The organism is Paenibacillus sp. NPDC056933, assembly GCF_042674385.1.
Lineage (GTDB): Bacteria > Bacillota > Bacilli > Paenibacillales > Paenibacillaceae > Paenibacillus.
Genome location: NZ_JBHUQN010000006.1, coordinates 57,383 through 115,053, shown reverse-complemented (window position 1 = coordinate 115,053; position 57,671 = coordinate 57,383). Strand labels below are relative to the sequence as shown.

The window sequence follows — 57,671 nt, the reverse complement described above, 5'->3', positions numbered from 1 at the left end:
GATGTTCCATGATGAGCTGTTCTATCAATCGTTGAAAGTTACCTTTATTTTCGCACTTGTATCCGTACCGCTGTATCAAGTGGCATCCTTGCTGATCGCCCTGCTGCTGAATATGCGGAACAGAGGCATGAAATTTTTCCGATTGATCTATTTCATGCCATCCGTCATTCCGGCTGTGGCGGCATCGATGATGTGGATTATGATTTTTAATCCGGAATACGGCATTCTGAACCGGGCGCTTGCCTTTTTCGGTGTACAGGGACCTGCTTGGCTTCAAGACCCTAGCTATGCGCTGGGTGCACTTATTGTCATGGGGCTGTGGGGCGTCGGCAATACGATCATCATTTATTTGTCCGGCTTGCAGGGGGTTCCCGAAGAGCTGTATGAAGCTGCCAATCTGGATGGCGCGGGGCCGTTTCAACGGTTTTTCAACATTACTTTGCCTATGATTTCCCCTACGGTATTCTTCAACGTCATTATGGGTATCATCGGCGGATTCCAGTATTTCACACAGGCATTTGTTATGACCAACGGGGGACCGCTTAATTCGACCTTGTTCTATAACTTGTATCTGTACAATAAAGCTTTCACCGATTTTGAAATGGGCTATGCTTCGGCACTCTCCTGGGTATTGTTCATCATCATTCTGGCGTTTACGTTGCTGGTCATCCGCAGTTCTTCGATGTGGGTCTATTACCAGGGCGATAACGAAAAGGATTGAGAGGAGGACAAATGATGAATCAAGCAACGACACGGAAACCGGTCTACTCGAAACTATTCTCTATGCTCATGCTTCTCGCTGGTGCGGCCGTCGTGCTGATCCCGCTGTTATGGACGTTTGCAACTTCGCTTAAAACGCCTGCCGAGGTATTCAAGGATGATTTTTTCCCGGCTGTATGGATGTGGTCTAACTATAAAAATGCCGTTCTGGCCATCCCGTTTTTTACATTTTTGAAAAATACGCTGATTATTCTGATTCCGGTATTAGTCGGGACCGTATTCTCGTCTGCCCTATGTGCATATGGTTTCGCCCGGTTTAACTTCCGCGGCAAACGTACGCTGTTCCTGGTTCTGCTGGCGACAATGATGCTTCCTTCGCAGGTAACGATGATCCCGATGTTCATCATGTTCAAGGAAATCGGCTGGGTTGATACATTTTTACCACTCATTATCCCTGCATTTTTCGGGGGCGGAGCGTTTAACATCTTCCTGATCCGCCAGTTCATGCGCGGCATTCCGCGTGATCTCGATGAGTCCGCTTTCGTGGACGGAGCAAACAAAATGCAGATTTTCACCAAAATCATGCTGCCGCTGTCCATGCCGCCGCTGATTGCCGTATCGATCTTTACTTTTATGGGCGTATGGAATGATTTCCAGGGACCACTCATTTATCTGAACTCCAGTGAGAAATATACGCTGGCTCTTGGTTTGTCGATGTTCAAAGGGCTGTATAACGTGGAATGGAACATGCTAATGGCTGCTACGATGCTGATCATGCTTCCGCCACTCCTTGTGTTCTTTGTTGCACAAAAATACTTTATTGAAGGCATTTCCATCTCTTCGGCAATCAAGGGCTAATAGTCCGTAAGAATAGAAGAGATGAGCGGTGAGGCAAACCGCAAAGGAGGATTACCATGGCCACATTAACAAGCAGACATCCTTTTAATTTGTATTATAACGCAGGTGAATATGTAAAAATTTGCGGTACCCAGGACGGATACTTTCCCGATTTCGGACATCATATGGCTAACGAAATGGGCGGTGTATGGCTGCATCCGATCAAGCTGCTGGACGGTTTTTGGCTGAAGGTAACCGATCTGGATCGCGACATTGCTGTATGGGCAAGGGCAGACGGATTCACGAGTGAGTCGTGGGGTGGGAGCCGTTTCGATTATGATCACGGATTGAGCCACATTCCGGTATCCATCGAACGCAGTCAGTTTGCCCCCGATTATGAAAAAGGCATGGTCGCAGAATATGAGATCAGCGCTTACGGGAAAGGAACAACCCGGCTCAAGCTGGAGCTGCTGTCACGTACCGATCTCCGTCCGGTGTGGTATTCCGATGAGATTGGAATTATCCCGGGCGTAGGTGAAACGGCAGAAGCTATGTCTTCGCGCAAGGTCATCGTAAAAGATGATACCCAAGACTGGTATGCCATGATTGGAAGTGACCTGCCTGGAACGGAAATGACGGTTGGGCCGGAGATTTACGGACCAGAACTGACGGCAGGCAAGGGCACAGGCATTTCTTTTGTAACAGATTGCACGCTGGAGGAGAAGGATGTGTTCCGCTTCCGGTTATTTGTTGCCGGTTCGGAGTCGTCCCGTGAAGCCTGTGAGCAGACTTATGCAGTCATCGAACGTGATCACCTTCGATTGAAAGAGCAGAAGCAGCAGTTCTACGACAAGCTGGATCAGCGTTCAGTGCTTACCATTGAAGGCGAAGATGAGCTGAACGAGCAATTCGCTTGGGTGAAGCGCAATAATCAGTGGCTGGTGCAGCAAGTAGATGGAATCGGTCGTGGTTTGACAGCAGGTGGGCCAACGTATCCATGGTGGTTCGGCTGTGACAGTACGTATGCGCTTCAGGGTGTTCTTGCTACGGGAGATCATCAGCTGGTGCGGGATACGTTGAATTTGTTGCTGGAGAAATCCAAGGAAGCAAACGGCAATGGACGTTTTGTGCATGAAGTGACCACGATAGGAGCCGTGTCTAATCGCGGCAACACGCAGGAGACGGCACACTATATCGCCTTTGTATGGGAAATGTTCTTGTGGACCGGAGACGACGCACTTCTGCGCGAGCATTATGACTACTGTGTTCAGGGCATCGATTGGCTGCTGGGTGAGATGGACCCGGACGGAGACCTGTTCCCATCCGGTTACGGCATTATCGAGATTGCCGGATTGAATATGGAGCTGATTGATAGTGCTGTATACACAGCCAAGGCACTTCAGGCGCTGGAGCAGATGAGTCTTTATCTGGGTGAAACCGAGCGTCACCAGACGTATCATAAGCTGGCTGAGCAAGCGGTACAAGCGGTGAATGATGTGTATTGGTCTGAAAAAGACAGCCTCTATGCGGATGCCGTTGCACCTGTTTCCGATATTGTGCCCAAGGTGGATTACATGGTTTCTCTCGCTGAAAAGCAAGGGATCACAGACTACCGGGAGTACGTGGAAGGCTTGCTGGCCGATGCAGGTGAGAATCAGTCAGACCGCGGTTGGCTGCTAAACAAAAACTGGGTCATTGTCACTCCGATGGAAGCAGGAATTGCCGATCAGGACAAGGCACAGCGTGCTCTGGAAGCGATGCGAAACCGCGACTTCATTGGTGAATACGGTACGTATCTTGCTGCCATGTATCAACAGGGAACGATGACGATCTCTACGGGAGCACATGCGGTTGCAGAAGCGGCGTACGGGCATCCGGATCACGCGCTCGATTTACTGCGCCGGATGGGGAAAAGCTTCTCACGTGTACTGCCGGGTTCGTTCTCGGAGATGTCTCCGGACTACGGCTGTGTAGTGCAAGCGTGGACGATCTATGCACTGGCTGTACCTGTGGTACGACATTTCTTCGGAGTTCAGCCGGAAGCGCACAAGCGCCGGGTGACGATATCACCTGTATTGCCACAGGCGTGGGCTGACAAGAAGTGCAGTCTGGAGCATCTGATGGTAGGCGATGCAGCGTTCGATATTCATTTTGAATCCCGTGAGGGCATTCGATATGCGAGCATTTCCAACGAATCGGGCTGGACGATCGTTCTGGACTGGAAGGGCGAAAGACGGGAAAGCAGCGAGAGTCGGATTGAATGGCAACTATAATGTTCAACTAAACATTTACACGATAACGGAGAGGGCAGAAATAACCTGAAGAAGCGAAGTGTTCGCCTTTATCCCCGGATTTTCCCTTCTGAAAAGGATATCAAAAAAATCTGGGGATAACAGCGATCGGAAGGTTGTTCTGTCATCGTAGTGGCCAGTGTAAATATCTTTTAGTTGAACTCAACTAGAGCAATAACATGGGGAGGAACGGGTAAATGAAAGGGAACGGAGCACTTCAAGCCGTTATTTTTGATTTGGATGGTGTCATTACTGACACAGCGGAGTACCATTATGTAGCGTGGAAGAAGCTGGGGGAATCGCTGGATATTCCGTTTGATCGGGAGTTCAACGAGCAGTTAAAGGGCATTAGCCGCGGAGAGTCGCTGGCGCGCATTTTACGTCTGGGAGGCAAGGAAGATGCGTTTTCGGCCGAGGAAAAGGAAGAATTCGCACAGCGTAAAAACGAACATTACGTCTCGTTGCTGGATTCACTGACACCGGAGCACACCTATCCCGGAATTCGGGAGTTGCTGCTTGAGCTGCAAGCCTCCGGCATTCCTGCGGTCATCGCTTCGGCCAGCAAAAATGCACCTCAAATTCTGAAGGCGCTGAAGTTGGACTCGTTGTTCAGCTATGTGGTACATCCGGATTCCGTTCCGCATGGCAAACCTGCACCTGATCTGTTCCTGCGGGGAGCGGAAGAAGTGGGTGCTGACGTTAAGGCCTGCATCGGCATCGAGGATGCACAGGCGGGCATTGAGGCCATCAAATCCGCAGGCATGATCGCCGTAGGTATTGGTGAAGAAGCTGTACTCAAAGGTTCAGGAGCAGACGTGGTATTGAAGGATACAAAACAGCTAACGCTGTCGTTCCTGGAAAGCACGCTGAGAGAGAACTTGCTGAAGGAAAGTTATTGAAGCAGAACCAAATCCCATTACAGGATCAGAACCACGAAGGAAAAAGGAGGGATGCAGCGTGAATCAGGCGTGGTGGAAAGAAGCGGTTGTATACCAGGTCTACTGGCGCAGCTTCCTGGATGCGAACGGAGACGGCATCGGGGATCTGGAAGGCTTGATACTCAAGCTCGACTATATCAAAAGTCTGGGCATTGATGTCATCTGGCTTAATCCCATTTACGAATCGCCGGATAAAGACAACGGATATGACATAGCGGATTATTACCGCATCATGGCCAAGGCCGGGACGATGGAGCAGTTCAGGCAACTGTTGGACAAGGTCCATGAACGAGGCATGAAGCTTATTATGGATCTGGTGGTCAATCATACATCAGAGCAGCATGCATGGTTTGAGGAATCGCGTTCATCCGTCGATCATCCGAAACGCGACTGGTATATCTGGAAGCCGGGTAAACAGGACGGTCCGCCGAACAACTGGCGCTCCTACTTTGAACCGACGACCTGGACCTACGACGAGCGGACGGGAGAGTATTATTTCCATTCCTTTGCGAAAGAGCAACCTGATCTGAATTGGGAGAATCCCGAACTGCGTCAGGAGATTTATCGGATGATGCGTTTCTGGCTGGATCAGGGCATAGATGGCTTCCGCATGGATGTTATTAATCTGCTCGCCAAGCTGGAAGGTTTCCCGGATGCGGAGCACCCCGAACATATTGATTATCTGGGCAATAATCCGGGCATTCATGAATATTTGCAGGAAATGAACCGGGAGGTTCTCCAGCATTATGACATCATGACCGTAGGAGAAATTCCGTTTGTCACACCAGAGGATGGCCTTCTGTATGTGGGGGATAACCGGAAAGAGCTGCATACGTTATTCCATTTCCAGGTGGCGGATGACATGCCTACTTGGGATCTGGCACGGTACAAGGAAATTCAGGAGAGCTGGTATGAAGCATTCCGTCATGAAGGTTGGAACTCCCAGTTCCTGAACAATCACGATCACACCCGACAGGTTTCAAGGTATGGCAATGATGGACAATACCGTGTGGAATCCGCCAAACAACTGGCGACCATGATTCATACTCTTCCGGGAACACCGTATGTATTCCAGGGAGAGGAGATCGGCATGACGGGTGTTCGTTTCTCTTCCATTAATGAATATCACGATATTGCAATGAAGAACAAATATAAGGAAGAAATCGGTAAAGGCCGTGCACCAGATGAAGTCCTCCACAGTCTTCAGCCGCTGAGCCGGGATAATTCCCGCACACCAATGCAGTGGGACAGCAGCAAGCACGCCGGGTTTACCGAAGGGCAGCCGTGGATGCAGGTGAATCCCAACTATGAAGAGATTAATGTGGAGCGGGATTTGGCTGCGCAAGATTCCATATTTGCATATTATCAGCAGCTGATTGCCTTGCGTAAAACGCATGCAGTTATGGTTTACGGAGATTATCGTGACCAATCGGCAGGGGAAGAGCATGTATATGCATATAGCCGCAGTCTGGATGGGGAGACATGGCTTGTCATGCTCAATCATTCGGACCGGGAGCAGACCTATCGTCTGCCTGCATCATTTGGTGAACGGTATACGAATGCCCGCCTGGTCATTGGCAATATCAATCGTTCAACCTCCGAAGAAGTCAGGAACGGGACCGTTCGTTTGCTTCCTTACGAGGCGCTTATTTATTCGTTATAATACATCGATGTTAACCAGAGCTTGGCGGGGATGTTCCCGTCAGGTTCTTTTATTTGTTGCAACACTAAGGACATTATTAATCTATTTTTAGAAGTACTCAATTGTATGATGATATACGGTCATTTGCAAAACTTTCTGCCCTTCTTTTCAGTAATAACGTTTACACTAAGTTCGTAAATGGGGTAATCTTTTTCTTGAGAGATCTCCTTTTGAAATTGTGTTAGGAGAGCTATTAATTCTACTGAAAAGGATGTCTCGTTTAAAACTAATTCCCTATTTTTTGGATAAACAGCGTTGTTTATTATTTATTTTATTACATACTATATTTATATTTTTATCTAAGAAAAATGATTTTAGGAGATGCAATAATGAAGGCTAAGGTTATACGTTATTACCGTTTTGGCGAGCCGAACGAAGTGCTGTGCATAGAAGAGAAGGAGCTAGTCCCCCCTGGCCCCGGTGAATTGGCGGTGAGGATGTGCGCTCGGCCTATTAATCCCTCAGATGTCATTCCGATCCGTGGCGCATATCCGCATCGGACCCTGCTGCCAGCTGTTCCTGGGTTCGAGGGAGTGGGTGTAGTGGAGGCAGTAGGGCCGGGAGTGTCCAATCAACTGTTGGGTCGACGCGTCTTACCGCTGAAAGGTGAGAACACGTGGCAAGAGATGGTGAAGACTTTGGATCGACATACGATCTTCGTGCCCGATGATATTAATGACGAGTCGGCAAGTCAGATCTACATTAACCCGATAACAGCTTGGCTGATTTGTACAGATATGCTTCATCTTACGTACGGCGATACCTTGATTGTCAATGCAGGTGGTTCCGCGATTGGGCGAATCTTTGCACAGTTATCGAAGATTCTGGGATTCCGTATGATTGCGCTTACAAGAAACGATCGCCATTCGGCTGAATTATATCGCCTTGGCGCATTTTCTGTTCTGAATACGATGGAAGAGTTATTGAAGGAGAAAATTTCAGAATTAACGGAGGGGCGTGGCGCTAATGCGGCCGTCGACTGCATCGGAGGGACAGACGGAGAGCGGCTCGTGAGTTTTCTAAGGCCGCATGGCACGGTAATCAGCGTCGGACTGCTCTCAGGCATCTCACCGTTATGGCATGAGATGACCCGCGGAACACAAGTTAACGTTAAACTCTTTTGGCTGAAACATTGGGTAGAACGATGCTCGCAAGAACGATGGGAACAGGTATTTAATGAAGTGATTGAGCTAGTTCGGGAAGGGCGGCTATTGATGGCAAACATTGCGGCAACGTTTGAGCTAGCAAATGTGAAACAGGCCATTGCAACCGCAGAATCGAGTATCGATGGAAAGGTTCTTCTATTAAGTTAATTGTAATGAATAAAAAAATGTGGCAGCAGTAACGATCTTATAATAGTTACTTATCAATAACGCAAGTGGAAGTTAGAAGATCCAGATAGTCCCTAATGAGAATGCGGAGAAGCTTTGCAACCGTACTCCTTAGGGATTTTTATTTCAGACACATCTTTTTTATAAAAAAAAGGTACACAAAAGATACATAATGAACTAAAATGAACTTATATGAACGTAATCTGACGAATGAAAGGAATGGATTAATAATGGAAAACCGTTATGCTGCACACCCGAACGAAGTGAAAACGTATGATACGTCCCGACTGCGTGAGGAATTCCTGATGGAGCAATTGTTTGCCACAGATGAATTGGTAACCGTTTACTCTCATGTGGATCGTTATATTGTAGGAACGGCTGTACCTCAAAGCAAGGATATTGCACTTGAAGTGAATTTGAAGGATATCGGAACGAACTTTTTCCTGGAGCGTCGTGAAATCGGTATCATTAATGTTGGCGGTCACGGAACAGTGACAGCGGATGGTCAGGGCTATGAGATTGGGGCGAAAGAGTGCCTGTATATCGGCAGAGGTGTAAAAGAAGTTGTGTTTAAGAGTAACGGCAACGAACAGCCGGCCCAATTTTATTTTGTGTCCACACCGGCGCACCATACTTATCCTACGCAAAAGGCTACTCAGGAGCAGGCTCAGCCGAACCATCTCGGCAGTATCGCAAGCTCGAATGAACGGACAATCTATCGCTATATCCACCAAGGAGAAGGCGGTATCCAGAGCTGTCAGCTGGTGATGGGCATTACGGAACTCGACAAGGGTAACATGTGGAATACCATGCCTGCACATACGCACAATCGCCGTTCCGAAGTATACTTGTACTGGAACCTGCCGGAAGATGGTGTCGTATTCCATATGATGGGTGAGCCAAATGAAACGCGGCATCTGGTTGTACGCGACCGTCAGGCGATCATTTCCCCAAGTTGGTCCATTCACAGTGGTGTGGGTACAAGCAGCTATACCTTCTGCTGGGCAATGGCTGGTGAAAACCAGACGTTCGAGGATATGGACGGCGTGGCGATGAAGGACCTGAAATAGGCGCGTAAATTTCAAAGAAACAGGAAGTTGATCTGTGATGAATCCATTGAAAAGACATGAAAAAATTATGGAGGCTCTGCTGGAACGGCAGGAAGTCACCGTAAGTGACCTGAGTGAACTGCTGCAGGTGACGGGCAAGACCGTACGGGAGGATCTCGACAAGCTGGAAAACATGGGATTGCTCGTACGTGTCCATGGGGGTGCGATGCTGGCTCAGAACGACCAGTACGGCATCCTCACAAGTCGTGGGGCTACGGAAAAGCATCATTCGGAAAAAACGGAAATTGCCGAGCGAGCCCTTGCTTATATCCGACCAGGAGATATTGTTGCACTGGATGGCGGAAGCACTACGCTGGAGATGGCGAAGCGTATGGACAATCAACCCATTACCGTGGTTACCAATGATCTGTTCATTATTGCGGAGTTGACCAAAAAGGAACAGGTGCGGCTGGTTGTGCCCGGTGGAGCAAGAGTGCGCAATATGCTGGTGGGAGACGATACGGCGGCCTTCATTTCCGGTCTCAATATTCACAAAGCGTTTATCTCAACGACTGCACTTCATCCGGAATTTGGACTTTCCATATATACAGGAGATCTGGTGCCGCTGAAAAAGGCAATGATCTCTGCATCTCAGCAGGTCTATGGCGTCGTGGATCATTATAAATTCGGACAATTTGCCCTTCGGACCTTTGCACACTGTTCGGAGTTGGACTGCATTATTAGCGATAGTCGCTTGGATGAGGAGACAGCATCCCTGTACAGGCAAAATGGCATCGAAGTGGATTATCAGAGCTGACCTTCAGTTCACAGTGGTTACTTGACCACCGGGGCTGTAGAACACGGTTTGCATACCAATAACCATGCGGAGGAATCATTCATGAACCCATTTGATTTAAGCGGACAAGTTGCACTTGTTACTGGTACTTCGGGAGGATTGGGGCAAGGAATGGCGGTTGGCCTTGCTGAAGCGGGGGCGGATGTTGTGCTGGTGTCTTACTCCAATCCATCGGAAACAGCGCGTGCCATTGAGGCTCTCGGACGGAAAGCGTATGTGATTGAAGCTGATTTGAGCCGTGAAGACGAATTGACCGGGGTGTTTGAAAAGGCGTTAGCCTTTCAAGGGAGAATTGATATTCTGGTCAACAATGCGGGAATTATTCGTCGCACACCTGCAGCTGATCACGGTCAACAGGATTGGCATGATGTCATCGGTCTTAACCTGAATACGGTATTTTTCCTGAGCCAGTTGGCCGGCAGACATATGATTGAACGGGGAAGCGGCAAGATCATTAACATTGCATCCATGCTGTCCTATCAAGGCGGAATTAACGTACCGGGATACACGGCCAGTAAACACGGGGTAGCCGGTTTAACGAAAGCACTTGCAAATGAATGGGCAGGCAAAGGTGTTCAGATCAACGGGATAGCACCAGGCTATATGGAAACAGACAATACCACTCAGATTCGCGCCGATGAAAATCGTTACCGTGACATCACGGCACGGATTCCGGCTGGACGCTGGGGAACACCTGAGGATTTGAAGGGTCCGGTTGTATTCCTGGCATCGGCAGCTTCGGATTATTTGAATGGTCACATATTGAATGTGGATGGCGGCTGGATGGCTCGTTAAAACCCTGTCAGCAATCCGACTGTAAAGGAGGCATGGACATGAAACTTGGTATTCTGGCGCATACGTTTGGCAAACAACCTACAGCACAGCTTGCACAGACCATTGCGGATAATGGATTTAATTCGGTACAGCTGGCATTAGCCAAGGCTTTGTCGGATGTAGACTCGGCCAATGGCAAGCTGAGCCCTGGACTGGCGAACGAGATCGGAGATCAATTTGCACAGCGCGGAGTCAAGATTGCGGTACTGGGTTGCTACATTAACCCGATTGATCCTGATCCTGTAGCCCGTCGTGCAGACATTGATCGATTCAAGGAGCATCTGCGTTATGCCCGGGATTTCGGTTGCAGCATGGTGGCAACGGAGACCGGGGGCTTGGATACGTATCGGGAATCTCATCCAGACGGATATGAAGAAAAGGCGTGGACGGTGCTGCGGGAGACGGTAGAGGAACTGGCGGAAGAAGCGGAAAAGTGGGGTGTTCATGCGGCGATTGAGCCTGTATCTACCCATACACTTCATACGCGTGAGCATATGACCCGGCTGTTTGAAGAAATTCCTTCATCCAATCTGGGCATGCTGTTCGATCCTTGTAATTTGATCAAGCAGCCCCATGTGGCTGATCAGTCTGCATTCCTGCGTGAAGTGATGGAAACGCTGTATCAGCGTATCATTGTCATTCATGCCAAAGATGTGGCTTTCAATGCGCAGGGTGAGAAGTACAATCCGGTGCCCGGCGAGGGCATCCTGGATTATCCGTTATTTTTTGAACTATTGAAGACCTATAAACCACACATCGATATTTCGCTAGAAGGGGTAACGGCGGAAGAAGCGGTCCCGGCAGCCAAGTATTTACGCGAAGTGTGGAGTGGGGTTCGGGTATAGATGGTAAAAGTGTCAGGTGGTCATCCAGCAGGTATGGTTGCCCAAAATCAAATCAAAAAACCTTTGCTCTCTGCAAAGGTTTTTTGGTATAGATTCCTTAAAATACATAATTAACATTTCTCATCGGAGAAATCGGAAATATTTCTTTTCAAAAGCGACATCTTGTGAGAGAATATGGAAAACATACGCCACCATGTCATGACACCTAGTTAAGTGCCAAACGTATAAGTTAAGGGAGGAAACAGATTTATGTCAAACGAACGTGAGCTTTCATTTGAAACATTGGCAGTCCATGCAGGCCAGGAGATTGATCCGACTACCCACGCACGCGCTGTACCGTTGTACCAAACAACATCCTACGGATTCCGTGATACGGAGCATGCAGCCAATCTGTTTGGATTGAAAGAGTTTGGCAACATCTATACCCGTCTAATGAATCCGACCACCGATGTGTTCGAACAACGTATTGCTGCACTTGAGGGAGGCGCGGGTGCACTGGCTACCGCTTCCGGTCAGGCAGCGATTACGTTCTCCCTCTTAAACATCGCAGGTGCGGGAGATGAGATTGTTTCCGCAGCCAGTCTGTATGGGGGAACATATAATCTGTTCTCAACCACACTACCGAAACTTGGCCTGGATGTAAAGTTTGTAGATTCCAGTGATCCTGAGAATTTCCGGGCGGCGATTACGGATAAGACAAAAGCATTGTACGCTGAAACAATCGGTAATCCGCAAGGCAACGTACTGGACATCGAAGCTGTGGCCGCTATCGCTCATGAACATGGCATTCCTTTGATTGTAGACAATACATTCCCAAGTCCATATTTGCTTCGTCCAATCGAGCATGGAGCGGATATTGTCGTTCATTCGGCGACCAAATTTATCGGCGGTCACGGTACATCACTCGGTGGTGTTATTGTGGACAGCGGCAAATTCGATTGGAAAGCAAGTGGCAAGTTCCCGGGACTGACGGAGCCGGATTCCAGCTATCATGGTGTGGTGTATACGGAAGCTGTTGGACCGATTGCTTATATTATCAAAGCACGGGTACAATTGATGCGTGACCTCGGGGCACCGATTTCACCTTTCAATTCTTGGTTGCTTATTCAAGGACTGGAGACGCTGCATCTGCGTGTCGAACGTCATAGCAGCAACGCACTGGCTGTGGCGCAATATCTGGAGAAACATGAGGATGTGGAATGGGTAAGCTACGCAGGTTTGCCGAGTCACCCTTCCTATGAGCTGGCACAGAAGTATTTGCCGAGAGGCCAAGGCGCCATTTTGACCTTTGGGATCAAAGGCGGCGTGGATGCGGGACGCAAACTGATTGAGAATGTGAAGTTGTTCTCGCACCTTGCGAATGTAGGTGACTCCAAGTCACTGATCATTCATCCGGCAAGTACAACGCACCAACAGCTGACAGAAGATGAGCAGACCGCAGCAGGTGTTAATCCGGAGCTGATTCGTCTATCTGTGGGCACAGAGAATATTCAGGATATCCTCTATGACCTGGAGCAAGCCATCAAGGCGAGTCAGGGAGCAAGTGTTGGAGCGTAACCAAAGGGATCATATGAAAGCCGCCTTCCTTTAGGACGGGCGGCTTTTTTGCGTTTCAGCAGCCGGTAATCAGAAAACTTGTCGCGGGACAAGAACATTGTTCCATTCAAAGTCGCTATTATAGCGGCTTTTTTGCTTTAAGGAACCAAGTTCTTGTCCTAAGCTGAGGACAAGAACAATGTACCATTGCCGAAATGGACAAGAACATTGTGTCATTTCGGATTAGGTAGTTATCTAAAGAGCAACATGATGGAGGGGAAATAAAGAACTTGAATTTAAGAATTCGCGTGAATAACGATTTTTTTGTGAGGAATTTGTCTTTTTTTCGATCAAAGGTAAAGAACTTGGTACCAATGTTGATGAGCATCTTTAACTGTTTCATTAAGCTAACGGGCAGATTAGTTTAATGATGGAGCTAATAGCAATTAGTTATGGTCGGGAGGGTGTTTTTTCTATTGATGTTCTTTCAGATGAAAGATGCGAGGTAGAGAGGAACGTTGTATACAATCGGACTTAACATTTTCCAAAACTCAAACACAAATTCTAATGCATCATTTAAAGCGTCTACAGTTGAATAAATTTCTTTCACCCATTCTAATGTAAGTTTTTTGTAAGGATTCATTAATAAAAAAGCAGGATCTATACTTTACTATCAAATTATACCCAAAATGATTCATAACTACGAGGAGGATAAAGATGAGTTTGTTGAACAAAAATCGTTATTTAGGGAAGCCGCTATTAGGATTTATGGCATTATTAATTCTATTAACAGGATGTACAGATCCTAATCATACAAACAAGGAGACTGATCCTAGTCAGACGTTGGTGATTCAGCATGCGACAATAGTGGACGTAAGGTCCGGCAAGTTAGTCAATAATCAGACGATTACCATTACGAAAAATAAGATAAGTCACATTGGAAACAGTGAGGACATGGACATCCCCGATTTCGCACAGGTCAGGGATGCTAAAGGACAGTATGTCATTCCTGGCTTGTGGGACATGCATGTCCATCTGGAAGAAAATTATAAAAATGCTTTCCCACTCTTTCTGGCTAACGGAGTGACTGGAGTAAGGGAGATGGGGGCGGCGCTCACAAACGTCGATCAGTGGAACAAGAGTATTCAAGCCGGTATGACAACTCCACGTCTTGTCTATGCAGGTTTGACCTTAAATGGAGGGCCGGCTGATGAAGCCCCTCACATGCTTTACTTAAAAACAGAGGAAGAAGCGCGCGAAGCCGTACGTCACAATGCGGAGATAGGCGCAAGTCATATCAAAGTATACTCCTGGTTGCCACGTTCTGTATTTCTGGCAGTCATGGACGAAGCCAAAAAGTTCAATTTACCGGTAGTCGGTCATTTGCCAGTAGAGGTGCGGGCTAGCGAAGCTGCTCAACTGGGATTCAAGAGCATAGAACATCTCCACGGGTTGTTTATTGCCACTTCGAGCATCGAAGACGAACTTTTCAAGAATGCGGACATGAGCGATTTGATCGGTTATTCGCTGGCAGAGATTGAGGCCTCTCAACATTATGATTCTGAGAAGGCCAACGAGTTGTTTCGTACTTTCAAAGAAAAGGAAGTCTGGCCTGTCCCGACCATGGTTACCTATTTTAATATGGCAAAAACCGAAATCGACTCGCGGTCCAAATATGTACCAACTGCTGTACAGGAGTACTGGGCTGAAGTGATTCGCGCAACGCCTCCTGAACAAACGGAATTAATGACGGCCATCAATTCCACAACGCCAGGCATGGTCAAAAAGTTGAGCGATGCCGGCGTGCCGATGCTTGCAGGCACCGATTCCAGCTACGAAATGACTAACTTTATATACGGTGTTTCCTTGCACGATGAACTCGAAATGTTAGTGAAAAGCGGCGGCCTTACTCCGCTGCAGGCCTTGCAGTCAGCAACGCTGAATCCTTCACGATATTTGGATAGAGAGCAGGAGTTAGGGGCTGTAGAAGAAGGAAAACTCGCCGATCTCGTGCTGCTTGACAAGAACCCGCTTGAGGACATTCGAAACACGACAAGCATATCCGCGGTTGTTTTGGACGGGAAGCTAATGGAGAAGCAGACTTTAGACCAGTCGGTTAAAACATATCCCGTGATACAGGTTGCCGATACAAAAGTAGAACCAGAATGATCCAGGTCATTTACCAATAAAGCAATTTTTCATCACAATTATTATTGTCCAGCCCTTCCCTTCGAATAAGAAGCGGAAGGGTATTCTTCAAAGGCCTTTCACTTCTAAATCAGGAAGGAGAGGGGGAGGAGTAAATAACCCGAATTCTAATTGATCTTTCAAATTAGTAACCTTCATCACGTGGTATGTTTTAACTGCTCGGTCTAACGCCTGCTTCTCCATCATTCTTTCGTACAAGATCCATTGAGATACTTTTTGTAGATATGCAATATTGTGATTATTGAAAAGGTGATTTATAATTTTACAATAATTAAGTATGATTTACATTGAATTCTTAAGTTTTGGTTGTGCCAAATACTTAAGTTTTTTTGTATTTATCTCGGAATTAAGTGGTATCTTTGTACGCAATCAGGGCTGATGTAATTCCGAGTGAAGCATAATTGTGTGTTTAACGAATTTATATACTCGAGGATTCATGAAATCTGCACTATCAGGGGAAGGCTCTTAGTTTAACCACTACTAAACGACTTATAGAGCATATGGGTGAAAATATTGATTCATAAAGCGTTCCATACAAAGGGCTTGTGTTTTCTATTCACTTGAACTGCGGTTAGACATCGTTGTTACGTACATAAGAGTTTTCTCAAGCTTAAGATTTTTGGAAGGTTCACGTAATAAATATGAAGGCTTCTTTCTTTATAATACAGGTATTAACCCGCCAGGGACTGTAAACAAAGGAGAACACAGCGATGACATATATTGCGCGCAGGATTAGCGTAACCAAAGCATATGCAGGTTCAGAGGCCGATTCCAATGTAAGACCCAATATTAAGCAGGGCAAAATTTACGAATTACTTGGAGTGTCGAGGGACAAGAACATGGTCCCATTGAAGTCGCTATTTTAGCGGCTTTTTTACTTTATCTGTACAAGTTCTTGTCCCGAGCCAAGGACAAGAACTTGTACAGATTACCGTATTAGACAAGAACATGTGCCTATTGCCAATTAGGCGTGTATCTAATCGTAATCTTGCCCTTCAATTCATTGAACTAACGGGCAGATTTGTTCCGATATATGGTAATTTAAATAATAAAGTAGTAACCGATTTGAACAGAAAGAAAACACAAGATTTAGTATCTTTTCTTAGTGATAAAAAGTTTGCTGGTGGAATAAGACCAACTGTTACAGTCCAGTCAATTGAACTATCTAAAACGATTATCGATGTAATAGTTGTACGCAATGATCACAATACACCCTATTATTTGACAGAGCAGTATCAGGGAGTTTTTGCAAATAATATTTATGTACGAATTATGGATACTAATACACCGAAAAATTCCTCAGCTGATATTAATATAATTGGAAGTCTTTGAAAAAAAACGTTTTGGAATTGATGCAACAGCAATAGAACGTGTGATTCTTTTTACAAAATCCATCAGATTGGATTAATTCGTCTGATGAGTCCAGAAGGTACTATAAGTTTGCGCCTGAATTTACTATTAGCTTCGGTTAATAGAAATGGTTACGAGTTCTATTTGTTTTAATTGGTGTGAAATTTATGATTCAATTGAGAAGACTGTAAGTGCTTTGATTAACGAAACAAACTACCAGGGATTACATACAGAGATGACTGGTTACTTCAAGGCCAGACATAACTTGTGACACTAATTTAGAAATTAGGTGGTTAGTACGAACAAGCAACCTGAAGGTGAAGACCGTTCATTCGTAAAAGAATATCTAGAACTCCTTGTACTTTTGGATTTCCTACAGGATAATTTAGATTAAATCCAATCAAGTAATTTGCGATTGAAAGAAGTATTTGAGTTGCATTTAATAACACCCATGGATAGTGTTACCGAAGAACTAACTGAAGTACGAAAGAGTATGCGAACACGAGGAATTAAGATTATTGAAGAAGGACGAAAGATGGGACAAACCTACGCTAAGTATTTGTGCAGAGGGTATACAAAGGAAAGCGGGATTCTTGATGGTGTAATGCAAGCCAGGGCAGAGGAACGTCTAGCCCAGCATCTTAGAATAGAACTTATCAAAAATTAAGCGTTAAAGAATAACTTAAATGGCAGCTGTCTATAGGTTAGCTGCTTTTTTAAAATATCCCCTGGAGGAGGAAATCAAGATGAATGTCAGAGATGTTGCAAATGTATTGATGGGGATTAGAGAAGTTTCTTAGAGAAATGATATTCAAAAAGCTTATTTTCCGTATTCATGTTGGAAGAGTTCTTTGAAGGTAATAAAGAAATAACGGATCTCTACAAAGAGCTTAACCTTAGTTTGAAATATCTCGGAAAAGAAGAGAATTCATCAAATATGCGATCTATCGATAGAGCGGTTGGAAATTTAGCCAAGTTGCATGACAAACTGTGCAACAATCTTGTCCTTCCAGAAAGTGTGGAAGGTTTATCATTAGAAGAGATGGAGGCCGAATTAGAGTTTCTCCAAAACAGAATGAAGACCTGGACCACAAACTATCAGAAGAGGGAAACCTAAGCGAGGAAGAATTTGAGGAGTTTGTCGGCAGGCTTTTTGCTTAGAATTATCAGTAAAAAGGAAGATAGGCTTTTTAACTCCAATGTTTCTTTTTGGTTATCAGTTTGGCCCTCGCTATAAGGATATCTATGGTACCATCAGCAAGTCGTTATATGGGTTCAAACGCCCAGGTCAATACGGAGATGTCTTGATTAAGTCCGTCAGAAAAGTCAATACGAGCAATCCTTTTTCAAAAGCAGCCTCTGATCTTTTTGCTGAAATTAGGCCTATATAACCCCATCTTGATCAAACTTTATTTTAAAACACCACAGAACACGTTTCAGGCAAAAATAATCAAATAGTTATAAAAATATCGTGAAAAGTAACAGAAGGGATGAAGGAATGACCAATTTTACAATTAATCCAGAGATTATAAACGGCGAGTTGCTTCCCTTATTTTCCCTTACCATCAGTGATTCGCATACGACGGCTGTTTACAGTGATACAGATTTGCAGGCTGAGCTGGTCAGGGTCCTCCGCAACAATACCAACATCTCGATTTGTGATCAGCAGGAAGGATTATACATGCGCCTAACGGTGGAAAACAATATAACCTTTTTTCATAAATGGTTCGGATGTAAGACCCCGTTGCCTGAAATTCTAGTGCAGTTTGAACTGCAAGGCTGTGCAAAAAAACCTTTACACGAGTGCTCGGAATCTGAAATCCGCAGGGTTTATTTTGCCAAATATTATATGAGTGGTGTTAATAATTCATGTGGAGCTAAATCATCTTGGGGAAGAGGATATGCTTCAGAGGCTGTCTCTTCAATGATGTTCTGCGAGCCAATACATGGTGTTGATGTCAAGACAATCAATACCTTTATCAATATGCTTCAAAAAATTAAAGATTATCCAATACCTGTACTCATTTTAGTTTCCAACATGGAACACGCTCTGTTAATTGGGGATATTGCTTACAAGCTTCAGCATAACGGTTTAAAGCAAGTTGAAATTGTTGAGGAGGACAAAATAACTCCCGAATTGGAGAGTTCCGGCGCATCAACGACTGCAAACCTATTCAAGATCTCAGCAAAAGTGGATGATAAAATAATTTTATTTGACCCGCCTGAGATCGATTACATCGAAAGCCGGGATGGAATTGCAATGATTGTAATTAATGATGAATCATATGCCATGGATTCCTCACTTACCGAAGTCGAAAAGAAATTATCAGTTTACGGATTTTATCGTTGTCACCGATCCTACATTGTGAACCTGCAAAAGGTACGCGAGATTATTACATGGTCGAAAAATACGTATTCCCTTAGAATTGACAATAAAATAATGTCGACCATTCCGCTGTCTCGGACCAAAATTCAGGATATCCAGGAGAAATTCAGCCTGAAATAAGTACAGTTCACTATTAATAGCTGGAATAGGCGACTTACAAATTTAGCTTTTTAACTTGAATTCCGGTACAGTTCACTCTCCTTATGGTACATTCCATTCTGATTTTACTGCACCCTAAGCTCGGGTTCGCTATGATTGAAGCAGTTGATCGAAGGAGGTGTACAGTTGAAAGATACAATTGAAGTAAAAGGAATGCGGAAAGTATTCGGGGAAAATACCGCCATTAAACATGTCAGTTTCCATGTAAAGCAAGGGGAGATTTTCGGATTGCTTGGTCCAAGTGGATCTGGTAAAACAACAACGGTTAAAATATTGACCGGAGAGCTGACGCAAACAGCTGGTGACGTGAGAGTGCTCGGTATGGGTTCAGCAAAGTTTGGAACATCTGATTTCAAATCCAGGATTGGAATATTATCGGATAACAGCTCTTTGTATGAACGCTTGACCGTCTATGATAACCTGAAGTTATTTTGCAAATTATACAATTCGCCACTGAAGCAAATCGAAGTAATCCTGCGTGAAGTTAATTTGCAAGATGAAGGTTCCAAAACGGTCTCGAAGTTGTCAAAAGGAATGAAACAACGTGTACTGCTGGCAAAAGCACTCATTCATAAGCCTGAACTCGTATTTCTCGATGAACCGACGTCTGCTCTGGATCCTGGAAACATGGCACACATTCATCGTGGGCTGTTGAAGCTGAACGAAGCTGGAACAACGGTTTTTTTGACCACCCATAATATGGAGGAAGCAACAGAGTTATGTGACCGTGTGGCGTTTCTTCATAATGGCAAACTGCAGGAATTAGACAATCCGGCTGCATTACGCTACAAATACTCTACCCACAATTTTCATGTGGAGACCTTTGACGGAAAACAACTGGTCATTAAAAATGAACCGGATAAAGCCGATCAAATCAGGAAACTGATTGCAAGCGGCCAGGTAAAAGCAATGCATACAGATCATCCGACACTTGGTCAGATCTTTTTAAAAGTGACTGGACAGGAGCTAGTATAATGAACATTCAACGCATCACTGCCATTTTTGAAAAAGACATCAAAGACTTTATGAAAAACATGATGCTGTTGGCGATGCCGGTGCTCCCTTTTGTCATGGCGTTATTTTACAACTTGATTGGAGATGTCCAACTTCCACTTAACTTGATCTATGTGATTGTTGGGGCGGTTTTTTCAGTGGTTACATTAGGCATCATTATGATCATGATGGCCGAAGAAAATGAGAAGAAAACATTGCGTGGTCTGATTCAATCCCCAGCTTCGTTGTTGGATATTATTATCGGAAAAAGTCTGGTCACTGGACTAATCACCTTGATTTCCCTTGTTTTGTCGCTGGGGATTATTGGCATAGAACCGTTTATGAACTTCAGAGTAATCATTGGACTAGTCTTGCTGTTCTTATTCTTTCTATTGCTTGGCATTGGAATTGGGTTATTTTCAAAATCACTTGCCGTAACATCCGCTTACATGATGCCAGTCATGTTTCTGTTCGGTTTTACACCATTGATTAGCTTCTTCAGACTTGATAAGGACAGTATAGCGCTAAATATCATCAATAAGTTTCCGGTCATGCAGGCCATAGAAATACACGTTAACAGTTCGTGGCTACCATTGTGGGTTTTAGCTGTATGGGTAATTGGTGCAGCGTTATTCATGTATATCTGCTTTAAAAAAACAGTCACAGACGACTAGGGGAAAAAACGTCCGCTAGGAAGGGGCAAAGATCAGGTTGCTACAAGATAGATAGATTCATAAATGAAGAAGTGATTAATCTTGTTCTTTATTTTTTCCCCTAGGAAATCTCTATAAATGTAAATCAACAAATGTTGATTCTTTATATTACTCTGGGCAAGAAGTTAGAAGAACTATTGTATTTTGACTGACTCTGAATTAATTAATTACCAGCCTTATCCTTTGGCATAGAAATAAAATTTTATAGTGTTTTGAAAATATAAACACGTGAGAGGAATTTAGATATGAAAGAATTACAAGAGGTTTATTTTAACTTAATACCGGGTCTAGAAGGAAATTTGTTTTTACAATTACTAATCTTCTTCGCCCTTTCTGTAATACCATTTTTTGAAATGCACGGTGCAATACCGATAGGGGTAATTCTAGGAGCGCCCACTCTACCAGTAATTATAGTAACAGCATTGGGAAACTGGGTATCTGTAATGGCTTTGATATGGGTTATTAATATGCTTCGTTCCAAGATAGTGAAGAAGAAAAAAAAGAAGAATGAGCCCAGTAAACGTGCTATAAAAGCAAGACAATATTTCGATAAATATGGTGTTCCAGGGGTTTCTTTAGCAGGTATTCTCTTATCGTTTCACGTAGCAGCTGGTGCCTCTTTGGCAGCAGGAGCCAACAAAAACTATGTTAGCCTCTGGATAACAGTCTCTATTGCTCTATGGTCAATTGTTATTGGGGGTTTATTGATGTTTGGAATAAACTTTTTTAATTAATTTTAGGGGGACTTGATGAGATATTATAACAACTAAAGGAGCAATTTATGGATTACAAAAAAAAATTATTGGCACTAATGTGGTGGATACACGGTGCGATACGATTCCTTCTGGCGGTCACTCTTCTTTACAACGGTGCGATAAAACTCGGACTTGGCCAATTTGGAGTACCAGATATGGGGGACGCACTGATTTCTCAAGGCGAAATGAGCCCTATGGGTCTACTATCAAGAATGGTAGCATTTTCACCTTTGTTTCAACTTCTGGCCGGAGTTTCAGAAGTTGGTGCTGCTGTTGCTTTGATATGGCGACGTACAATTGTACTAGGTGGGATGATTGGGGTAGCCTCGATGTCATTCGTATTCGTTCTGAATTTAGGCTATGATATGCCAGGGAAGCAGATCTCGCTTGCTCTACTCATCATGTCTGCAATAGTTATTCTGCCATGGATGATACGAGTAACAAAAGCCTTGGTTGGGAATGGACACATTTCAGCTATCACCACTCCAACGCTTATCCCTTGGCCAAAGTTCTCGCGCGTGACCAGAATTGTCGGCCCCATAACGGGAGTCGTGATTCTAGGTCTCGTGGCTTGGTTTTCATTAACAACACAACCAGTAAGAGAAATCAATGAGTCTGCCCCTGCTGGAGTGTGGGTTGTGCAAGAAGATACTGAAACACCAGCTGCACAGTTATCAGAGGATAAAAGATGGCAAAAGATTGCCTTTGGAGATGTAGAGAAGAATGGAACCGCCAATGTCCAAGTTCGAATAGCCGACGGATCGCTTTTGGAAGGAATTTACCAACGTATCGGAGCAGAAACAATTCAATTGAAATTGCGGAGACTACGAAAACCTGATGAAAAAATTGTAGACTACTATTCTATGCCCGAGCAAAATATTGAGCTTGTATTCCAGGAACAGCCAGATGGTACCATCCGACTTAGCGGAGAAGATAAAAATATGGTTATCGTCACAGACTATGACGCTAGGCTTCTTTATGATCGTGGTTTCAACTGGGGAATTCGTGTGGATGATCCATTTGAACGATAATATATTCGGCCAAGATCATGCCTGTCTGCCGCAATTATATTGATTGTCTATGCGAGCCTTAGTATGAAGTTTGGGGTGACCACAGCTAAAACGATTCAATCCGGAGTACATCCGGATTGATCCATGTTGCTCAAGCAGGAGACGGAATGATAAGGTATGACGTTGGTCGAACTTGTTGCTGGGAGCAATAAGGGCGACAAGTTCGAGTTGAAATGGGAGGGGGGGATTAATGCTCAAGGATGAAAAGCCTTTCTATATTATAATAAAAAATCAAATTCGCGAGGCCATTATTAGAGGAGAATATCCATTTGGATCTAGATTGCCGTCTGTCCGCGAGCTATCAGCCGAATTCGGTTGCAGTTTGATCACAACAAAAAGGGTATATCGAGACTTAGCACGCGAAGGATATATTTTGACCTCCCAAGGGGTGGGGACTTTTGTTTACGCAGACGAACATAAAATTGCGAAAGATAGGGAGCATCTCATAACTGAAGCTATTGTGCAGGCAGTTGAATTCGGAAATAGACTTAACTACTCATCCGATCAATTGCAAGTCATATTTCTTAATGCGCTATCGCGTTTGCCATGAGGTATTCGATAATAATTCGATCTATTCCCTTAATCTGAATCCATTTTTATTTATTATTGGCTTAATGTTCCCAACATTACCGAACAGAGTTACGGAAAAAGTACATGATAGAATGCCGGTCATTCTAGATGATAATGCGATGAAAATTTGGCTTGATCGACCAGTCTCAGCATTTCTTCCTTCTCCTGTTGAAAATTGATTGAATAAATAACGGTTTAATTCGTTACCTTGATGGTCGTAAATCCAAAAGCTCCCTTCACCAACAACATATTTTTTTCATTATGATTAATGATACATTGAATTGACATCTCTTTCACCCAAACTTTCAACATTATGATAGGAATGTCCTTCCGTGGTGTCGAAATATTGTTGTTAGGAGGTGTGGGATCTAAAGGAGCATACTATCTACTATACTACTTTACACGTAGTTGAAATTGTAAATGTCACAAGACTGTGCTCAATTGGTGAGAAAAGTGGAACATAGATTTGGGAAATTATCATTGCCGACCAAGATACTACTTACAAAGGGAAAGCAACAGAATCCAGAAAAAATCAATTTAATGATTGGGTTGAGCTTAAGTCTGTACAACCTTTAAGTGAGATGATAGATATTTGTAAGAAAAAAGTTTCTGATAATTCCTAGAGTTAAACGTAATTGTACAAATGAGAACAAATGTTTGGTATAATTCATTAAGAAAGAGAATACACCTTTCAGGTTTTGCCTGAACGGTGAATTCTCTTTTCAGCATGCTCACATTTAATTAGAAATATATCCTCCATAGGTAACTGTCCAAGTGTATCCAGTTTGACCATCCACTGATAATAACTGTAAAACACCAAAAAAGTCGTTTTCAGCATAGTTTAATGTTGTAGGGATTTCCCCGAGAGTAGGATATTGAGATTTCGATAAAATTTGTTGAATTTCAACATATTTAGAAGAGGAAGGAGAACTATGTACACTTTCCACAGAGTTGTTGTTTAGTGTAGTGGCACTAGCGGCAAAAGAAGTTGAACCAACAGATATCGGCAGGCTTCCGCTTGGTTGGCTGAGCAGCAAAGCGACGGGAGCAGTCAAGAAGACGTTGAAACATAACGTGGAGAAAGTGGAAACATTCATTGCCCATCATTTGCCCGATCTCGTCCAGGCTGCCGTGACCACGATCCTGATGCTCGCAGTAATGGTTACGCTGAATGTCTGGTTTGGCACTGGCGTGCTTTATGCCGATTATCTTCGCTTTTGCGGTTCGGATCGCACTAATCATCGGACCGAAGACGAAAGAAAACCTCAAGCTTTGCCATGATTCGCTGGAACAGATGAATGCTTCTGCCGTCCAGTATGTTCAGGGGATGCCAGCAGTCAAGGTGTTCGGGCAAACCGTGCAGTCGTTCCACCAGTTTTATGAGGATGTGATTCGCTACCGTGACTACGGCGTGAAATTATCGGATCGGAACCTGCGCATACCGATGCGCAAGCGGACTTTTCTTTACCGCTCGCCAAGGGGAAGTGACGGCGATCGTCAGCCCGTCGGGGTCATGACCGGCGTGCAGTTGCTGCTTGGTGGAAGTCTGGATGTCATCAAATTTGAAGGTTCTAGATCATCGGAACCCGATTATTCGATCCGCTTACTGCAGCGCTCGCCGGTTATGCGGAGTTCCGTTATATCGAGCAGTCGGGCTAACGCATTGTGCAGCTTTTGCGGAAGCCCCTGCTAATCATGATATCGAGTCTTCGATCGACAGCGCGTTGAGCAGATCGCCGGCGATCATCGTCCGCTTCGGATTGCACCGGTCGGGGAATGTGCCTCCGATGAAAGAGAACTGAAATTTCGATGCGTATTCCATCACGTTCAGCAGGGAAACGGTACGGGATTACTGTCGGTCTGCACCATGACGTAGATCAGCAGCGAAATATTTCGGATCCAGATCACCAACTGCTGCAAAAGGTCAGCGAACGCCACGATTCGGAATACCCGGTTGGTGAACAATGCTTTCATAAACATATTCCCTAATAGACTGCATTAAACTGACCGTACGGTCATTTTTGGGTGAAAAAATTTATGTGTTTCTCTATCCCTTGAAGCATGACGTCGATCGCAGTCCGATATAAGCCGGTAATCCGATCGTTGTCGAATTGTATTACGAAACACTCAGGCCTCCAAATAGCCCGAACTGGATACAGATTTCACATTCTAATAAATTTATGGTGTTCGCTGCAACGCGCTCAGACAATTTCCGATAATCTTAAGATATTTCTGCTAAATTGATTTGGTAAGTTGTAAATAGGCCCACAAAGGGGAGATCATCTTGTATACCATCTATCTTGTTGAGGACGAAGTCAGTTTAAATCAGCTCATTTGTTCATACTTGCGGCGGGAAGGCTGGAATGTTGTTTCCTTTAAGGATGGGGAGGAAGCCAAACGTGCGATAACGCAGGAGCCTCATCTGTGGATACTGGATATTATGCTTCCCGGAATAGACGGCTATCAACTCATTCGCGAGATCCGTAAAGCAAACGAGTCCATTCCAGTTATCTTTATTTCTGCGCGGGATTCCGATCTGGACCGGATTAACGGCCTGGAGCTGGGCAGCGACGACTACTTGGCGAAGCCGTTTCAGACGCGCGAGCTCATCATCCGCGTCAGCAAGCTGTTGGAGCGCATTTATGGAAAAGCACTTCATACACAGTCTGCTGCGCCGATTGCTCAGGACGAATATCCGCCCTATACGATTGATAGACAAGCCCGCATTGTGAGGGAGAGTTCGGGAAAAGAAGTGGAGCTGACATCTAAGGAATTCGATCTGCTGCACTATTTTGTGTCGCATGCCGGATTGGTCGTGCAGCGCGAACATATTTTGAATGAGGTCTGGGGTCGGGACTACTTCGGCTCGGACCGCGTCGTGGACGATCTCATCTGGCGATTGCGAAAAAAAATGCCGGAGCTGCGGCTGGAAACCTTATACGGCCTCGGGTATAGGTTGGTGAAACGATGAAGCATTGGCCTTTGGCAATCAAAATATGGTTCGTCTTCGCCGCTTTGTTGCTTTGCTTATTTTTGATGATGGCCTCGGTTCTCCCCTATCTGCTGAAAAGCTTTTTTACCGAGCAAACCTACGCGATGATTCGGGATTCCCAGCAGCAATTAAACTTTGTTGCGGACATTTCTGATAAAGGACATCTAGAGTTAAGAGATGACGGCGGTGTAGGGTTAAAGATGACCCTGCCAACGGATCAAGCGGCGCCGGATGACGATTCCGCAGCGCCGAATGACGATCTCGCAGACGGACGATTCGAAAAAGTTCAGCCGACCGGATACATGGGCGGGCCCGCGATCGGCCATTTATTATTGGTGGAAGGGAAAGCGTATTTTCTGAACAGTGACAGGAGCTTGCCCGATTCATTAACCAAGCGGCTCGAGCAGGAGGCCGCCGGGCAATTAAAGGCGCTTGAGACTAACGCAGTCAAAGTGGATGGCCACATCCTTTTTTACGCCATCTCCAAAGCCTCAAATGGCGGCTCCAGCGTACTGATCTCCTATGCATGGTCGGAGTATCGCAATGAGATGACCGGAGCGATGTTCCGCAATTTGCTGCTGCTTCTGATCGCATTTATGATACTCAGCTCGATTCCTTGCATCTGGCTCGCTCGGTATTTATCCGGCCCGCTCACCCGGATGAAGCGCCAAGTGAAACGAATGTCGGAGGGCAACTGGCATGAACCGTTCGAGTCGGGACGAAGAGACGAGATTGGCAAGCTGTCCCTCGCCTTCGACGAAATGCGCCAGCGGCTGCTTCGCCAGGATGAGACGCAGCAAGCGCTGCTGCAAAACATTTCTCATGAGTTAAAAACGCCTGTGATGATTATTCGAAACTATGCGCAGTCCATTGTTGACGGCATTTATCCGAGAGGAACGATGGAGGGAAGCGTAGACACCATCCTGCAGGAGTCCGACCGGATCATGGAGCGGATTTACGAACTGATATCGCTTAGCAGGCTACAGTACGTTTCTTCGCGCGAGGTTCCCCACCAATGGTTTAACATCGCTGATGTGGTCCAAGGCACGGTGGAGCGGCTGCGCTTCCGTCGACCGGCGCTTCATTGGATTGTTGAACTGCCTTCTTGGCGAATCCACGGCAATGTTGAGCAATGGCGGGTCGTGTTTGAAAATTTGCTGGACAATCAAATCCGCTATGCCCATAGACAAATTTCCATCACGGCTTCCGTGGACGAGTCCCGCACACGAATCATTGAAATTCGCAATGACGGACCACTACTCGAAGCCGCAATGCTGAAAGACTTGTTTGAACCGTACCGCACGGGGGCGGGTGGCCAGTTCGGGCTTGGTCTTGCCATCGTCAGGCAAATCTTGACCAGCTGCGGGGCGCAAATCGAGGTGAGCAATGAACAATCGGGCGTCAGCTTTCGGCTGAAGCTTGCCAAGGAGGACAGAGAATGAAGAACGAAGCGACCTCAAACGTCTTCAGCAGCCGCATCTCGCGGTTTATTCGATCGGAAGCAATGGGCGCATTCTGGCTGCTTGCTCCAAGCTTAGTGGGGTTTTCCATCTTCTACCTCATTCCGTTCGGACAGAGCATTCTGGGCTCATTCGAAGACCGATTGGGGGGCGGCCTCACCTTTTCGAACTACAAGGAACTGCTGCTCAGTTCTTCGTTCCAGAAAGCAGCGTCCAACACCTTCTTGTTCACCGCGATCAGCGTGCCGATTCTCATCGCTATATCGCTATTGCTCGCACTGTTTTTGAATCAGCGGGTGTTCCTTCGGAATTGGCTGCGTACAGCTTATGTGCTGCCGTTGGTCGTGCCGGTCGCTTCAATCGTGCTAGTCTGGCAGATCCTGTTCGATTGGAACGGGGCTATCAATGCGGTTATGCAGCACTTTGGCCTTGACCGACGAGATTGGATGAAGTCGGAATGGGCCGGTTTTGTAATCATCTTGGTTTATATATGGAAAAACATCGGTTACAACGTCATTCTGTTTCTGGCAGGCTTGCAGAACATTCCGGGGCAATATTATGAGATCGCCGATCTGGAAGGGGCCGGGCCTGTGCGCAAGCTGTTCGGCATTACGCTCATTTACTTGACGCCGACGACGTTTCTGGTCGTACTGATGTCCGTGTTGAATTCGTTCAAGGTGTTCCGCGAGACGTATCTGGTTGCCGGCGCTTACCCGCACGATCGCATTTATATGATGCAGCATTACATGAACAACATGTTTTTGTCCCTGGATATTCAGAAAGTGTCGGCGGCGGCAGTATTGATGGCGCTATGCATCATGGCGCTCGTGTTCATCCTGTTCCGCACGGAACGGATGTTCCGCTCATTCATGGAGTAGGAGCAGGAGGGAGGAGAATGATGTGATAAAGGGATGGGGCGCGCCGTTGCTGCGCTCGCTGCTGTTAATTCCCATCGCGGGTCTGCTGCTGCTGCCCGTCGTCCTGACCGTCGTCAATTCTTTGATGACGAAGCGGGAAATCAATGCCAACTACGGCATGTTGGGCAAAACCGATACGAGCTTGTTCGTCAATTTGAAATGGATTCCCGACTGGGTGTCCTTCCAGCAGTATAAAGAAGTGCTGATCTCGTCGCCGCAATTTCTGCACCTGTTCTGGAATTCGGTATATATGGTGGTGCCCATCATCGTCGGACAAACGATTGTGGCAACGCTCGCCGCATTCGCGTTCGGAAAGCTGCGTTTTCGGGGCAGAGAAGCTTTGTTTTTTATCTATCTAATGACGATGCTGATGCCGTTCCAGGTGACGCTTGTGCCCAACTACTTGATGGCCGATCGGCTAGGCCTTCTGAATCATCCCAGCTCCATCATACTCCCCGGCGTGTTCGGAGCATTCGGCGTGTTTCTGCTCAGGCAATTCATGCTCCACATCCATTCGTCTTTTATCGAAGCTGCCAAGATGGATGGAGCGGGAATCATGCGCATACTCGTATCGATCGCGCTGCCGATGGTGAAGCCGGGCATCGCCGCGCTCGTCGTGCTCCTGTTCGTCGACTATTGGAATATGGTCGAGCAGCCGCTCATTTTTCTTCAGGATGCCGCCATGCAGCCGCTCTCGGTCTTTCTCTCTCGCATCCAAGAAGATCAGCTCGGCGTATCGTTTGCAGTTTCGGTTGTTTATATGATGCCGATGGTGCTTCTGTTCTTAAGCGCCGAACGGTATTTTATTGAAGGAATCCAGCTTTCCGGCGTAAAAGGCTGAGCGAAAGGAGAATGGCAACATGGTACAGCGAAAACAACAGATTGCCAGCATTGCACTGGCGGCGCTGCTTCTCTTACTGGCTGGATTTACGTTGTTCAGCCAAACGCTTCAAACCGCCTTGCTGCCCAAAGTGACGACCGCGAAGCCTATAAAAAAAACGTTGGCCCTTCACATCGAAGGCAGCGGTGAGATCACACCGCGCAAGCAAACGGAATTAAACAGCGACAGCGGCTGGAAGGTGGAGAAGGTGCATGTTCGCAAGGAACAACAAGTCAAGAAGGGGCAGATTCTCGTAACGTTCGACATAACAGAAGCGCAGCAGCAGCTTCTCGATGCGGAGGACGAATTGAAGAAAAGAAACTTGAACCGGGAACTGCTTAAAGTACAATTCATTGCTGCTCAGCGTTCGGGGGACGAGGAAGAGGTCCGCAAGGCCAAACGTGACCTTGAACTGGATCGGATAGATACGGACATCGCGATGCGGAAAATAGAAACATTGCGCAAAGAAATAAAACAAAAGCGCACGTTGACTTCGCCTGCGGACGGCAATGTGGCGGACCTTCAAGCCGAGGAAGGAATGAGCATCCCACATGGGCAGCGGGTGCTAACGCTGGTGGAGACCGGAAAGGGATTCCAATTCACTTTTACGATTGAAAAAGAAAGCGCCGATTTGATTCGTAAAGGCGAGAAAGTGTCTGTTGACGTGAACGAGGATAAGCCCCGGCAGATCGAAGGAACCGTCGATGAAATCAAGGACGCGGTCTCGGGCGGCTACAAGCCGGGCGATGAAAGCGATAATCCGGAGAGCGTCCCCAAGACGCAAAAAACAATCGTCGTCTACGTGACAGGAAACAACCTTAAAGGAGGTGAGTACGCCAGCGTGAGTTGGAATAAGCCGTTTAAGGAGCAGGGTCTTGTCATCAACAAAAAATGGATCAAAAAAGACGGAAGCGGAAGTTATGTATTTGTTGTTCGCGAAAATCGAAGCTCCCTCGGCAACTCATACACGGTCCAGAAGGCTTATATGAATACGGGGAAAGGGAACGGCGAGGAGATCGTCGTGCTTGGAGGCCTTTACCCTGAAGAAGACATTGTGACAGATTCAAGCGAACCGCTGCAGGAAGGCAATCGCATTCGATTAAATTGAGAGGATGATTCATTTGAGAAAATCGGTTTGGTTAGTCATGCTGTCCATCGTACTGCTGTTATCCGCGTGTTCGAAAAGCGGCGGCGTGTCTCCCGCAAGCAGTTCCAAAGGCGCTCCCATAGGCGCTTCCCAGGGCGTTCCCACAAGCGATTCCCAAAGTTTGACGATGGACGGCAAGAAAACCGTCGTTGTTTCTGTCCTGAGGAAAAATCGTTTCATGGAAACCGCTGTGAGGTCGTTCGAGGAAAAACATAAGGACATTCAAATCGAAATAAAAGAATACAAAGCGTCGACAGGAACGGAAAGTGGCGGCTCCGGGGAGATGCTCTCGGAAGCAGACGTTGAAAAATACGTACAATCGGTAACGACGCAGGCTATTTCCGACAAAGGCGCCGACCTTATTCTCATGAACAACTTGCCGCAAGACAAGTTCGTCGACAAAAAACTGCTGGTCAACTTGAACGACCTGATCGCCAAAGACAGCTCGTTCGATCAAAACGCGGTATACGCCAATATTTTGAAGGCCTCCCAAGACGGGGACGGGCTGTATGTCATGCCGCTCGCCATTTCGCTCGAAACGGTTCAAGGAAATACCTCGTTGCTAAAACAGGCGAATATTTCAGTCGACAAAAATAAACCTTGGAGCTGGAGTGAATTCAAGGACGTCGCCAACAAACTGCAGCAGCAGGGGGGCTACGAAGGATATTACAATATGGCAATGTCACCGCTTCTCTACGATTATATCGAGGAGAATTACGAGGAGCTGGTCGGACAGGGCAAGCCGAACTTTGACACGGAGATATTCCGCAGCATGATGAAGGAAGTCAAGTCTATCTATGACGAAGGCTTGCTCAGAGAAGGCTTTACGTCAGACCCCGATAAAGCGATATTTAAAATGGTCGGCATAATGAACCCTACGGTGGCACTGACGATGTCCTCGGACTTTGATTATTACCAGAAGCCGAGCGCAGGCGGAAAGAAGGTAGGCGTACCGTTCAAGACCATGGACAGCTTTGGAATTAACAGCAAATCCCACGTTCAAGCCGAAGCATGGGAATTCATCAAGTTTTTGCTCTCCGATGAGATGCAAGCTTCGCCAGATCTTTTTGGATTGCCAGTCAACAAAGTCGCCCTCGATAAGAAATTGAATGAAGTTCTGCAAGTTATCGAGAGCGGAACCATTGAATTGCCGATCCCGAAAGAACAGCTGCCGAGCAGCGAAACGTTGAAAAGCCGGATTGCAGAAGTACAGAAGCTGGTCGCGGAAGCGGGCGCTCTCAGATCCGGCGATATGAAAGTGTTAACGATCGCTCTGGAGGAGTTCGAAAGCTTTAAAAGCGGGCAGAAATCGGCAGAAGAAGTCAGCAAGCTGATCCAGAATCGGGTGAAAACGTATTTGAATGAGTAACGAAAAAGAGCAGCAGGATATGTCGAACGCCGAACTGCTGCACATGCTGTACGCCCGTTATTTCAAGCTGGTTTACTTTTCGGCCTACTCGGTTACCAAGGATCGGGAGCTGGCGCAGGATGCGGTTCAGGAGACGTTCTTGAAGGCTTATTGCCGCATCGACTCGTTGAAGCAGCAGGGCCAGATACACGCATGGCTCAAGGCGGTCTCTCGAAATGTGGCGATTGACATGTATCGCAAGCAATGCCGGGAAATGTACAGCTATCGGTTGTTGCAGGACGCCTGCTTGGGAGAAACCAGCGTGGAAGGGGCAATCGTCGATCAGGACTTCCTTAGTGGATTACTCTCTTCGTTGAAGCCTATCAACCGGCAGGCGTTACTGCTCGTCTACGAGTATGGCTTCACCTATGAACAACTTGCCGATCGTCAGAACACGTCGATCGGCGCCGTGAAGTCGAGAATCCATCGAGCTAAACAGAAGTTGCGTGGCATGGCTTTGCATATGGAAACTATTGTAGAAATGCCAGCACATTTGTTGGAGGCAAAATGAGCAATTGACGAAGATTGGAAAGGCTGTCGGACTCACAGAGAAAAGCGGTCCGGCAGTGGCGCGTGTATGCTTCAATGTCAAAAAAAAGGTGTAGATTTCGCACTGTTGTCGCCGGGATGCTGTTGTTGCTTTTGTTTATTCAAAATACTGCCATTACAATTGCCGCGGAAGCGGAAATCTCACGGCTGATCTTGAATAAAAGTGAAGCGACACTTGAGGTTGGGGCTTCCGTCTCTCTGACTGTAACAGCGGTATATGTTACGGGAAGCACAAGCGATGTGACGATCAAGACAGACTGGAGCAGCAATTCGGAGATCGCTGCGGTGTATGCGTGCACCATAACGGCCAAAAAAGAAGGGACGGCGGTCATTACCGTTACCTATCAGGGAAAGACAGTCATCGTAAACGTATCGGTGAGCAAAAAGGTCAAGGCATTGACGAGGGATGTCAATGACTTCGATCTGCGTGTAGGGAAGGAACAACAAGTTGACCGCTATTTACGAGGATGGATCCAGCGAGAATGTAACGAAGAAGGCAGCGTGGTCTGTCGATAATTATGGTGTAGCAACTGTCGTGAATGGTTTGGGGACAGGCAACAAGTTCGGAACAGCCCAACTCTCTGCCAAGTACGGCAACCAAAGCCTGTCAGTGAAAGCTTCGGTCGAGCTGGCCAGACGAATTGATATGGAATATGAGGAACTCAACTTATTAGTTAACGAAAATAAGCAAATTGTTCTGACCGCTACCTATCCAGATGGTTCCATGCAAAATGTATCCGATAAGGCAGAATGGGGGAGCGACAATGAGATGCTAGCGGACGCAATAAAGGGCGTTATTAAAGCATACAGCGCCGGAACGGCGACGATTACAGCTGCATACGGAACGAAAACCGCTTCCCTTAAAGTGCTTGTTGAAGCTTCCCGCAAGCTGGAAGTCAACAAGCAAGAATTGTTCCTGCGTGTCGGAAAATCCGAGCAGCTTGAGTTGATATTGACTTATATGGATGGGAAAACTGCAAATATTACAAATAAGGCACAATGGAAATCCTCTGGCTAGTCGGTCGCTTATGTGGTAAACGGCGAAGTGTTTGGACAAAAGTCGGGAACTGCAGAGATTACGGTCGCTTATGGAGACAAAAAAGTGACCGTTCAAGTGGATGTAGAGGTGCCTAAGAGTCTGGATTTCGATTGGGCTTCCTTAGACTTGGAGTTGAATAATTCCTACGATTTAAGGCTTTACGCCACTTTTGTGGATGGGACGCAGGAATTGATAACGGATAAAGCACAATGGTCGTCCGATGATGCGTCGATTGCCGATGTCATCAAAGGCAAGGTGACGGGCTACAAATCGGGCACAGCCAACATTAAAGCAGCTTACGGCGGCAAAGAGGCGACAGCGACTGTCAGAGTGGATATTCCCAAACAGATCGTTTTGAGCAAAACAAGGGTGGACATGCAAATTGGAGAATCAGTTGCCTTGGAGGCCAATGCCCACTACATCTATAACCGTATAACGGAAGTCTCCGCGCTTGCCCAATGGAGCTACTCTAATCCGGAGTTATCGAGGTCCACAAAGGAACCATAACCGGCTTGAAGAGCGGCACATCGTCGATTACCGTGACATACGGCATGCGCACAGGGACGATGGTGGTGTCCGTTGGGGTCATTGAGAAGCTGACGCTAACCCAGAAGACATTGTCGCTCCGCAAAAACGATTCGTCCACGGTCACTCTGACCGCTACCTACAAGGACGGGCTTGTAAAGGACGTTACGACGGATGCGGAATGGAGTTCTTCCGAGTCGCACGTTGCGTCGGTCTACAAAGGTCAAATTACGGGGAACAGTCCGGGCACAACGGCCATCAAGGCTTCTTTCGGCGGCGAATCGGTGACCGTGTCTGTTGATGTGGATGTCGCCAGCAAGCTAACGGCCGACACCTAGGCACTCATGCTGGAAGTGAACGAGAGCAAGCAGGTTAAACTCACTTTGACGGACGCCCTCGGCAATAAAAGCGATGTAACGGATATTGCGGAGTGGTCTTCTTCCTCGAAAACGATTGTCGACGTTAACGGACGTTTCATTCAGGCGCTTTCTGCTGGCAAGACAAGCGTAACCCCAAAATATGGCGAAAAAACGGTAACCATTACGGTTGAAGTTGGTGCTGTCCAGAAGCTGGAGGCGGACGCAGCGATTTTGGCGATGCAATCCGGCGAGACCCATGCTGTACAATTGACCGCGACGCTGCCGGATGGCCGAACGAAGGACGTCACTTCTCAGGCCGAATGGACGAGCGGCAGCTTGAAGATCGCTTCCGTATCGCAATGCAAAAATAACGGCCATCGTCGCCGGAAAAATGAAAGTAACCGCCAAGTATCAGGGGAAAACGGTCAGTATCAGTGTCGATCTCGATCAATTGAAGTATCTGGATGCCTAGAGAAGCGGCAAACCTGTAACCCAGCTAACGATAAAAAGCGACCATACGATCCAACTGGAAGCAATCGCGACCTACATGGATAACTCGGAACGGCCGATCACCCCCGACGAGATCTGGAGTTCCTCCAAGATAACGGTTGCTCATGTTAAGCACGGCGTAGTTACTACGCAAGGTAAAGGAAACGCCATATTAACAGTTAAGTTTGGCAGCAAGTCGGCTAAGATTCGCGTGGTCGTAGAATAGGCGCCTATTAGTATTATCAAAGGAAGAAACCGATGGAGCGAGAAACTCTAATAAGGGCTCTCACTCCTTGGTGACAGAGGAACTTGAATCGTGTTGACAAGTGAAGTAAAAGGCCTTATATTATGAATGGACTGAACGGTCGGTCTAATTACAAGGAGGTGATCGGATGACAAAGTATACGGACCACGGCGAACAAACAAAGCGCAATATTGCTTCCAAAGCAAAAAAATTGTTCGAACTAAAGGGTTATTCTGCAACGACCATGGACGAGATTCGGCTGTTATCGGGATCGAGCAAGGGCAGTATTTATCATCATTTTAAGAATAAGGAATCGCTGTTTTTGTACATCCTTGAGCTTTCCATGCTGGAGTGGACCGGGAAGTGGCAAGAGATAGAGAAGCCGCTTAGTACGGCGCGGGAGAAATTGTACCGGCTTGCCGAGCATTACGCCCAGGATTTCCGGAACCCGCTGCTGCGGGCTGCAGAAGAATTTTCAGGAAGCCAGAACGGGGATCGTGAGATACTAGACAAGCTGCAGACGTTGACAAGCATGCATTATCCGATCTTTGAACGGCTGTTGGAGGAAGGAATAAGAAGCGGGGAGTTCCGGCCGATCCCGCTTGAAGATCTCACTTTAATTGTGCACGGTCTTGTTGTAGGCTTAGGTTTATCATCGTATGACACATATAAAGGCGAGCGGATTGTCGGCTTGTACCGGACTGCGATCGACCTCTTGCTGCAAGGAATAGCGATGCAGTAATTTTTTTATCCACCAATTAGACTGGACGGTCGGTCTTGTATCGTCCACAAGGAGAAATGTCATATGAAAGCCTTGATTTCTAACAAGGTATTCCGGATCGTGGCATTCGCTGATCTTTTGCAGCAGTCGGCCATCTGGATACGGAATATCTCGCTACTGTTCTACGTTATGGAGCAGACCAATGGCGATCCCGTCGCCGTATCCCTGCTGAATGTATTGGAGTATACGCCGATATTCCTGTTTTCCTTCATCGGCGGTGCCTTCGCCGACCGGTGGAATCCGAAGCGGACGATGATCACCGGCGATCTGCTAAGCGCAATATCGATAGGTGTTATTCTATTGCTTGTGCTTGCGGGCTCTTGGCAGGCCGTATTCGCCGCGACGGTCGTGTCGGCCATCGTCAGCCAGTTCTCACAGCCCTCCTCGGCCGTCATGTTCAAACGGCATGTGCCCGGGGAGCTGCTGGCGCCGGCAATCAGTATTTCTCAGGGGATCATGTCCTTGTTCATCATAGTAGGGCCTGTCGTAGGAACGCTTATATATTCAACGCTTGGCCTAGTCTACTCGCTGGCTGCGATGATCGGATTGTTCCTTGCGGCGGTACTGGTCCAGCTCACTCTTCCTCCATCGCCACGCCCGCCTGAACGCAGGGCTGTGCCGATTCTTGAGGATGTGAAGGCGGGGTTCCGCTATATCCGCGGCAAACGTAATTTGATTGTTATCGCGATCACGTTCGCCTGTATCGGGCTTGGGTCCGGTTTGATCCAGCCGTTGGACATCTTTATCGTGACCGAACGTCTTCAACTCCACAAAGAAAGCGTCCAATGGTTCCATGCACTATCCGGCGCAGGAATGCTGGTTGGAGGCGCGGCTGCAGCGTTTCTCGGTCAAAAATTAAATCCGCGGGTTGTCATCTTCGTAGGCATCGCATTCCTGTCCTGCTCCATCATTGTCGAGGCTCTATCCGTTTGGGTGTACCTGACAGCTGCGATGCGCTTCTCGGTCGGCGTCATGACGGCGTTCATGCAAATCGTGCTCGGCGCTATTATGATGAAACTGGTTGAGGAAGCCTACATCGGGCGCGTGAACGGTGCGATTACGCCGCTGCTCATGGCCGGGACGCTGGCCGGGACCGCTATGGCAGGCCCGCTCATGAAGACCTTTACGCTTGTCCCTGTTTATGGAATGTCCGCTACAATTATTCTGATTGCCGCTTTTGCAAGCCTCTCGATGAAATTGGGAGGGAACGCCGCCAACACGGAACGATCCGCAGTACATCTGGATTGATCTGGACTACTGAAGCAGGAGCTGTCATTCATTCGTCTCGATTGGACGATTTGATGGCAATTTCCTGATGAGGAAGCCATAATGAATTACTCATCATGGAGCCGAATGATACGACGAAAAGCTTTCGAGTACGGCACGGTATGACGTTGGTGAACTTGTTGCCCTTTTGCTTTCAGCAACAAGTTCGAGTGAAAACGGGGTGAAATTAATGCTCGAAGACGAAAAACCTCTCTATATTAAAATAAAAATTCAGATCCGCAATGCCATTATTAGAGGAGAATATCCAATGGGATCTAGACTTCCGTCTGTGCGCGAGCTATCAGCCGAATTCGGTTGCAGCTTGATCACGACGAAAAGAGTATATCGAGACTTATCACGCGAAGGATATATTCTGACCACCCAGGGAATGGGAACTTATGTTCACGCAGACGAACAGAAAATCGCGAAAGATAAGGAGCGCCTTGTAACTGAAGCTATTGTGCAGGCCGTTGAATTCGGAAACAGACTTAACTACTCAGCCGATCAATTGCAAGTCATTTTTCTTAATGCCTTATCGCGTTTGCCGTGAAATATTGTTAATACTACTATCAGTATACCTTGTTCTGTTTCTGACTTAAAATCAACAGCAACCACTCTTCATTGTAAGATTACAAATAATTATATTTTCTTTGAAAAATACACTGGAAAAAATATTAAACCGTCAAAGTAATCAATTCCGAAAAGATCACTATTTGTTAATGTTTACAATAATACCTTGTACTTTTTGCAAAAACGCCGATCATTCTGGAAATCATTCAATTAACGGCGAATATAATAAACGGATAAAATTGGTCAAATCACCTTATGACTATGCCTTCACTACTCATGAATCTACCATATATATTATGTCAGGTAGGAGGTGAGAAACATGCCACTTGTGACACCATTTCAGAACAGTTTAAGATATGCTGCAACCATTGGCGATGGAACGGGTACCGGAGCAACGTTTGCGATTGCTGCGACTGCTTTTACAAACGACGCGGGTACAGCGGCAACTGCGTTTCCAGGCACGTTCAATTATTACAATCTTTATATTAACGGCATTATGCAGACAGCAGATACATCCACCGTTACAACCACTACAATTACGATTCCTGGTGGAGACGCACTGAATGCTGGAATTCCAGTTGTTGTACAATTTGTAGTATCTTAATGCTTACCTGAATCATGCTGCATTATTATTTTGATCGGCTTCTATCTACGATAGAAGCTGATCTTTTTATGGCTTTAGCCAGTTGAGTGCGCTGAAACGCGCGAAACAAAAAACCACCCGCTATGCGTTTTATAAATGGGATGGCACTACATCTACTTTGATCGCTGGAAATTTGAACACACAGTCTAACAGTGATAAAGATTGATATGGACCACCAAACTGCCCATTTACAAACGTCAAATCGAGGCCTATAATATACTCAAAGTTGTATTGGGTAAAAATAATTGCATAAGTACAAAAATGATTATCATTCTCATTTGATTGCCATGCTGCTGCGGGATTCCCGCAGCAGCATGTGTCATTTTTAGGGCATTAACAATGGCTCTCATTCTCAATACGACTTCAATACAGGGGACATGGACGCAGCTAAGTGCAGTCCACAACCCGACATTCAGAAAGGATTGTGATTCATATGCAAGCGATACACCAAATTCAAACCCAAGCAAAAGCTAACCAGCGCTCAGCCAATACGCCTGGCCCAGGCCGGGGGCGCAAACCGGACTTTCGGGCCATGCTGCGCAACAAGGAAATGCAAGCTGCTCTAGGCAGTGGACTTTTGATGCTTATCGCCTGGGCAACGGCATCGTGGTCGAACCCGCTATCGGTAATGCTATATATTGTTGCTTATGCCATAGGTGGATGGACAAAGGCCAAAGAAGGCATAGAGACACTGGTCAAGGATCGTGATCTCGATGTGAATCTGCTCATGATTGCAGCATCGCTGGGAGCGGCAGCCATAGGCTACTGGAATGAAGGCGCCATGCTGATTTTTATTTTCGCGTTAAGTGGTGCGCTGGAAAGCTATGCAACGGAGCGTAGTCACAAGGATATTTCATCGCTGCTGGCGCTCAAACCGGAAACGGCGCTGCGTATTGAGGACGGGAAGATGAATCGTGTATCCATTGATGAGTTGCAGCCGGGAGATCTGTTGCTGGTCAAACCAGGCGAATTGGTCCCGGCAGATGGTGTAGTGTATCGGGGAAGCTCTTATATCAATCAGGCTTCGATAACAGGCGAATCCTTACCTGTAGACAAAGTTGCTGGTGACGAAGTATATGCTGGTACCGTGAATGGCGAAGGTGCTCTATATGTGGAAGTGACCAAATCCGCTGAAGGATCGCTGTTTGGCAAAATCATTAAACTGGTGGAAGAGGCGCAGACGGAGGTGCCGGATTCCCAACGCTTTATGGAGCGATTTGAGGGGATATATGCCCGTATTGTAGTCGCCGTAACGGTGCTGGTTATTGCGGGAACACCGTTATTGCTTGGTTGGACATGGAATGAGGCGTTTTACAAGGCAATGGTCTTTCTGGTTGTAGCTTCACCTTGTGCCCTGGTTTCTTCGATTATGCCGGTCATGTTATCAGCCATGTCCAGCAGTGCGCGTCGCGGTATTCTTTTCAAGGGTGGTGCTCATGTGGAGAATATGGCCGAGACCCGGGTGGTAGCTTTTGATAAAACAGGAACATTGACAATGGGGACGCCACAGGTGACCGATATTATAACGGCAGACGGATATGACCGGATACAGTTGTTGGGTACAGCAGCCGCGATTGAGAACCTTTCAATGCACCCGTTAGCTCGGGCCATTGTGGAGCAGGCGAGCAAGGAGGACATCGTACTCCCGATTGCTGAACAGGTTCAGGCTCTGACGGGCTGGGGGATTGAGGGGAAAGTAAACGGCGTTCTTTGGAAAATTGGCAAAACGGATCAATTGGATGCTTCTGATATGAACAGTTTTGCTGTGTGGCATGGGATACGTGCCCGATTAGAGGGAGAAGGCAAGACGGTGTCAGCAATAACAGCGAACGGGGAAATGGCGGGTCTGATCGCGATGAGGGATACGGTACGCCCACAAGCGGCCGAAGCGGTGAAAAAGCTGGAAGCTATGGGTGTGAAGGTAGCCATGCTGACCGGCGATCGTCCCGATTCGGCAGCAGTGATCGCCCGTGAAACAGGCGTGAAACTGGTATACGCAGGTTTGCTACCCGAAGATAAAGTGAAGCAGGTGCGTCTGCTTCGCGAACAGTATGGGCAAGTGCTGATGGTTGGGGATGGTGTGAATGATGCGCCTGCACTTGCAGCGGCAACGGTTGGCATGGGCATGGGCGTATCGGGCAGCGGTACGGCATTGGAAGTAGCGGATGTCGTACTAATGAATGACAATATTGAGGAGATCGCCTGGGTGATCAAACAGGCGCGCCGGGCACAGCGGACGGTGAAGCAGAATATGTTTTTTGCCATCACGGTAATTCTGGTTCTAATCGCAGGCAATTTCTTACAAGATGTTGCATTACCATTGGGTGTGGTGGGCCATGAGGGCAGCACGATTCTGGTTATTCTAAATGGGCTGAGATTGCTGCGATAAACAGGCCGGGTAATGGCTTATGTTGGATTACAATTCTAATTCAGTTGAGCCGCATGGCGTTTGAACCTTGGGTCATAATAGGATGAATTGGAAAAATTCAATGCGGAATTGATTCGATTTATCAAATCCTGATTTTGAGTGTCAACCGATCTTTACAGATCATTCCAACTATTTCATTGAATCTTCATTTGTGAACAAAAAAAGAACCTGGAAGTCAGCGAACCGCTGTCTTTACAGGTTCTTTTGCCGTACATTGTGGTTATTCATGGGCTGGCCGTTCTTTCCGTTAGAAGAGTTCAGTCAGGCCAATCATCGTGATCAGTCCGAGCAAAAAGGAAACCGTTGCCGCCCGCGCATTGCCGTCGCCATGACTTTCGGGAATCAGTTCCTTATAGACGATGAACATCATCGCACCCGCTGCAAAGGCAAGACCATAAGGGACCAGACCGGATACCAGACTACTGAGTGTGTAACCAATCATGGCTGTAATAATCTCAACTGCACCAGTCAGCGTGGCGATGCCGAGCGCCTTGAAGCGACCGATGTTCTGATTCACAAGGAAGAGGGCGACCAGAAATCCTTCAGGCGCATTCTGCAATCCAATGGAAAAGGCAATCAAATTGCCAAGTCCTGCGTCACTGCTCGCGTAGCTGACACCTACCGATAGTCCCTCGGGCAGATTATGCATGGTGATGGCTGCAATGATCATGAAGGCTTTGGCTTCAATTTTGAAAGGCATCTTCTCCGGATTCTCCAGATCCACATGTGGAATCTTCATCTCGAGCACAAGCAGGACCATGCTGCCCAGCATAATACCTAGGGCAAGTACAAACAGATTGGATTGCCCGAGCGCTTCCGGAATGAGATTGTACACCGAGGCAGAGGTCATGATGCCTGCTGCGTAGGCAAGTAAAATATCACGCAGACGGTGGGTTACTTTACGCATAAATAGAATAGGTATGGCCCCAAGGCCGGTAGACATGGCTGAGATAAAGCTGCCAATGAGTGCATCGTTCATGCTTCCATTTTCCCTCCTGATGAAGACTTCTTCATAATCGCTGCCGAGCATTGACACCGTACATAAAAGAGATCATAATGAACAACAGATTAGAATTATTATAAATTAGAATTCCGTTTCTGCATAGGTTATTTGTCATAACGTCCAGGTCATGTGGACATGATATAGGCTTTCGTTCTAGTGTATGCAAAAGCATTTGCTTTTGATGCCGGAGAGCCTGACCTTTTTGCAGAACCCGGGGGAGGAACTATACATGTATAAATCAATTATTATTGGAACTGGCCCTGCAGGGCTGACAGCAGCAATCTATCTGGCACGTGCCAACTTGAACCCACTCGTTATTGAAGGACCGCAACCTGGTGGTCAACTGACAACAACGACAGAAGTGGAGAACTTCCCAGGTTTCCCTGATGGCATTATGGGTCCTGAACTGATGGACAATATGCGCAAACAAGCGGAGCGCTTCGGTGCAGAATTCCGTACAGGTTGGGTAAACAACATTGATATGAGTGAGCGTCCATTCAAAATTCAGGTTGAAGGCATGGGTGAACTCGTATCGGAAACCTTGATCCTGTCTACAGGCGCATCTGCGAAATACCTCGGTATTCCTGGCGAAGAAACGAATGTGGGCCGTGGTGTCAGCACTTGTGCGACATGTGATGGATTCTTCTTCCGCAACAAAGAAATCATCGTTATTGGCGGCGGCGACTCCGCGCTGGAGGAAGCAAGCTTCCTGTCCCGTTTCGGTTCCAAAGTAACTTTGGTTCACCGTCGTGAAGAACTGCGTGGTTCCAAAATCATGCAGGATCGTGCACGCAGCAACGAGAAAGTGGAAATGGCATTGAACCGTACACCGCTTGAAGTAATCGCTGGCGACAATGGTGTTACTGGACTGAAAGTATTGAACAACGCAACGGGTGAAGAAGAAATCATTTCGGCAAGCGGTGTGTTCGTAGCGATTGGTCACACACCAAACACTGGATTCCTGGGCGGACAGATCACTACGGACGAACACGGTTATATCCTCACTACACCAGGAACTTCCGAAACCAATATCCCAGGTGTATTCGCATGTGGTGACGTTCAGGATACACGTTACAAACAAGCAATCACAGCTGCAGGTAGTGGATGTATGGCTGCAATGGATACAGAGAAATATATCGAAAGTCTGGAGCACAGCGCAGTAGTCCTGTAAGGGAGAGGCTGTTTTGATCAATAGATTAGTATATTAAAAACAATATGAGGTGAATAAACATGGAAAATGTAATTGTATACACATCAACCAACTGCCCAAACTGCAAATCGGTAAAAAGTTTCCTGGCTGATAAAGGCATTGCTTATGAAGAACGTAACATCGAAACTAGCGATGAGTTTGCACAACAAGTGTGGGATATGGGCGTACGTGCCGTACCTCTGACTGTTATCGGTGAACACCGCATTCTGGGAATGAACAAAACCCAATTTGCCAAAGCGCTGGACGCTTAATTTCCCTCTATAGGGTAAGTTCAAGTAACATGAGCTATTCCGGTTCGCGCGAGCCGTTTGAATATATATTGAGAAGCCTTAGTCCAGATCAGGACTAAGGCTTCTTTTATGTAGATACGAACGGGCAGGTAGTTCAATCATGTCGAGAGTACCTCATAGAATTTCACAAAGGCAGGAAAGTACGGGAATCATGTGGAATAAATATACAAATTCATCTTATTTGGAGGTTGTAAAATGGCGTTTCCGACACATATTGTATCTGCAGGCGGAATTGTAGAAGATGGAACTGGAAATATCCTTTTAGTAAAAGCCCATGACGATGGTTGGGTGTATCCTGGTGGGATAACTGAAGTGGGAGAAAACCTGATTGATGGCGTGATTCGTGAAATCAAAGAGGAAAGTGGAATAGACGCCACGGTTAGCCATTTAATTGGTGTTGTTTCGAATACAGCAATTCATAAGTGGTATGACGGTGTGACGGATGTCCCTACGAAGGTCATGTTTGATTTCGTGTGTAAAGCTGTGGGTGGAGAGTTAGCTACTTCGAATGAAACGAGCGAATGCAGGTGGGTTCCAAAGGAAAATGTCCTGGATTTGATTACTTTACCTGGAATCCGTATGCGTTATGAAGCTTATTTGAACTTTAACGGCTCTGTGAATTATATGGAGTATGTCACTGCGTCACCGACAGAATTTAATGTCAAGCTTCAAAGGAGTGTTTAGTTTTACGAGGGATCGTGTATTGAACTAACGGGAAACGTTATTTTAATTTTGACTAGCTGCGTTTGTGATTATAGTAATCCATACGTATTGGAAGCATAAGTGTGTATTTTAGCAAACTTAGGGGGAAGTTACAGCAGTGACCACACACTCAATTGTCCACCAAATTCCAGCTAGTCTGCATTATAAAAATCCCCTATCACAGCTACAACAGAGCACATGTTTCATGAACTCTTTTGTGGATGTAAAAGGGGATTTGGTGTTAAAATCAAACATATTTTATCTAAAAAAAGATACTCATAAAGGTCTGAAATACAACATAAACCAGTACGCCTGACAGCATGTACATGAGACCAGCCTTCTTTTTGCTCTGAAACAGTCGAAGTATGCCAAGGCTGAACAGCGGCGCAAGCACGATCAGGAACAGGAGTACGGTGACAAACATTTGCGCCGAGATATCTGAAGTATCCACGTAGGTCACGAATTTTCACTCCGTTTCGTTATCGGATTAACACGGCGACGTTGATGTCGCCATGACAAAAATCACATAACCCTATTATACCTCTGGATTTCTTTAACAAAAAGGGAGGAAATGGGGCAAAATGATGTCAATTTTCATTGATTATTAGACGGACACTCTTATTTTACCTAGAAATTGGGAAATGGCTGAGTAAGCGGCACCAACACGTGTGGACCGACTGCCCAGAGCAGCCCATTCAATTTGCAAACTGCGGCGGTGATAGGGCAAAGTACGTTCCTCCACCACTTGTTTCAGCGCTGTTTCAATCCAGGGTCCTGCTTCAGAAAGAGGGCCGCCGATAATGATGCGCTCAGGATTGAAACTGTTGACGATATTGGTGATGCCAACCCCCAGTTTGCGGCCGATTTCTTGGTATAGTTTCAATACATCTTCATGACCTTGTTGTGCATAATCAATTAATTCCCGTGTAGTATGTGCCGGCAAAAGCAACTGATGATCGGGGTGCTCATAAGCTTTCTCCGAAGCATATAACTCCCAGCAGCCACGATTGCCACAGGAGCAAGGTCTGCCCTCTGCTTCAATGGACATATGGCCTGTTTCTCCTGCATATCCCCAAGCACCTTTGTATAGCTCGCCATCCACCATAATACCTGAACCAATCCCGATGCCTGCACTAATGTAGATCAGATGACGAACTCCGATGCCCGCACCAAAATTTAACTCTCCGTGAGCACCTGCATTCGCTTCATTATCGATTGTCACAGGCAGATCGAATGCTTCCTCAAGCATAACACGCAGGGGGACCTTCTCCCATCCCAGGTTGGGTGCAAACAGCACAGTTCCTTCCTCGTCCACCATACCCGGCACCCCGATACCAATGCCAATCACCCCGTGTGGAGAAGGAGGGGCTGCATGAATCAGATGTTCTGCTGCAAGTTTTAACTGTTCAACTACAGAGGACACATCGTGATGCTCCAGTTTAACGGCGTACTTTGTGATAATATGTCCTTCCAGATCAGTAAGTACACCCTTTAAGTGGGTGACGCTGAGTTCCAAACCTACGGCATATCCCGCTGTACCGCGAAATAGCAGCATCAGTGGTTTGCGTCCACCGCTGGATTCCCCAGGGCCAATTTCCTGCAAAAGCTCATCATTGATCAGATCGGCAACCAGATTGGAAACCGTGGCTTTGTTCAGCCCTGTAATCTCGGATACCCGTGCACGGGAGAGGGGGGCATGACGCCGAATCGTATCCAGGACGATCGACTTGTTTATTTTTTTGACCAGCATCTGGTCTCCGGTAATTTTCATATCCATAAGGCACTCCTATTCTTCTATAAAAGGGTTCAGACCCGTTATCCGTAAACAAGCTATTCGACTATTATAGCGTAAACAAACCCGCAAAAAACATTTTTATTTTTACTTTGTTTAACCAATAGACAAAGTATAACCGATGTGTTAGGATAACGTTGTAAACGATTACTTTTAAAACTATTGAGGAGGCATTTAACATGGCCTATTTTGAATCCGTTAATAAAATTTCATTCGAAGGTAAAGATTCCACGAATCCATTTGCTTTTAAACATTATAATCCCGAAGAAGTGGTAGCCGGCAAATCGATGGAAGAGCATTTCCGTTTCGGCATGGCTTACTGGCATACATTAACAGCGGGTGGTAGTGATCCGTTTGGTGCGGAAACAGCTGTTCGTTCTTGGGATAACTACTCCGGCCTGGACCTCGCGAAAGTACGCGTTGAAGCAGCATTTGAATTTTTGGAAAAAATGAATCTCCCGTTCTTCTGCTTCCACGATGTGGACATCGCACCAGAAGGCAACAGCCTGCGTGAGTTCTACAGCAACATCGATACAATCGTTGACCTGATTGAAGGCCACATGAAATCCAGCGGCAAAAAGCTGCTCTGGAATACAGCGAACATGTTCTCCAACCCACGCTTCATGTTTGGTGCAGCTTCTACTTGCAACGCAGACGTATACGCTCATGCTGCAGCCCAAATCAAGAAAGGTCTGGAAGTGGGTAAACGTCTGGGCGCAGAAAACTATGTGTTCTGGGGCGGTCGTGAAGGTTATGACACATTGCTCAACACAGACATGCAACTGGAGCAAGACAACATTGCCCGCATGTTCCACATGGCAGTAGACTACGCGAAGGAAATTGGCTTTGATGCACAATTCCTGATCGAGCCTAAACCGAAAGAGCCTACCAAGCACCAATATGATTATGATGCAGCAACATCCATTGCCTTCTTGCAAAAATACGGTTTGGACAAACACTTCAAACTGAACTTGGAAGCTAACCATGCAACACTTGCTGGTCACACATTCGATCACGAGATCCGCGTTGCCCGCACAAACGGCATGCTTGGTTCCCTCGATGCCAACCAAGGCGACATGCTGATCGGTTGGGATACGGATGAGTTCCCGGTGGATATGTACGATGCGACATTGACGATGTACGAAGTATTGAAAAACGGCGGTATCGGCCGTGGTGGTGTGAACTTTGACGCCAAAGTACGCCGTGGTTCCTTCGAAGCAGACGATCTGTTCCTCGCACACATCGCTGGAATGGATACGTACGCTAAAGGTTTGAAAGTGGCAGCAAAATTGATTGAAGATCGTGTATTCGATGACTTCATCGAAAAACGTTACAGCAGCTTCAGCGAAGGTATCGGCGCAGATGTGGTTGCAGGTAAAGCAACACTGGCTTCCCTTGCAGAGTATGCACTGAACAACGAAAGCCCACGCAAAAACCAATCCGGACGTCAGGAATTGCTGAGAGCCAAACTTAACCAGTACATTCTGGCTGACTAATACCGGTTAGGCGGTATTTATGGATGTATTGCATCCATGAGTTACGCGTGTGTAGGTATATAGTGAAGTATTCACACCAGCCTAACACAAAGCTTGTACTACGGAACGCCTGAACAAGCATGACATTCGGACCGTCCCCGACTTTCCCCTGGGAAGGCGGGGACGGTTTTTTGGTCCTTGAACCGAGTGAGTTTCTTGTGCATTATGGTTTGCGTATCCATTACTAATGACAGATATAGGTCGTTGGCACGATTTTAGCTACAGAAACGAGTACGTTTTACTCGTTTCATATCCATGTGTGTCCATGATCATGCATGCAGAACGGAGTGAGCAGAAAGGACCCTAGGAAGCGGAGCTAAAAGCTTTCTGAAAGAAAGCTGCATCGGAAGCATACACTTCGCATTTATCCCCGGATTTCTCCCTTGTAAAAGGGATGAAGGAAATCCGGGGGTAACGGCGATCCAAGGGTTTTCTGATCATGGAGTGACTCTCATGTAAACTTGGATTCTTCGTGGATATAACCTGAGATAAACGAGAGGAGTTAACCCATGAGTTACGTAATTGGTGTCGATCTGGGAACAAGCGCAGTCAAAACGGTGCTGGTTAATCGTGAAGGGAAAGTGGCGTTTGAAGCATCTGAGGCATATCCGCTGTACCAGCCCAAGGCTGGATACAGTGAACAAAATCCGGAGGATTGGGTAGAGCAGACGATTGTCTCTCTGCGCAAATTGCTGGAAGTGTCTGGCGTACATCCTTCGGAAATTGAAGGGCTGAGCTTCTCCGGACAGATGCATGGATTGGTATTGGTGGATGCCGAGGGTAAACCGCTGCGTAACGCCATTTTGTGGAACGATACACGCACAACGGCGCAGTGCCGCCGCATCGAAAAAGTGCTGGATGGAAAGTTGTTAAGCATTGCCCGAAACCGAGCGCTTGAAGGTTTTACATTGCCGAAAATCCTGTGGGTACAGGAGAATGAACCTGAACTGCTGCAACAAGCGGCTCTGTTCCTGCTGCCGAAGGACTATGTACGTTATCGCCTGACAGGTGATTATGCCATGGATTATTCAGACGCAGCGGGCACATTGCTGCTGGACGTTGCTGGCAAGCAATGGAGCAAGGAGATCGCGGAAGCTTTTGAACTGCCGGTATCCTTGTGTCCGCGATTGGTCGAATCATTTGAGGAAGTGGGCACGTTGCTGCCTGAGATTGCCGATCAAACAGGACTTGCAGCATCAACCAAAGTATATGCCGGTGGTGCGGACAATGCGTGCGGAGCCATTGGCGCAGGCATTCTGAGTGAAGGACAGACGATGTGCAGCATCGGAACGTCTGGCGTTGTCCTTTCCTATGAAGAGCGGAAAGATCTCGATTTTGAAGGCAAAGTTCACTTTTTTAACCATGGTGAGAAAGATGCCTTCTATATTATGGGGGTAACCCTTGCGGCAGGGTACAGCTTGTCTTGGTTCAAGGAAACATTTGCTGCGGACAAATCATTTGATGTGCTCTTGCAAGGAATTGATGCCATTCCACCGGGCAGCAACGGATTGTTATTCACACCATACATCGTTGGCGAGCGTACGCCGCACCCTGATGCAAATATTCGGGGCAGCTTTATCGGTATGGATGCAGGGCACAAGCTGGAGCACTTTGGACGTGCTGTGATGGAAGGAATCACATTCTCCCTGCGGGAATCGATCGATATTCTGCGTGGAGCAGGCAAAACGGTCAATGAGGTGATCTCCATTGGGGGCGGTGCCAAAAATGAAGCCTGGCTGCAAATGCAGGCCGATGTTTTCAATGCAACCATTGTGAAGTTGGAGAGTGAGCAGGGTCCTGCGATGGGCGCGGCGATGCTGGCGGCTTATGGCTGTGGCTGGTTCCCAACCTTGCAGGAATGTGCAGCAGCGTTCATTCGTCCGGCCAAATCCTATACGCCTAACCCGGAAGCAGTGAAGGTGTATGATGGACTGTTTGCATTGTACCAAGAGGTGTACGGGCACACACGCAGCTTGAATGACCGTTTGGCAGCGTATCGTTAATTTAAATATTCAGACAGAGCAAAAGCATCCGCGAAAGCGGGTGCTTTTGCTTATGGGGAAGATGCTTGATGGTCACAACGAAAATGTGCTAAGCGACGTGAAAGGTTTGGACGTCTGACATAACCATAATCCGGATATGCATAGATTGGATATAGAGGATCGTAATCCGTCCAGACAGATGCTTTGATACCGAATAGTTCAACAGATATATGTTTCAACCCATTAAAGATTAGGCGTATAAAACGATTGGGTATCCATGCAATAAGGGCTATTTTTACACGGTATAGTGAACTAATGTAAGACCATTTATTTCAATAAAGATAGACGGCAGCTTGAGCATGGGGGTGAAACTTTGGATGAACGAGAGGAAGCGGAAAGGCCGCATATTACTTTATCCATGATCGTCCGTAATGAAGAGCACAGATATCTCAAACAGGCGTTGGAAATGCATCGGCCCTGGATAGACCGGGCAGTAATCATAGATGACGGAAGTACGGACGGAACCGTAGCCATGTGCCGTGAACTGTTGAGCAGCATCCCACTCGTATTGATAGAGAACCCGGCTTCGCGTTTTTCCGACGAGGTGAGCCTCAGGAAGCAGCAATGGGAGGAGACGGTGGCTACCGAACCGGAATGGATTTTGAATCTGGATGCCGATGAAATCTTGACGACTGATTTTGAGGCTGTTCGGAACCAACTGTTGAGCGGAAGTGAGGACGCCATTTATTTTAGGCTGTTTGATATGTGGAGTGAGACCCATTATCGGGAAGACGAGTACTGGCAGGCCCATGTGTATTATCGGCCATTTCTGGTCCGATATCGCCCGGAGTGGAGCTATGAGTGGAAGGAAACCCCACAGCATTGCGGCCGTTTTCCACTAACCATTCAACATTTTGCCTATGGATGCCATGCTCCTCGAGTGAAGCATTATGGCTGGGCACGCCTGGAGGATCGGGTACGTAAGTTTGAGCGCTATCAAGCGCTTGACCCGGATGCCAGATACGGTTGGAAGGAACAGTATGAATCCATTCTGGATAGCGAGCCTAGATTGTTACCGTGGTCGGAATAAGGAGAGGGGGATGGAATACGTTGAGAGATGACCAGCTGCGCAAACCAAGCCGGGAATCCAAAGAAACTCAGGAATCCTTAGAATCCCGTGAACGTAAGGATCAGCAGGAACCAATGAAAGAACGGGTTCTGATTGCAAGTCCTGTTCGACAGACGGTTCTTGTGCTCCGTGAGTTTCTTGACTCTCTAATTGCCCTTGAGCGAACAACGGTAGAGACTGATTATTTGTTTGTGGACGATAATGAAGAGGAAGCGGCATCCCATATGCTCGAAGAATTTGTACTTCAGTATCAAGGCACCATTCTTGGAGCAGATGGCGATGACGAAGGTGGTAGCCCGGAAAAGGGAAAATACACTAAGGATGAAGGAGGACATTATTGGCGGGATGCACAGATCTGGCGTGTTGCGGGGCTGAAAAATCGTCTTCTGGCTTATGCCCGTGAACAGAAGTACGATGCCGTATTCCTGATTGATTCCGATCTTGTCTTGCATCCCCGCTCGCTGGAGCAGCTTGTTTCCACTGGTAAGGAGATTGTATCCAATATCTTCTGGACGCGCTGGCAGCCGGGTACAAGGGAGATGCCGCAGGTCTGGTTGCAGGACGAGTACGCCCTGTATCGCAAGAGAGACAAAGCGATCACCGGGCAGGAGGCAGAGGATGAAACTACACAGACGGATGCTTTTCTGAGGCAATTGCGAATCCCGGGCTGTTACGAGGTAGGGGGTCTGGGGGCATGTACTCTTATTCGTAAGAATGTATTGGATTCCAGGGTGTCCTATGACCAGATTCCGAATGTATCGTTCTGGGGAGAAGATCGTCATTTTTGCATTCGAGCCCAAGCCTTAGGATTTCAATTATACGTGGATACACACTTTCCTGCCTATCACATCTATCGACTATCCGAGTTGCCTGGCGTGGCTGCTTATAATCGCAAGGCGAGACGTGGAGAAGAGACCGTTAGTATTTCGCTATGTATGATCGTGAAAAATGAAGAAGCTTCCCTCGCCAGATGTCTGGATTCGGTTAATGGCATTGCCGATGAGATTGTGATCGTCGATACGGGCTCGACGGATCAGACCCGTCAGATCGCAGCACGTTACACGGAACGCATTATCGATTTTGAGTGGGTGGATGATTTTGCGGCGGCCCGGAACTTTGCCTTTGAACAAGCAACATGTGAATATATATTATGGCTGGATGCCGACGATGTGTTTGAACCGGATGACCGGGTGAAGTTTATTGAATTGAAACGTTCCCTGGACCCTGCTGTGGATAGTGTTACGATGGATTATCATCTGTCCTTTACAGCGGAGGGGAAAGTGGCCTACAGTTTGCGGAGAAATCGGCTGGTCCGGCGGGATCGGAATTTTCGCTGGATTGGTGCGGTGCATGAATATCTGGAAGTGGTCGGTCATTCGCTGCATAGTGATGTCGCAGTTACACATAAGAAGGATAAAGAATATACAGATCGCAATCTGAGGATTTACCGAAAACGGGAAAAGGCCGGAGAAGAATTCTCCCCGCGTGATTTGTACTATTTTGGAAACGAGCTGAAAGATCACGCAAAGTTCACTGATGCAGTGAGATATTATGAGAAATTCCTGGACACCGGACTTGGTTGGGTAGAGGATCGGATTGCAGCCTGCCAGAAAATAGCTGACTGCGAAGCCGCGCTTGGACGTTCGGAGCAGGAAGTTTCGGCGTTGCTGAGATCCTTCGCTTTTGATTTACCGAGGGCAGAGATTTGCTGCCGTTTGGGAGGTTATTTTGCCGACCGTGGAGAATATCGCAAAGCGATATTCTGGTATGAACTGGCGACCCGGGCTATACGCCCGACAGATCCAATGGTTGTATTGAATGAAGCCGCCTGGACGTGGATGCCTCATCTGCAATTATGCGTGTGTTATGATCGATTGGGCAATCGGATAAAAGCCAAAGAGCACAATGACATTGCTTTGATGTACCATCCCACACATCCGAGCATGCTGTATAATGACAGGTATTTTAAGGATCTGGAGAAAGAAAGTATTCTGGAAAAGGCATAGCGTGTGCACATGCCCGTTGTAGGCATATCAAACCTCTCTAATGGAATTGAATGGGTGCATTAACCCTTTTCCATGGAGAGGTTTTCGTGTTGCGATGTATCTGTATACCCGATATCGATAACCACTTATCCTCATAGAAAATGGATCATTCTATTTCATCCAGGGAACGATATGCTTTACAATAGTAACTAACGGAAAAGCGGTGATAACGAATACTTGTCTTCGGCTGCCGAATTTATGAAACAAGGGGAAGTTGGCATGAATCTGACGGAAGTATTATTGCAATCGAGACTGGTGGCTATCGTTCGTGGTATTAGCCGGGAAGCTGCTCTGGCAGCAGGGCAGGGGATGACAGATGGAGGAATCCGTCTGATGGAAGTGACCCTTAACACACCTGAAGCACATGATATTATCGCAGACTGGCGTTCACGGCATGAGGGTAAGGCTTATGTCGGAGCAGGTACGGTACTGAACGTGCAGATGGCCAAAGAAGCGGTCGCAGCGGGGGCTCAATTTTTGGTGTCTCCAAATGTCGATCTGTCCGTTATTGAATATGCTGTAGAACATGGCGTGGAGATCTGGCCCGGGGCGATGACGCCAACGGAGATTGTGGCTGCATATGAAGCAGGGGCAAAAGTGGTGAAGTTGTTCCCTATGGCAAGTCTGGGTATTCCATATTTACGTGAAATCAAGGCTCCACTGAATCATATCCCGCTGCTTGCAACAGGAGGAGCCACACTGGATAACATTGCAGATTATTATACCGCGGGTGCCGCAGCAGTGGGCCTTGGAAGTGCGCTTTTGCCACGAGAAGCACTTGCAGCAGGCAATGATGAGCAGATTGCCGCTTGTACACGTGCATTTGTTGAAATAGCTCAAATCGAAGGGTGAGGAAGGGAATTAACGGAATTGGATTAAACCAACCATATATATCAGGGTATCAGGGTATATATGAGATGCTCCTGAATCCATACATTATATAAGAAGTGATGTGGATTAACGTTCTGTTGATCATGCTGTCGTATGATGGAGTTATGCCATACACCGGAGAGGAGTGAAACCCAGTGAAAGCTAAAACAATGATTGGCGGCATGATTGCTGTTGCAGCGGTTACGGCGGGTGGTTTATGGAAGGCGGCCGTAAAGAGTCAGACACCGAAAAAGATTCCGATTACGCTCACACCACCCATGCCTTTTGAAGACGTAACCTTTGACAGTGGTGGTGGCCGGGTACACGGCTGGTTTATTCCTGCCGAGGCTAGTGTCCCGAAACCATGGCCGCTGGTCATTATTGCCCACGGCTGGGGCTCCAATCGCTCCCGAGTCCTTCGTTATGCACGTCCCATCTGGGAAGCAGGGTATGCCCTGTTTATGTATGATGTTCGCAGCCATGGAGCCAGTGATCCGGTCAAAGCAGCCTCAGCCTACCTGTTTCGCGACGATCTGTTATCCGCTTTACAGTATACGAGGTCTCGTCCGGAGATTGACCCTGCGGCAATCGGTGTGCTGGGGCATTCTCTGGGCGGGCTGGGCACCATTCTCGCGGTGACCGAGGGTATTCCTGTATCAGCGGTGATTACAGACTCCATGCCATCCCAATTCGAGGTTATCGTCAGTTCGGAGCTGAGACGGCGACGCCTGCCTCTGTTTCCGCTGGCCCAGTTGATTCCGCGAATCTGGTTCTGGCGGCTTGGTGAATCTCTCAAAACGTATCGCCAGCGCGATCCGGTGATGATGCTGAATGAGCGGCGTAAGGGAATGCAGCTGCCGATGCTTATGGTTCATTCCAAAGGAGACAATTTTATTCCCCCGAGCGAACTTGAATATTTTATGTCCAAGGCTGATCCGCCTGTGGAACATTTGTGGGTCAATAGTGGAGGGCATAGCTGTTCTGAAGAAGATCCTGCATTCTGGGAAGCAGTCATTCCATTTTTGAAAAAATATGTTCAGGTGCAGTCTCAGTCAAATGAATCGGTTATACCGAACGTCAATATAGAGAAAATCCAGCCTACTTGATGCTCAGGCTGATTGTTGAAACGCCAACCCGGTTGGCGTTTTTTTGCTGTTCAGGATGATTTGCAAAAATTCTCATTTGTAAAATTGTTGGGAAAACGACGATTAAAAAGGAAGCTTATGGTATCATAGAATAGACTGGCAATATTCATGCGAGGTTATTTTCATGCATCCTTGTATGAAATTGAAGGGAGAGGTCCAGATTTGAGTTTTGATTGGAATTTTAATGTACGATTCAAAATGTTTACAGCCAAAGCGGCTACAGCAGCCATGGCCACATTGCTCCTGGCATCACAGACACCAGGGTTTTCAGGCAGTGCGTCGGCAGCGACAGCGGAACAGGTGACAGAAGCCGCAGCGGGGGAAAATGAAAAACAACTTGGAATATTAGACAACGAAGTGCCTGAAGGAGCCAACATCTCCTCCAAGCAAGCGAGCGAGAATATACTGAAATTATTTCCGTTGCTAGAAAAGGCGACGATCTCATCCGCACGATTTGATTCACCCAATTCTTTTCCGCCACCGGATTATAAGGCATGGGATATTGGATTTGAACTGCGTGAAGGAAACCGTTCCACCGGATTCAGCGCAACAGTACATGCAGTCACAGGGGAAGTGCTGAGTGTACATTTGCCTTCTGAGTTGTTGGAGAAACAGTTTTCCGATTCAGAGAAGAAATTGACAAAGACCGAAGCGAAAAAGCAGGCAGATGAGTTTCTTTACAAGGCTATTCCGAATCTGAAGGAAGGTGGTTTTGTTGCCGTTGCTGAGCCGTATGCGAACAGTGTGCAGCAATCCCTGTTTGGCCGAACAGAGTATACTTACAGCTATCAGTTGAAGCATGAAGGCTTGGTATCCGAGGCTGAAACAGCCTACATAAGTGTGGATCAGAGCGGATTGGTGACGGGCTATTCACGAACTACCATTGGAGCTGAATATCCTTCATCAAAGGCGGCAATTCCAGCGGATCAGGCTCAGCAGAAGTTCGAGGAAGAGTTCGATATTCAGTTGGCCTATATTAGCGAAGAGCGTTTTTCTTCTCGCAACGGCCAGAAGTATTACTTGGGATACACGCCGAAGAACTCAAGTGTTACTGCACTTGATGCGAATACACTGGATCGGATCAACAGCATGACAGGTGACGCCATTGTCCAGGACGTTTCCCAGGAGGACAAACCTCTGAAAGGCAGTGTAGCTGCTTTTACTCCGAATACGGGATCGAAACTGAATGCTCAGCAGGCGGAGAAGCTGGTCAAAAAGAGTTTTAATATTCCGGAAAGTTATAAATTAGATTATAGCCAGTTAACCAAAGGGAGTTTTGCGAGCCCTAACAATCAGGTCTGGAGCCTGAGCTGGAGCAACCGCAATGCAAGTGCGTCTTATATGTTCATGAGAGACATATCAGCACAAGTGGATGCGGCAACCGGACAGATCTACAGTGTGAATATTTATCAGCGCATAATGCCGGGCATGGAGCAGGAGAAGTCCGATACGGAAGTGAAGGGCAAGACCGTGACCAAATCTCAGGCGGAGAAATTGGCTGTCAATACAGTCATCTCCCTTGTGCCGGATGCAAGCAAGCAATTCCGACTTTCAACGGTGCTTGAATTGGACGCTGCACGCACGTTTATATTCCAGCGGTACCTAAACGGAATTGTGGTTAAGGATGATACGGTTCAGGTACAAGTTTCCAATGATGGAACGATCACTGAATATTATTCGATGGTTGCTGCAACGCCAGAGCAACTGCCGACGGATGTCAAACCGGCCATCAGCTATGAGAAGGCCAGGGCGACCTACCTTGAAGAATTCAAATTGGTACTGGCCTACTCACGTTATGGAGGGTTCGGCATGGGCAATGGTGAAGCCGTTCCTGTGGGTGTGAAGCTTGCCTACATGCCTACTCGTACTGACAGTCCGTTGACAGGCATCACGTATGAAGTGCTTGATGCCAACACAGGAGAATGGAAACCGATGTACGGCAGCACAAGTGGGACAGTTCAGGTTACAATCAGCGATATTAAGGGGCATGCCGCCGAATCTGATCTTCAGAATATGATACAGCATGGTGTACTTGTTGCAGATGAACAGGGACGTGTTTTCCCGGACCGAGTCATTACCAAGGGAGACTGGTTGACCTATCTGGCAAGAGCAGTTAATCCAAATTTGGATGTGTATTACAGCGGAGACGGGGAAGGCAATCTGTATGCTGACATCACCCCGGAAAGCCCATATTACCAAGCCGTTCGTACATTGATCGACCAGCGCTGGTTAGCGGGTGCCGATCCCAAGTCGAAGTTGAATCCAGAAGAGGAGATGACTCGTGAAGAGTTGGCAGTATTGCTCGTGCGCATATTGCGCTATGAGAAATTAGCCGGATTCTACACGTTGCCTTCAGATCTTCCGAACCTGGCAGATGCCAGTGCGGTCAACAATAAGGGAGCTGTCTCCCTCAGTATCAAGCTGGGATTGTTGCCTTCGATCGATGGCCGCTTTATGCCTGCGCGTAAAGTGACAGTTGCCGAAGCGGCACAGGTATTGGAACGACTTGCCAAGCTTCAGGGCAAGACGGATACCTTTATGAACGGAAATCGCCTGTATTGAATAATGGAAGCGAGCAGCATAATTGCCCGGAACAATCATAAGATGAGAATAACGGGCAGATTCGGTTTATTTTGCTGAAGACAAGGGGACCTTCTGCGGAAGGTCTCTTTTGATTCTTTTCGACAAAACTAGAACCCTGCCGTCATACCGTTTTGTGATACAATGAGGCATGAGAATTTTGCGAAGAGAGGTGGTATCCTTTCATGGGCAAGCATGGAAAACGAGTGATAACCCTGCTTTTGGCTGGCTGTCTGGTTGCTGTGGCGCTGCCGCATGCGATTGATCTGGATCAGCTATATGCGGCGTCGGGAACATCAGATATATCCACGAATACCGATCTTCGAGAGACGTTGCTTACCGCGATGTCACAGCGAACGGAGGAACTTGTTTTTACATACAAAGGCAATGTGAAAGGCCTCAAGAAGCAGTTGCAGAGTTCCATTGACGAAGCGATGACCAGCGATCCCTACATTCAATATACCGTTAAAAGCTATGCATTTAACTATAAAGGCTCCAACGTATCCGCTGAGGTACATGTGAAACTGGCATATCGGGAAACGAAGGAA

Annotated in this window: 52 protein-coding genes and 2 pseudogenes (2 of these 54 running past the window's edge); 50 read left to right on the top strand and 4 right to left on the bottom strand. The window is 46.9% G+C overall.

Annotated features, from left to right (window positions below; translation table 11 throughout):
• The 22 genes and pseudogenes from ACFTRD_RS28590 to ACFTRD_RS28490 all read left to right on the top strand — a co-directional run.
• A protein-coding gene (locus tag ACFTRD_RS28590; RefSeq protein WP_053780124.1) for a carbohydrate ABC transporter permease crosses the window boundary here: on the top strand, nt 1-721 show its 3' portion. Its footprint begins 176 nt before the window's first position; only the last 721 of its 897 coding nucleotides appear in the window; its start codon lies beyond the left edge, outside the window; it ends in the stop codon at nt 719-721.
• A gap of 14 nt (nt 722-735) precedes the next feature.
• A complete protein-coding gene (locus ACFTRD_RS28585; RefSeq protein WP_076291229.1) occupies nt 736-1,578 on the top strand; it encodes a carbohydrate ABC transporter permease in 843 nt (280 codons plus the stop codon).
• Between the two features lie 56 nt (nt 1,579-1,634).
• Nucleotides 1,635-3,830 (top strand): alpha-L-rhamnosidase-related protein, encoded by a 2,196-nt coding sequence (locus ACFTRD_RS28580; protein ID WP_379385912.1) that lies wholly within the window; start codon nt 1,635-1,637, stop codon nt 3,828-3,830.
• A 215-nt stretch (nt 3,831-4,045) separates the two neighbouring features.
• On the top strand, nt 4,046-4,747 hold the full coding sequence (gene pgmB / locus ACFTRD_RS28575) for a beta-phosphoglucomutase (protein WP_379385910.1): 702 nt from the start codon (nt 4,046-4,048) through the stop codon (nt 4,745-4,747).
• A gap of 58 nt (nt 4,748-4,805) precedes the next feature.
• Nucleotides 4,806-6,449: a glycoside hydrolase family 13 protein gene (locus ACFTRD_RS28570; protein ID WP_379385908.1), complete on the top strand. Its 1,644-nt coding sequence runs from the start codon at nt 4,806-4,808 to the stop codon at nt 6,447-6,449.
• Nucleotides 6,450-6,817: 368 nt separating this feature from the next.
• A complete protein-coding gene (locus ACFTRD_RS28565; protein ID WP_379385906.1) occupies nt 6,818-7,801 on the top strand; it encodes a zinc-dependent alcohol dehydrogenase family protein in 984 nt (327 codons plus the stop codon).
• 248 nt (nt 7,802-8,049) lie between these two features.
• Nucleotides 8,050-8,889, top strand: coding sequence for a 5-dehydro-4-deoxy-D-glucuronate isomerase (kduI, locus tag ACFTRD_RS28560; RefSeq protein WP_379385904.1), 840 nt, complete (start codon nt 8,050-8,052; stop codon nt 8,887-8,889).
• A 37-nt stretch (nt 8,890-8,926) separates the two neighbouring features.
• Entirely contained in the window at nt 8,927-9,685 is a 759-nt protein-coding gene (locus ACFTRD_RS28555) for a DeoR/GlpR family DNA-binding transcription regulator (protein ID WP_379385901.1), read from the top strand.
• A gap of 81 nt (nt 9,686-9,766) precedes the next feature.
• A complete protein-coding gene (kduD, locus tag ACFTRD_RS28550; RefSeq protein ID WP_379385899.1) occupies nt 9,767-10,519 on the top strand; it encodes a 2-dehydro-3-deoxy-D-gluconate 5-dehydrogenase KduD in 753 nt (250 codons plus the stop codon).
• 38 nt (nt 10,520-10,557) lie between these two features.
• Complete coding sequence (locus tag ACFTRD_RS28545; RefSeq protein WP_379385897.1) at nt 10,558-11,403, top strand: sugar phosphate isomerase/epimerase family protein; 846 nt, start codon at nt 10,558-10,560, stop codon at nt 11,401-11,403.
• A gap of 249 nt (nt 11,404-11,652) precedes the next feature.
• Nucleotides 11,653-12,960 carry a homocysteine synthase gene (locus ACFTRD_RS28540; RefSeq protein WP_379385895.1) on the top strand — a complete coding sequence of 436 codons (1,308 nt, stop codon included), beginning with the start codon at nt 11,653-11,655 and terminating at the stop codon, nt 12,958-12,960.
• Nucleotides 12,961-13,656: 696 nt separating this feature from the next.
• Nucleotides 13,657-15,108, top strand: a complete 1,452-nt coding sequence (locus ACFTRD_RS28535) for an amidohydrolase family protein (protein ID WP_379385893.1) — start codon at nt 13,657-13,659, stop codon at nt 15,106-15,108.
• Between the two features lie 749 nt (nt 15,109-15,857).
• Nucleotides 15,858-16,013, top strand: coding sequence for a hypothetical protein (locus ACFTRD_RS28530; RefSeq protein WP_379385891.1), 156 nt, complete (start codon nt 15,858-15,860; stop codon nt 16,011-16,013).
• Nucleotides 16,014-16,212: 199 nt separating this feature from the next.
• The gene (locus ACFTRD_RS28525; RefSeq protein ID WP_247899399.1) at nt 16,213-16,479 is read left to right on the top strand and encodes a hypothetical protein; all 267 of its coding nucleotides are present in this window, start codon (nt 16,213-16,215) and stop codon (nt 16,477-16,479) included.
• Nucleotides 16,480-16,891: 412 nt separating this feature from the next.
• Nucleotides 16,892-17,164 carry a YhjD family protein gene (locus ACFTRD_RS32585; protein ID WP_483875048.1) on the top strand — a complete coding sequence of 91 codons (273 nt, stop codon included), beginning with the start codon at nt 16,892-16,894 and terminating at the stop codon, nt 17,162-17,164.
• A gap of 831 nt (nt 17,165-17,995) precedes the next feature.
• Nucleotides 17,996-19,003 (top strand): LytTR family DNA-binding domain-containing protein, encoded by a 1,008-nt coding sequence (locus ACFTRD_RS28520; protein WP_379385889.1) that lies wholly within the window; start codon nt 17,996-17,998, stop codon nt 19,001-19,003.
• A gap of 165 nt (nt 19,004-19,168) precedes the next feature.
• Complete coding sequence (locus ACFTRD_RS28515; protein ID WP_379385887.1) at nt 19,169-20,017, top strand: ABC transporter ATP-binding protein; 849 nt, start codon at nt 19,169-19,171, stop codon at nt 20,015-20,017.
• Nucleotides 20,017-20,709: an ABC transporter permease gene (locus tag ACFTRD_RS28510; RefSeq protein WP_379385885.1), complete on the top strand. Its 693-nt coding sequence runs from the start codon at nt 20,017-20,019 to the stop codon at nt 20,707-20,709. Before ACFTRD_RS28515 ends, ACFTRD_RS28510 begins: the two co-directional genes overlap by 1 nt.
• A gap of 284 nt (nt 20,710-20,993) precedes the next feature.
• Nucleotides 20,994-21,482 (top strand): small multi-drug export protein, encoded by a 489-nt coding sequence (locus ACFTRD_RS28505; protein WP_379385883.1) that lies wholly within the window; start codon nt 20,994-20,996, stop codon nt 21,480-21,482.
• Between the two features lie 47 nt (nt 21,483-21,529).
• Nucleotides 21,530-22,534, top strand: a complete 1,005-nt coding sequence (locus tag ACFTRD_RS28500) for a hypothetical protein (RefSeq protein ID WP_379385881.1) — start codon at nt 21,530-21,532, stop codon at nt 22,532-22,534.
• A gap of 229 nt (nt 22,535-22,763) precedes the next feature.
• On the top strand, nt 22,764-23,123 hold the full coding sequence (locus tag ACFTRD_RS28495; protein WP_379385879.1) for a GntR family transcriptional regulator: 360 nt from the start codon (nt 22,764-22,766) through the stop codon (nt 23,121-23,123).
• A 1,022-nt stretch (nt 23,124-24,145) separates the two neighbouring features.
• Nucleotides 24,146-24,572: pseudogene (locus ACFTRD_RS28490) on the top strand (ABC transporter transmembrane domain-containing protein); the annotation flags it as partial.
• A 282-nt stretch (nt 24,573-24,854) separates the two neighbouring features.
• Here the strand turns inward: ACFTRD_RS28490 and ACFTRD_RS28485 are convergent.
• Nucleotides 24,855-25,117, bottom strand: a pseudogene (locus ACFTRD_RS28485) (MFS transporter); the annotation flags it as partial.
• 310 nt (nt 25,118-25,427) lie between these two features.
• Between ACFTRD_RS28485 and ACFTRD_RS28480 the strand changes: the two are divergent.
• The 17 genes from ACFTRD_RS28480 to ACFTRD_RS28400 all read left to right on the top strand — a co-directional run bounded on the left by ACFTRD_RS28480 (nt 25,428) and on the right by ACFTRD_RS28400 (nt 40,801).
• Entirely contained in the window at nt 25,428-26,114 is a 687-nt protein-coding gene (locus ACFTRD_RS28480) for a response regulator transcription factor (protein WP_379385877.1), read from the top strand.
• A complete protein-coding gene (locus ACFTRD_RS28475; RefSeq protein ID WP_379385875.1) occupies nt 26,111-27,577 on the top strand; it encodes a HAMP domain-containing sensor histidine kinase in 1,467 nt (488 codons plus the stop codon). Before ACFTRD_RS28480 ends, ACFTRD_RS28475 begins: the two co-directional genes overlap by 4 nt.
• On the top strand, nt 27,574-28,473 hold the full coding sequence (locus tag ACFTRD_RS28470) for a carbohydrate ABC transporter permease (RefSeq protein ID WP_379385873.1): 900 nt from the start codon (nt 27,574-27,576) through the stop codon (nt 28,471-28,473). Before ACFTRD_RS28475 ends, ACFTRD_RS28470 begins: the two co-directional genes overlap by 4 nt.
• A gap of 22 nt (nt 28,474-28,495) precedes the next feature.
• Nucleotides 28,496-29,353 (top strand): carbohydrate ABC transporter permease, encoded by an 858-nt coding sequence (locus ACFTRD_RS28465; protein WP_379385871.1) that lies wholly within the window; start codon nt 28,496-28,498, stop codon nt 29,351-29,353.
• Between the two features lie 19 nt (nt 29,354-29,372).
• Nucleotides 29,373-30,500, top strand: coding sequence for an efflux RND transporter periplasmic adaptor subunit (locus ACFTRD_RS28460; protein ID WP_379385869.1), 1,128 nt, complete (start codon nt 29,373-29,375; stop codon nt 30,498-30,500).
• Between the two features lie 13 nt (nt 30,501-30,513).
• Nucleotides 30,514-31,908 (top strand): ABC transporter substrate-binding protein, encoded by a 1,395-nt coding sequence (locus ACFTRD_RS28455; protein ID WP_379385867.1) that lies wholly within the window; start codon nt 30,514-30,516, stop codon nt 31,906-31,908.
• On the top strand, nt 31,901-32,458 hold the full coding sequence (locus tag ACFTRD_RS28450; protein WP_379385865.1) for an RNA polymerase sigma factor: 558 nt from the start codon (nt 31,901-31,903) through the stop codon (nt 32,456-32,458). The genes ACFTRD_RS28455 and ACFTRD_RS28450 overlap by 8 nt, the downstream gene beginning before the upstream one ends.
• Nucleotides 32,459-32,589: 131 nt before the next feature.
• Nucleotides 32,590-33,012 carry a hypothetical protein gene (locus tag ACFTRD_RS28445; RefSeq protein WP_379385863.1) on the top strand — a complete coding sequence of 141 codons (423 nt, stop codon included), beginning with the start codon at nt 32,590-32,592 and terminating at the stop codon, nt 33,010-33,012.
• Nucleotides 32,945-33,514 carry a hypothetical protein gene (locus ACFTRD_RS28440; protein WP_379385861.1) on the top strand — a complete coding sequence of 190 codons (570 nt, stop codon included), beginning with the start codon at nt 32,945-32,947 and terminating at the stop codon, nt 33,512-33,514. The genes ACFTRD_RS28445 and ACFTRD_RS28440 overlap by 68 nt, the downstream gene beginning before the upstream one ends.
• A 27-nt stretch (nt 33,515-33,541) precedes the next feature.
• Nucleotides 33,542-34,042, top strand: coding sequence for a hypothetical protein (locus tag ACFTRD_RS28435; protein WP_379385859.1), 501 nt, complete (start codon nt 33,542-33,544; stop codon nt 34,040-34,042).
• A 44-nt stretch (nt 34,043-34,086) separates the two neighbouring features.
• On the top strand, nt 34,087-34,398 hold the full coding sequence (locus ACFTRD_RS28430; RefSeq protein WP_379385857.1) for a hypothetical protein: 312 nt from the start codon (nt 34,087-34,089) through the stop codon (nt 34,396-34,398).
• Between the two features lie 45 nt (nt 34,399-34,443).
• The gene (locus tag ACFTRD_RS28425; protein ID WP_379385855.1) at nt 34,444-34,974 is read left to right on the top strand and encodes a hypothetical protein; all 531 of its coding nucleotides are present in this window, start codon (nt 34,444-34,446) and stop codon (nt 34,972-34,974) included.
• Between the two features lie 326 nt (nt 34,975-35,300).
• Nucleotides 35,301-35,894, top strand: coding sequence for a TetR/AcrR family transcriptional regulator (locus tag ACFTRD_RS28420; RefSeq protein ID WP_379385853.1), 594 nt, complete (start codon nt 35,301-35,303; stop codon nt 35,892-35,894).
• Nucleotides 35,895-35,957: 63 nt separating this feature from the next.
• A complete protein-coding gene (locus ACFTRD_RS28415) occupies nt 35,958-37,181 on the top strand; it encodes an MFS transporter (RefSeq protein ID WP_379385851.1) in 1,224 nt (407 codons plus the stop codon).
• 208 nt (nt 37,182-37,389) lie between these two features.
• Nucleotides 37,390-37,749: a GntR family transcriptional regulator gene (locus ACFTRD_RS28410; RefSeq protein WP_379385849.1), complete on the top strand. Its 360-nt coding sequence runs from the start codon at nt 37,390-37,392 to the stop codon at nt 37,747-37,749.
• Nucleotides 37,750-38,088: 339 nt separating this feature from the next.
• Entirely contained in the window at nt 38,089-38,373 is a 285-nt protein-coding gene (locus ACFTRD_RS28405; RefSeq protein WP_379385847.1) for a DUF4183 domain-containing protein, read from the top strand.
• A 472-nt stretch (nt 38,374-38,845) separates the two neighbouring features.
• Nucleotides 38,846-40,801, top strand: a complete 1,956-nt coding sequence (locus tag ACFTRD_RS28400; protein ID WP_379385845.1) for a heavy metal translocating P-type ATPase — start codon at nt 38,846-38,848, stop codon at nt 40,799-40,801.
• A gap of 286 nt (nt 40,802-41,087) precedes the next feature.
• Here the strand turns inward: ACFTRD_RS28400 and ACFTRD_RS28395 are convergent, their stop codons facing one another.
• On the bottom strand, nt 41,088-41,819 hold the full coding sequence (locus ACFTRD_RS28395) for a ZIP family metal transporter (RefSeq protein ID WP_062325905.1): 732 nt from the start codon (nt 41,817-41,819) through the stop codon (nt 41,088-41,090).
• Between the two features lie 253 nt (nt 41,820-42,072).
• Between ACFTRD_RS28395 and trxB the strand changes: the two genes are divergently transcribed.
• The 3 genes from trxB to ACFTRD_RS28380 all read left to right on the top strand — a co-directional run bounded on the left by trxB (nt 42,073) and on the right by ACFTRD_RS28380 (nt 44,027).
• On the top strand, nt 42,073-43,014 hold the full coding sequence (trxB, locus tag ACFTRD_RS28390) for a thioredoxin-disulfide reductase (protein WP_379385843.1): 942 nt from the start codon (nt 42,073-42,075) through the stop codon (nt 43,012-43,014).
• Nucleotides 43,015-43,073: 59 nt separating this feature from the next.
• Nucleotides 43,074-43,304, top strand: a complete 231-nt coding sequence (locus ACFTRD_RS28385; protein ID WP_056693307.1) for a glutaredoxin family protein — start codon at nt 43,074-43,076, stop codon at nt 43,302-43,304.
• 234 nt (nt 43,305-43,538) lie between these two features.
• On the top strand, nt 43,539-44,027 hold the full coding sequence (locus tag ACFTRD_RS28380; RefSeq protein WP_379385841.1) for an NUDIX hydrolase: 489 nt from the start codon (nt 43,539-43,541) through the stop codon (nt 44,025-44,027).
• A gap of 280 nt (nt 44,028-44,307) precedes the next feature.
• Here the strand turns inward: ACFTRD_RS28380 and ACFTRD_RS28375 are convergent, their stop codons facing one another.
• A complete protein-coding gene (locus ACFTRD_RS28375; protein WP_379385839.1) occupies nt 44,308-44,505 on the bottom strand; it encodes a hypothetical protein in 198 nt (65 codons plus the stop codon).
• Nucleotides 44,506-44,649: 144 nt separating this feature from the next.
• Nucleotides 44,650-45,816 carry an ROK family transcriptional regulator gene (locus ACFTRD_RS28370; protein ID WP_379386128.1) on the bottom strand — a complete coding sequence of 389 codons (1,167 nt, stop codon included), beginning with the start codon at nt 45,814-45,816 and terminating at the stop codon, nt 44,650-44,652.
• Nucleotides 45,817-46,016: 200 nt separating this feature from the next.
• Between ACFTRD_RS28370 and xylA the strand changes: the two genes are divergently transcribed.
• The 8 genes from xylA to ACFTRD_RS28330 form a co-directional block, all read left to right on the top strand.
• Nucleotides 46,017-47,333, top strand: coding sequence for a xylose isomerase (xylA, locus tag ACFTRD_RS28365; RefSeq protein ID WP_062325883.1), 1,317 nt, complete (start codon nt 46,017-46,019; stop codon nt 47,331-47,333).
• 548 nt (nt 47,334-47,881) lie between these two features.
• Entirely contained in the window at nt 47,882-49,375 is a 1,494-nt protein-coding gene (gene xylB / locus ACFTRD_RS28360) for a xylulokinase (RefSeq protein WP_379385837.1), read from the top strand.
• 352 nt (nt 49,376-49,727) lie between these two features.
• Entirely contained in the window at nt 49,728-50,444 is a 717-nt protein-coding gene (locus tag ACFTRD_RS28355) for a glycosyltransferase family 2 protein (protein ID WP_379385835.1), read from the top strand.
• A 974-nt stretch (nt 50,445-51,418) separates the two neighbouring features.
• Complete coding sequence (locus ACFTRD_RS28350; protein WP_379386126.1) at nt 51,419-52,489, top strand: glycosyltransferase; 1,071 nt, start codon at nt 51,419-51,421, stop codon at nt 52,487-52,489.
• Nucleotides 52,490-52,747: 258 nt separating this feature from the next.
• Nucleotides 52,748-53,380: a bifunctional 4-hydroxy-2-oxoglutarate aldolase/2-dehydro-3-deoxy-phosphogluconate aldolase gene (locus ACFTRD_RS28345; protein ID WP_379385833.1), complete on the top strand. Its 633-nt coding sequence runs from the start codon at nt 52,748-52,750 to the stop codon at nt 53,378-53,380.
• Between the two features lie 173 nt (nt 53,381-53,553).
• On the top strand, nt 53,554-54,504 hold the full coding sequence (locus ACFTRD_RS28340; protein WP_379385831.1) for an alpha/beta hydrolase: 951 nt from the start codon (nt 53,554-53,556) through the stop codon (nt 54,502-54,504).
• Nucleotides 54,505-54,705: 201 nt separating this feature from the next.
• The gene (locus ACFTRD_RS28335; protein WP_379385829.1) at nt 54,706-57,105 is read left to right on the top strand and encodes a YcdB/YcdC domain-containing protein; all 2,400 of its coding nucleotides are present in this window, start codon (nt 54,706-54,708) and stop codon (nt 57,103-57,105) included.
• A gap of 203 nt (nt 57,106-57,308) precedes the next feature.
• Nucleotides 57,309-57,671, top strand: the beginning of a protein-coding gene (locus ACFTRD_RS28330) for a transglutaminase domain-containing protein (RefSeq protein ID WP_379385827.1). 765 nt of this gene lie beyond the right edge of the window; 363 of the gene's 1,128 nt are visible here — the first part of the coding sequence; it begins with the start codon at nt 57,309-57,311; the stop codon falls past the right edge of the window.

Excerpts from the sequence above, each read along its gene's own strand:
- ACFTRD_RS28585 (WP_076291229.1), top strand. The coding sequence starts at position 736 with ATGAATCAAGCAACGACACGGAAACCGGTCTACTCGAAACTATTCTCT.
- ACFTRD_RS28580 (WP_379385912.1), top strand. The coding sequence starts at position 1,635 with ATGGCCACATTAACAAGCAGACATCCTTTTAATTTGTATTATAACGCA.
- pgmB (WP_379385910.1), top strand. The coding sequence starts at position 4,046 with ATGAAAGGGAACGGAGCACTTCAAGCCGTTATTTTTGATTTGGATGGT.
- ACFTRD_RS28565 (WP_379385906.1), top strand. The coding sequence starts at position 6,818 with ATGAAGGCTAAGGTTATACGTTATTACCGTTTTGGCGAGCCGAACGAA.
- kduI (WP_379385904.1), top strand. The coding sequence starts at position 8,050 with ATGGAAAACCGTTATGCTGCACACCCGAACGAAGTGAAAACGTATGAT.
- ACFTRD_RS28555 (WP_379385901.1), top strand. The coding sequence starts at position 8,927 with ATGAATCCATTGAAAAGACATGAAAAAATTATGGAGGCTCTGCTGGAA.
- kduD (WP_379385899.1), top strand. The coding sequence starts at position 9,767 with ATGAACCCATTTGATTTAAGCGGACAAGTTGCACTTGTTACTGGTACT.
- ACFTRD_RS28545 (WP_379385897.1), top strand. The coding sequence starts at position 10,558 with ATGAAACTTGGTATTCTGGCGCATACGTTTGGCAAACAACCTACAGCA.
- ACFTRD_RS28540 (WP_379385895.1), top strand. The coding sequence starts at position 11,653 with ATGTCAAACGAACGTGAGCTTTCATTTGAAACATTGGCAGTCCATGCA.
- ACFTRD_RS28535 (WP_379385893.1), top strand. The coding sequence starts at position 13,657 with ATGAGTTTGTTGAACAAAAATCGTTATTTAGGGAAGCCGCTATTAGGA.
- ACFTRD_RS28530 (WP_379385891.1), top strand. The coding sequence starts at position 15,858 with ATGACATATATTGCGCGCAGGATTAGCGTAACCAAAGCATATGCAGGT.
- ACFTRD_RS28520 (WP_379385889.1), top strand. The coding sequence starts at position 17,996 with ATGACCAATTTTACAATTAATCCAGAGATTATAAACGGCGAGTTGCTT.
- ACFTRD_RS28510 (WP_379385885.1), top strand. The coding sequence starts at position 20,017 with ATGAACATTCAACGCATCACTGCCATTTTTGAAAAAGACATCAAAGAC.
- ACFTRD_RS28505 (WP_379385883.1), top strand. The coding sequence starts at position 20,994 with ATGAAAGAATTACAAGAGGTTTATTTTAACTTAATACCGGGTCTAGAA.
- ACFTRD_RS28500 (WP_379385881.1), top strand. The coding sequence starts at position 21,530 with ATGGATTACAAAAAAAAATTATTGGCACTAATGTGGTGGATACACGGT.
- ACFTRD_RS28495 (WP_379385879.1), top strand. The coding sequence starts at position 22,764 with ATGCTCAAGGATGAAAAGCCTTTCTATATTATAATAAAAAATCAAATT.
- ACFTRD_RS28475 (WP_379385875.1), top strand. The coding sequence starts at position 26,111 with ATGAAGCATTGGCCTTTGGCAATCAAAATATGGTTCGTCTTCGCCGCT.
- ACFTRD_RS28470 (WP_379385873.1), top strand. The coding sequence starts at position 27,574 with ATGAAGAACGAAGCGACCTCAAACGTCTTCAGCAGCCGCATCTCGCGG.
- ACFTRD_RS28460 (WP_379385869.1), top strand. The coding sequence starts at position 29,373 with ATGGTACAGCGAAAACAACAGATTGCCAGCATTGCACTGGCGGCGCTG.
- ACFTRD_RS28450 (WP_379385865.1), top strand. The coding sequence starts at position 31,901 with ATGAGTAACGAAAAAGAGCAGCAGGATATGTCGAACGCCGAACTGCTG.
- ACFTRD_RS28430 (WP_379385857.1), top strand. The coding sequence starts at position 34,087 with ATGCGCACAGGGACGATGGTGGTGTCCGTTGGGGTCATTGAGAAGCTG.
- ACFTRD_RS28420 (WP_379385853.1), top strand. The coding sequence starts at position 35,301 with ATGACAAAGTATACGGACCACGGCGAACAAACAAAGCGCAATATTGCT.
- ACFTRD_RS28415 (WP_379385851.1), top strand. The coding sequence starts at position 35,958 with ATGAAAGCCTTGATTTCTAACAAGGTATTCCGGATCGTGGCATTCGCT.
- ACFTRD_RS28410 (WP_379385849.1), top strand. The coding sequence starts at position 37,390 with ATGCTCGAAGACGAAAAACCTCTCTATATTAAAATAAAAATTCAGATC.
- ACFTRD_RS28405 (WP_379385847.1), top strand. The coding sequence starts at position 38,089 with ATGCCACTTGTGACACCATTTCAGAACAGTTTAAGATATGCTGCAACC.
- ACFTRD_RS28400 (WP_379385845.1), top strand. The coding sequence starts at position 38,846 with ATGCAAGCGATACACCAAATTCAAACCCAAGCAAAAGCTAACCAGCGC.
- ACFTRD_RS28395 (WP_062325905.1), bottom strand. The coding sequence starts at position 41,819 with ATGAACGATGCACTCATTGGCAGCTTTATCTCAGCCATGTCTACCGGC.
- trxB (WP_379385843.1), top strand. The coding sequence starts at position 42,073 with ATGTATAAATCAATTATTATTGGAACTGGCCCTGCAGGGCTGACAGCA.
- ACFTRD_RS28385 (WP_056693307.1), top strand. The coding sequence starts at position 43,074 with ATGGAAAATGTAATTGTATACACATCAACCAACTGCCCAAACTGCAAA.
- ACFTRD_RS28380 (WP_379385841.1), top strand. The coding sequence starts at position 43,539 with ATGGCGTTTCCGACACATATTGTATCTGCAGGCGGAATTGTAGAAGAT.
- ACFTRD_RS28370 (WP_379386128.1), bottom strand. The coding sequence starts at position 45,816 with ATGAAAATTACCGGAGACCAGATGCTGGTCAAAAAAATAAACAAGTCG.
- xylA (WP_062325883.1), top strand. The coding sequence starts at position 46,017 with ATGGCCTATTTTGAATCCGTTAATAAAATTTCATTCGAAGGTAAAGAT.
- xylB (WP_379385837.1), top strand. The coding sequence starts at position 47,882 with ATGAGTTACGTAATTGGTGTCGATCTGGGAACAAGCGCAGTCAAAACG.
- ACFTRD_RS28350 (WP_379386126.1), top strand. The coding sequence starts at position 51,419 with ATGATCGTGAAAAATGAAGAAGCTTCCCTCGCCAGATGTCTGGATTCG.
- ACFTRD_RS28345 (WP_379385833.1), top strand. The coding sequence starts at position 52,748 with ATGAATCTGACGGAAGTATTATTGCAATCGAGACTGGTGGCTATCGTT.